56 protein-coding genes (1 of these 56 running past the window's edge) are annotated in these 57,671 nt (G+C 45.1%); 52 read left to right on the forward strand and 4 right to left on the reverse strand.

The genetic code is table 11. From position 1 onward, the window contains the following. The first annotated feature begins 309 nt into the window (after window positions 1-309). From LKD36_RS08400 to LKD36_RS08560, 33 genes are all read left to right on the forward strand, one after another. The gene (locus tag LKD36_RS08400; protein ID WP_308459321.1) at window positions 310-762 is read left to right on the forward strand and encodes a DUF4869 domain-containing protein; all 453 of its coding nucleotides are present in this window, start codon (window positions 310-312) and stop codon (window positions 760-762) included. Beyond that, entirely contained in the window at window positions 752-1,153 is a 402-nt protein-coding gene (locus tag LKD36_RS08405) for an ATPase (protein ID WP_308459322.1), read from the forward strand. The genes LKD36_RS08400 and LKD36_RS08405 overlap by 11 nt, the downstream gene beginning before the upstream one ends. 1 nt (window position 1,154) lies before the next feature. Beyond that, on the forward strand, window positions 1,155-1,832 hold the full coding sequence (locus LKD36_RS08410) for a hypothetical protein (protein ID WP_308459323.1): 678 nt from the start codon (window positions 1,155-1,157) through the stop codon (window positions 1,830-1,832). Further along, the gene (locus LKD36_RS08415; RefSeq protein WP_308459447.1) at window positions 1,828-2,007 is read left to right on the forward strand and encodes a PTS system mannose/fructose/sorbose family transporter subunit IID; all 180 of its coding nucleotides are present in this window, start codon (window positions 1,828-1,830) and stop codon (window positions 2,005-2,007) included. Before LKD36_RS08410 ends, LKD36_RS08415 begins: the two co-directional genes overlap by 5 nt. Window positions 2,008-2,220: 213 nt before the next feature. Continuing rightward, entirely contained in the window at window positions 2,221-3,687 is a 1,467-nt protein-coding gene (locus tag LKD36_RS08420; RefSeq protein WP_308459324.1) for a right-handed parallel beta-helix repeat-containing protein, read from the forward strand. A 40-nt stretch (window positions 3,688-3,727) separates the two neighbouring features. Further along, window positions 3,728-5,194, forward strand: coding sequence for a bifunctional metallophosphatase/5'-nucleotidase (locus LKD36_RS08425; protein WP_308459325.1), 1,467 nt, complete (start codon window positions 3,728-3,730; stop codon window positions 5,192-5,194). Window positions 5,195-5,491: 297 nt separating this feature from the next. Further along, the gene (locus tag LKD36_RS08430) at window positions 5,492-8,527 is read left to right on the forward strand and encodes an InlB B-repeat-containing protein (protein WP_308459326.1); all 3,036 of its coding nucleotides are present in this window, start codon (window positions 5,492-5,494) and stop codon (window positions 8,525-8,527) included. Window positions 8,528-8,614: 87 nt separating this feature from the next. After that, a complete protein-coding gene (locus LKD36_RS08435) occupies window positions 8,615-9,655 on the forward strand; it encodes a CAP domain-containing protein (protein ID WP_308459327.1) in 1,041 nt (346 codons plus the stop codon). 71 nt (window positions 9,656-9,726) lie between these two features. After that, on the forward strand, window positions 9,727-10,560 hold the full coding sequence (locus tag LKD36_RS08440) for a hypothetical protein (protein WP_308459328.1): 834 nt from the start codon (window positions 9,727-9,729) through the stop codon (window positions 10,558-10,560). A 155-nt stretch (window positions 10,561-10,715) separates the two neighbouring features. After that, window positions 10,716-12,113: an extracellular solute-binding protein gene (locus LKD36_RS08445; protein ID WP_308459329.1), complete on the forward strand. Its 1,398-nt coding sequence runs from the start codon at window positions 10,716-10,718 to the stop codon at window positions 12,111-12,113. Between the two features lie 22 nt (window positions 12,114-12,135). Then, window positions 12,136-13,734 carry a response regulator transcription factor gene (locus LKD36_RS08450; protein ID WP_308459330.1) on the forward strand — a complete coding sequence of 533 codons (1,599 nt, stop codon included), beginning with the start codon at window positions 12,136-12,138 and terminating at the stop codon, window positions 13,732-13,734. Window positions 13,735-13,936: 202 nt separating this feature from the next. Next, a complete protein-coding gene (locus LKD36_RS08455) occupies window positions 13,937-15,391 on the forward strand; it encodes an SPFH domain-containing protein (protein ID WP_308459331.1) in 1,455 nt (484 codons plus the stop codon). A gap of 34 nt (window positions 15,392-15,425) precedes the next feature. After that, the gene (locus LKD36_RS08460; protein WP_308459332.1) at window positions 15,426-16,526 is read left to right on the forward strand and encodes a DUF4428 domain-containing protein; all 1,101 of its coding nucleotides are present in this window, start codon (window positions 15,426-15,428) and stop codon (window positions 16,524-16,526) included. A gap of 45 nt (window positions 16,527-16,571) precedes the next feature. After that, the gene (locus tag LKD36_RS08465; protein WP_308459333.1) at window positions 16,572-17,744 is read left to right on the forward strand and encodes a hypothetical protein; all 1,173 of its coding nucleotides are present in this window, start codon (window positions 16,572-16,574) and stop codon (window positions 17,742-17,744) included. A 33-nt stretch (window positions 17,745-17,777) separates the two neighbouring features. Further along, window positions 17,778-18,875: a hypothetical protein gene (locus LKD36_RS08470; protein ID WP_308459334.1), complete on the forward strand. Its 1,098-nt coding sequence runs from the start codon at window positions 17,778-17,780 to the stop codon at window positions 18,873-18,875. Window positions 18,876-18,891: 16 nt separating this feature from the next. Then, window positions 18,892-19,713 (forward strand): TPM domain-containing protein, encoded by an 822-nt coding sequence (locus tag LKD36_RS08475; RefSeq protein WP_308459335.1) that lies wholly within the window; start codon window positions 18,892-18,894, stop codon window positions 19,711-19,713. Window positions 19,714-19,753: 40 nt separating this feature from the next. Beyond that, window positions 19,754-20,800 (forward strand): hypothetical protein, encoded by a 1,047-nt coding sequence (locus LKD36_RS08480; protein ID WP_308459336.1) that lies wholly within the window; start codon window positions 19,754-19,756, stop codon window positions 20,798-20,800. 49 nt (window positions 20,801-20,849) lie between these two features. Continuing rightward, window positions 20,850-22,229, forward strand: coding sequence for a hypothetical protein (locus LKD36_RS08485; protein WP_308459337.1), 1,380 nt, complete (start codon window positions 20,850-20,852; stop codon window positions 22,227-22,229). A 12-nt stretch (window positions 22,230-22,241) separates the two neighbouring features. Continuing rightward, window positions 22,242-22,739: a DUF6935 domain-containing protein gene (locus tag LKD36_RS08490; protein WP_308459338.1), complete on the forward strand. Its 498-nt coding sequence runs from the start codon at window positions 22,242-22,244 to the stop codon at window positions 22,737-22,739. A gap of 25 nt (window positions 22,740-22,764) precedes the next feature. After that, window positions 22,765-24,387: a hypothetical protein gene (locus LKD36_RS08495; RefSeq protein ID WP_308459339.1), complete on the forward strand. Its 1,623-nt coding sequence runs from the start codon at window positions 22,765-22,767 to the stop codon at window positions 24,385-24,387. A gap of 24 nt (window positions 24,388-24,411) precedes the next feature. Beyond that, on the forward strand, window positions 24,412-25,281 hold the full coding sequence (locus LKD36_RS08500; protein ID WP_308459340.1) for a hypothetical protein: 870 nt from the start codon (window positions 24,412-24,414) through the stop codon (window positions 25,279-25,281). Further along, window positions 25,278-25,859, forward strand: a complete 582-nt coding sequence (locus LKD36_RS08505; protein WP_308459341.1) for a hypothetical protein — start codon at window positions 25,278-25,280, stop codon at window positions 25,857-25,859. The genes LKD36_RS08500 and LKD36_RS08505 overlap by 4 nt, the downstream gene beginning before the upstream one ends. A gap of 85 nt (window positions 25,860-25,944) precedes the next feature. Beyond that, window positions 25,945-26,538: a hydrolase gene (locus LKD36_RS08510; RefSeq protein WP_308459342.1), complete on the forward strand. Its 594-nt coding sequence runs from the start codon at window positions 25,945-25,947 to the stop codon at window positions 26,536-26,538. A gap of 110 nt (window positions 26,539-26,648) precedes the next feature. Next, complete coding sequence (locus LKD36_RS08515) at window positions 26,649-27,149, forward strand: RNA polymerase sigma factor (protein WP_308459343.1); 501 nt, start codon at window positions 26,649-26,651, stop codon at window positions 27,147-27,149. A 20-nt stretch (window positions 27,150-27,169) separates the two neighbouring features. After that, the gene (locus LKD36_RS08520) at window positions 27,170-28,357 is read left to right on the forward strand and encodes a DUF4179 domain-containing protein (protein WP_308459344.1); all 1,188 of its coding nucleotides are present in this window, start codon (window positions 27,170-27,172) and stop codon (window positions 28,355-28,357) included. An 80-nt stretch (window positions 28,358-28,437) separates the two neighbouring features. After that, entirely contained in the window at window positions 28,438-28,740 is a 303-nt protein-coding gene (locus tag LKD36_RS08525; RefSeq protein WP_308459345.1) for a hypothetical protein, read from the forward strand. A gap of 85 nt (window positions 28,741-28,825) precedes the next feature. Further along, window positions 28,826-29,017 (forward strand): hypothetical protein, encoded by a 192-nt coding sequence (locus LKD36_RS08530; RefSeq protein ID WP_308459346.1) that lies wholly within the window; start codon window positions 28,826-28,828, stop codon window positions 29,015-29,017. Window positions 29,018-29,125: 108 nt separating this feature from the next. Continuing rightward, window positions 29,126-29,374: a type II toxin-antitoxin system prevent-host-death family antitoxin gene (locus tag LKD36_RS08535; protein WP_308459347.1), complete on the forward strand. Its 249-nt coding sequence runs from the start codon at window positions 29,126-29,128 to the stop codon at window positions 29,372-29,374. 1 nt (window position 29,375) lies between these two features. After that, a complete protein-coding gene (locus LKD36_RS08540; protein ID WP_118771038.1) occupies window positions 29,376-29,675 on the forward strand; it encodes a type II toxin-antitoxin system RelE/ParE family toxin in 300 nt (99 codons plus the stop codon). A gap of 90 nt (window positions 29,676-29,765) precedes the next feature. Next, on the forward strand, window positions 29,766-31,442 hold the full coding sequence (locus LKD36_RS08545; protein ID WP_308459348.1) for a DUF2130 domain-containing protein: 1,677 nt from the start codon (window positions 29,766-29,768) through the stop codon (window positions 31,440-31,442). 68 nt (window positions 31,443-31,510) lie between these two features. Beyond that, complete coding sequence (locus LKD36_RS08550) at window positions 31,511-32,089, forward strand: NUDIX hydrolase (RefSeq protein ID WP_308459349.1); 579 nt, start codon at window positions 31,511-31,513, stop codon at window positions 32,087-32,089. 15 nt (window positions 32,090-32,104) lie between these two features. Then, window positions 32,105-32,722 (forward strand): hypothetical protein, encoded by a 618-nt coding sequence (locus LKD36_RS08555; RefSeq protein ID WP_308459350.1) that lies wholly within the window; start codon window positions 32,105-32,107, stop codon window positions 32,720-32,722. 44 nt (window positions 32,723-32,766) lie between these two features. Further along, window positions 32,767-33,609 (forward strand): hypothetical protein, encoded by an 843-nt coding sequence (locus LKD36_RS08560; protein WP_308459351.1) that lies wholly within the window; start codon window positions 32,767-32,769, stop codon window positions 33,607-33,609. Between the two features lie 551 nt (window positions 33,610-34,160). On the opposite strand, the gene LKD36_RS08565 is transcribed toward LKD36_RS08560, so the two are convergent. Beyond that, window positions 34,161-35,549, reverse strand: coding sequence for an MATE family efflux transporter (locus LKD36_RS08565; protein ID WP_118771033.1), 1,389 nt, complete (start codon window positions 35,547-35,549; stop codon window positions 34,161-34,163). A 503-nt stretch (window positions 35,550-36,052) separates the two neighbouring features. Between LKD36_RS08565 and LKD36_RS08570 the strand changes: the two genes are divergently transcribed. The 5 genes from LKD36_RS08570 (at window position 36,053) to LKD36_RS08590 (ending at window position 39,372) form a co-directional block, all read left to right on the forward strand. Next, on the forward strand, window positions 36,053-36,304 hold the full coding sequence (locus LKD36_RS08570; protein WP_308459352.1) for a hypothetical protein: 252 nt from the start codon (window positions 36,053-36,055) through the stop codon (window positions 36,302-36,304). A 168-nt stretch (window positions 36,305-36,472) separates the two neighbouring features. Further along, window positions 36,473-37,123 carry a hypothetical protein gene (locus LKD36_RS08575; RefSeq protein ID WP_308459353.1) on the forward strand — a complete coding sequence of 217 codons (651 nt, stop codon included), beginning with the start codon at window positions 36,473-36,475 and terminating at the stop codon, window positions 37,121-37,123. 16 nt (window positions 37,124-37,139) lie between these two features. Beyond that, entirely contained in the window at window positions 37,140-37,487 is a 348-nt protein-coding gene (locus LKD36_RS08580) for an arsenate reductase family protein (RefSeq protein WP_308459354.1), read from the forward strand. Further along, on the forward strand, window positions 37,484-38,362 hold the full coding sequence (locus tag LKD36_RS08585; protein WP_308459355.1) for a J domain-containing protein: 879 nt from the start codon (window positions 37,484-37,486) through the stop codon (window positions 38,360-38,362). The genes LKD36_RS08580 and LKD36_RS08585 overlap by 4 nt, the downstream gene beginning before the upstream one ends. A 101-nt stretch (window positions 38,363-38,463) precedes the next feature. Then, window positions 38,464-39,372: a hypothetical protein gene (locus LKD36_RS08590; RefSeq protein ID WP_308459356.1), complete on the forward strand. Its 909-nt coding sequence runs from the start codon at window positions 38,464-38,466 to the stop codon at window positions 39,370-39,372. Between the two features lie 88 nt (window positions 39,373-39,460). Here the strand turns inward: LKD36_RS08590 and LKD36_RS08595 are convergent, their stop codons facing one another. After that, window positions 39,461-40,594 carry an ROK family transcriptional regulator gene (locus LKD36_RS08595; protein ID WP_308459357.1) on the reverse strand — a complete coding sequence of 378 codons (1,134 nt, stop codon included), beginning with the start codon at window positions 40,592-40,594 and terminating at the stop codon, window positions 39,461-39,463. A gap of 219 nt (window positions 40,595-40,813) precedes the next feature. Between LKD36_RS08595 and LKD36_RS08600 the strand changes: the two genes are divergently transcribed. The 7 genes from LKD36_RS08600 to LKD36_RS08630 all read left to right on the forward strand — a co-directional run bounded on the left by LKD36_RS08600 (window position 40,814) and on the right by LKD36_RS08630 (window position 49,500). Then, complete coding sequence (locus LKD36_RS08600; RefSeq protein WP_308459358.1) at window positions 40,814-42,433, forward strand: mannitol dehydrogenase family protein; 1,620 nt, start codon at window positions 40,814-40,816, stop codon at window positions 42,431-42,433. A gap of 18 nt (window positions 42,434-42,451) precedes the next feature. Continuing rightward, window positions 42,452-43,810 carry a GntP family permease gene (locus LKD36_RS08605; RefSeq protein ID WP_308459359.1) on the forward strand — a complete coding sequence of 453 codons (1,359 nt, stop codon included), beginning with the start codon at window positions 42,452-42,454 and terminating at the stop codon, window positions 43,808-43,810. Window positions 43,811-43,824: 14 nt separating this feature from the next. Then, window positions 43,825-45,039, forward strand: a complete 1,215-nt coding sequence (locus tag LKD36_RS08610; RefSeq protein ID WP_308459360.1) for a PfkB family carbohydrate kinase — start codon at window positions 43,825-43,827, stop codon at window positions 45,037-45,039. Between the two features lie 64 nt (window positions 45,040-45,103). Next, window positions 45,104-46,063, forward strand: coding sequence for a DUF3878 family protein (locus LKD36_RS08615; protein ID WP_308459361.1), 960 nt, complete (start codon window positions 45,104-45,106; stop codon window positions 46,061-46,063). Between the two features lie 21 nt (window positions 46,064-46,084). Further along, the gene (locus tag LKD36_RS08620) at window positions 46,085-47,569 is read left to right on the forward strand and encodes a C69 family dipeptidase (RefSeq protein WP_308459362.1); all 1,485 of its coding nucleotides are present in this window, start codon (window positions 46,085-46,087) and stop codon (window positions 47,567-47,569) included. Between the two features lie 20 nt (window positions 47,570-47,589). Next, window positions 47,590-49,038 (forward strand): ATP-dependent Clp protease ATP-binding subunit ClpX, encoded by a 1,449-nt coding sequence (clpX, locus tag LKD36_RS08625; RefSeq protein ID WP_118771023.1) that lies wholly within the window; start codon window positions 47,590-47,592, stop codon window positions 49,036-49,038. 6 nt (window positions 49,039-49,044) lie between these two features. Continuing rightward, a complete protein-coding gene (locus LKD36_RS08630) occupies window positions 49,045-49,500 on the forward strand; it encodes a signal peptidase II (protein WP_308459363.1) in 456 nt (151 codons plus the stop codon). 22 nt (window positions 49,501-49,522) lie between these two features. On the opposite strand, the gene LKD36_RS08635 is transcribed toward LKD36_RS08630, so the two are convergent. Continuing rightward, entirely contained in the window at window positions 49,523-49,966 is a 444-nt protein-coding gene (locus LKD36_RS08635) for a hypothetical protein (RefSeq protein ID WP_118771021.1), read from the reverse strand. Between the two features lie 232 nt (window positions 49,967-50,198). Here LKD36_RS08635 and LKD36_RS08640 point away from each other — a divergent pair, with 232 nt between their 5' ends. From LKD36_RS08640 to LKD36_RS08660, 6 genes are read left to right on the forward strand one after another with little or no spacing between them, the layout of a single operon-like run. Continuing rightward, window positions 50,199-51,284: a PucR family transcriptional regulator gene (locus LKD36_RS08640; RefSeq protein ID WP_118771020.1), complete on the forward strand. Its 1,086-nt coding sequence runs from the start codon at window positions 50,199-50,201 to the stop codon at window positions 51,282-51,284. A gap of 32 nt (window positions 51,285-51,316) precedes the next feature. Continuing rightward, a complete protein-coding gene (gene ftsE, locus LKD36_RS08645; RefSeq protein WP_118771019.1) occupies window positions 51,317-51,997 on the forward strand; it encodes a cell division ATP-binding protein FtsE in 681 nt (226 codons plus the stop codon). Further along, window positions 51,994-52,902: a permease-like cell division protein FtsX gene (gene ftsX / locus LKD36_RS08650; protein WP_118771018.1), complete on the forward strand. Its 909-nt coding sequence runs from the start codon at window positions 51,994-51,996 to the stop codon at window positions 52,900-52,902. The genes ftsE and ftsX overlap by 4 nt, the downstream gene beginning before the upstream one ends. 13 nt (window positions 52,903-52,915) lie before the next feature. Continuing rightward, complete coding sequence (locus tag LKD36_RS08655) at window positions 52,916-54,088, forward strand: murein hydrolase activator EnvC family protein (protein WP_308459364.1); 1,173 nt, start codon at window positions 52,916-52,918, stop codon at window positions 54,086-54,088. After that, window positions 54,037-54,186, forward strand: coding sequence for a M23 family metallopeptidase (locus LKD36_RS17670; protein WP_408610917.1), 150 nt, complete (start codon window positions 54,037-54,039; stop codon window positions 54,184-54,186). Before LKD36_RS08655 ends, LKD36_RS17670 begins: the two co-directional genes overlap by 52 nt. 29 nt (window positions 54,187-54,215) lie before the next feature. Beyond that, window positions 54,216-55,409: a S41 family peptidase gene (locus LKD36_RS08660; RefSeq protein ID WP_118771017.1), complete on the forward strand. Its 1,194-nt coding sequence runs from the start codon at window positions 54,216-54,218 to the stop codon at window positions 55,407-55,409. A gap of 60 nt (window positions 55,410-55,469) precedes the next feature. Here the strand turns inward: LKD36_RS08660 and LKD36_RS08665 are convergent, their stop codons facing one another. Beyond that, window positions 55,470-56,270: an alpha/beta hydrolase family protein gene (locus tag LKD36_RS08665; protein WP_308459365.1), complete on the reverse strand. Its 801-nt coding sequence runs from the start codon at window positions 56,268-56,270 to the stop codon at window positions 55,470-55,472. A 152-nt stretch (window positions 56,271-56,422) separates the two neighbouring features. Between LKD36_RS08665 and LKD36_RS08670 the strand changes: the two genes are divergently transcribed. Then, on the forward strand, window positions 56,423-57,671 hold the 5' portion of the coding sequence (locus LKD36_RS08670) for a transglycosylase domain-containing protein (RefSeq protein WP_308459366.1). It continues 1,517 nt past the right edge of the window; 1,249 of the gene's 2,766 nt are visible here — the first part of the coding sequence; it begins with the start codon at window positions 56,423-56,425; its stop codon lies off the right edge, out of view.

The following is a 57,671-nucleotide window of genomic DNA, read 5'->3' on the forward strand; positions in this document are numbered from 1 at the left end:
TCTACACAACAAACAAATATAAAATAGAAATCTGAAAAGGAAAAAGTCATAGTGTCCTTGACAAAGGGTACACTTTAAAAAATGTACATCTGGAACCTGAAAAACGGAAATAATTTTGATTAGATCCCAATGCCTGCAAAAGAGGCAATGTAAAAAACATTGTGCTTTCAGAAAAAAATGGATATACTGAAAATAAGAAAACAGGGGAGTGTTTATGGTAAGAAAATGCAGCAGAGCGGGTGTTGGCAGTGAAGGAAGTAATAAGTTTGATCGGAAAATATTTAGGATGGCGAAAAGGAGCAACATTAAATGATAGATATATATACAGAAAAAAGTGATTCAAAAGATTGGATATTTCACAATGACTTGTATTTTAACCTGAATACAGGCAATGAAGAGATGTCAAAAAAAGAAATCGATTTAATCCAACAAGTGGATGAGGCTAAGCTGACGCCAGATAAGCATATAGAAACAAAATATGGACTGGGCACAATCCGTAATCTGTCATCAGGCTGCAAGACATTACTTAATATTGTGAAGCACCCTGATAAGGTGGTAAACGTTGAGGAATGTGGACCTAATGTACTTAGAATCATTTTTGCCATGGATAATATAAAGATTTATATGTCAAGACCAACGCTTTTTGATATACCGGATGATGCAAAAATCAGATTTAATGATTCGGATATAGTTACCGGTGGCAGAGGTTATAGTACCTGGTGGAGTAAAGAGTATGAGAGGAGAGAAGCAGATGATTTATAAAAATATTAAATTCAAAGCAGATCCATTTTCATACGATTTGGAATTTGATGATAGAATTACTCTTGTTGGTGGAGACAGTGGTACCGGCAAAACAGTACTTTATGAAATGTTGGAAGATATAAGATTGACAGACGAATACAAAGCAATCAAACTATTTAACTATAAATCAGATAATTTTTTAGAAGCAATCAAACAGTGTAGAGATAGTTTTATTGTGATAGATAATGCAGATTGTCTGATTAATGATGATGTTAGGAGATTCATTAATTTTGAGTTGTCTAATCAGTATATGCTTTTTCTGCGAAATTGTGACGGACTCAATGTATCTGATAAGAGCTTTAAGGTGTTGAAGTTTGATAATAACAGGATAATACTGGAAGAGGAGTTGTGATATGAGGTATTTATGGACAGAGGATACCGGTGCAGGGCTTCACTTCTGGAAATTAGTCAACCAGCTTTTTTTAAATAATGAACTTGTAGTTGAGAGTAAGGGAAGTAATCAGGGATTATTGGATGCAGTATTAGACTTGGCTATTACAAATGATGATGAATACTATGTTGCATTTGATTATGTGGTTGATAATCAGGATGTTCGTAACAAGTATCGTATGTTGAAATCAATAACAGGTAAGTCGGAAGGGAAAATTGTAATTCTGGATATGATTTGTTTTGAATACCTGGTTCTTGCATTTGACAAGCTGGTAGAATGGACAGGCACGGGAAAGACAGATAAAATTAAAATTCGTGAAGAAGTTTTGGCAGCAGCTGAGAATCACAGAATCGATTTATCAAAGATTAATGATGAAAAAACGTTACAGTACATAGCAGGTTTTAAGAGATATTCGACAGAACGAGTGATGAAGTCATTGGTAGGCGAATTTACGCAAAATGAGAAGTGGTCTGTTAAAGGGGCTCTTATGGGTGAATGCTGGTATAAAGATTGTTGTATGTCAGAGCATACGGATAGTCTTAGGTGTGGCCAGCCAGAGGTTAAAGGTGGAGATGAAAAGATGATAATGCTGATACAGTCGGAAAAGGTGCAAGATGTGATTGGTAAATTGATACATTAGAGTAGTATTACAGAATGTATTAGATGGACTCGTATTAAATCTGTTACCATTTGGACTGATCATGGGAACCTGGCAGCTTTTAAAGAAAAAGGTATCACCAATCGTGGTTGTATTGCTTCTGATGGCCATTGGAATCATTGAGTATTATCTGAACATTCTTGGACTTGGTGTATAGAAGTCTGAAAAATAAAACAGCAAATTAAATACGGAAATACTATATTTAGAAATTCCAACCATTACCATACTATATCTTGTATGATAACGGTTGGAATTTTGTTATTTGCGCCAAATTTCCAACCATTAGTATATACGGGATGATTAGAATCATGTATAAAGAAATAAAGCGGAGAATCAAAGAACACATCAGACGGAGGTGAAGAAAGAGTATATGAGAAAATGGATGACATGGATGATAACATGGATACTTTTTGCAGCAGTATTAAGTGCCTGTGGAAAAGAGGTAGATGACAAGAAATTAATTCCGAAGCCAGAAAAGAAGCAGGAAGCAGATGCGGAGACGGAAACCAAAACGGAAGCGAATGCAGAGGCGGAGGCAGAAACAACAGCAGAAACAACAGCGGACGTATCCCAGGATGAGAATTGGGATGATTTTTGCGGAGACTGGACACTTGTTGGTTTTGAGTATAGCGATTCTGTAGACGATATAGAACCATCGGTCGATAATCCATACTATGATGCAGAGAATGAGTGGATAGTTTCCGACATCCTTATATACGACGAAGAAAACACTCTGTATGCGGATTACAGCCGCATTGGATACGAAAACGAATCGATTAATGGAATGGCTCTCGTAAAACAGGATCCTACTTCGGATGGTCAGCCTGTCGCACGGTTAAAAAACCGGCGTGATGGAACAGAGACGGTACGAACACTGACCCTGATTGGAGAAAACGAACTTCGCTATTGTGAACAGGAGTCATGGCGGGAAACGGGACTGGAGCATGTAATGATCTGTACCTATCTGCGGAAAGGCTCAAAGGAAATGGAGCAGAAAAAAGAATATCAGTATGTGGATGAGGTAACGGTATCTACCGTGCAGGAGCTGGTGGAGGCGATTCAGAGCCGGACGAAGATTATCCTGAAGGAAGGAACCTATAATTTCAGCGAACTTGATTGTGACAGCATAAAAAATCCTAATATTGACTGGATAAAGGATTATGACGGACTGGCAGAATATACGGTGCGAAATGTGCGGAATCTATGTCTCGAAGCAGAGGAAGGTGCCAGAGTAGAAATCAGTACGGAAAATTCCTATGCGAGAGCGTTAGGATTTGAAGAATGTCAGGAGATTACCCTTCGCGGACTGATCTGCGGTCATGAAGTGGAGCCCGGATATTGTACCGGAAGTGTACTTTACCTTAACCAATGCAGCCATATCGCAATTGATAACTGTGACTTATACGGAAGTGGAACCTACGGAATAGAAGCTTATAATATCTTTGGTTTAACGATAGAGGATACCGAGATTTATGAGTGTACCTATGGCCTTGTGTGGCTTTCAGCAGTAGAAGTGGCAACATTTACGAATTGCAGTTTTATGACCAGCGAGCAGTACAGCATGTTTTCCTTCATAGGCTGTTATAGTATCACTCTGGATGATTGCAAGATCATAGGAAATGAAACAAAGACAGAATATAGTCCATTCATCACCTGTCAGGACTCTCTTTCTGTCAACTTTGAGAATTGCCAGTTCAGAGGAAATGACTATCAGGTCTTTCTGGAGGAGGGAAATAACCCGCCGACCAATACTATCGTATTTACCGACTGTACGGTAGAGGATGGAAAGCAGGATCTGGATTATCCGGAGGGAATTACACAAGTATCATATCGTTAAAGCTCCGGGGGAACGAAAGAGGGAAGGAGGGCAGTTTCTTATGAAAAATCTGAAAAAACTGACGATTCTTCATTCTAATGATATGCATGGAGATTTTCTGGCAGAGCAGATCGATGAAAAACTGGTGGGAGGAGTCTCATTCCTTTCCGGTTATGTCAATATGGTCCGGAAGCAGGAAAAAAATGTACTCTATGCGATTGCGGGAGATATGTTTCGTGGTTCGGTCATTGATTCGGAATATAAGGGGGTATCAACGATCGGCATTATGAATCTGTTGGGCCCCGATGTGGCAACGATCGGCAATCACGAAGTAGACTATGGTTTGTCGCACCTTTTGTTTTTGGAAAAATGTGCAAATTTCCCAATTATCAATGCAAACTTTCATATCCGGGCCAATCGCAGGCGCCTGTTCCAGCCTTTCTATATTGCAGAGATGGATGGCATGAAGATTCTTTTCATAGGAATTATCACAGAAGATGTTCTGGCACAGACCAAGGCAGATGAACTGATCGGTTCCTTTGTGGACATCGGAGAGGCTGCCCAGGAAGTGGGAAATATCTGCAATGCCTATAATGCGATTGATATTGATTTTACCGTACTTCTGACGCATATCGGCTTTGAAGAGGATAAAAAACTGGCGGCTTTACTGGATCCTGCCTGGGGTGTGGATGTGATCATTGGCGGCCACTCTCATTCATTCGTGACAGAGCCGGCTCTGGTAAACGGAATCTATATTGTGCAGGCCGGAACGGGCACGGACCAGATCGGACGATTTGATATTATGGTGGATACAGACCTGAATGCAATTGATACCTTCACCTGGCAGCTCATCCCGATCAATAATGAGACCTGTCAAAAAGACGAGGAAATGGAGCAGTTCATCAATCATTACAGAAAAGAAACGGACAAAAAATATGACCGCATCGTAACACGGTTTACGAATTGCCTGACCCATCCCGTAAGAAATCAGGAGACTGCACTGGGAAATCTGATGGCAGATATCCTGTGTGACAGCCTGGGAATCGACCTGATGCTGATGGGTTCAGGAGCAATCCGGAGCTATGAACTGGGACCGGTGGTCCATTACCAGGATCTTGTGGAATGCCTGCCCTATGATGAAGCCGTGTATATGCTTCAGGTGAATGGGACACAGTTGGAACGAATGCTGCGGCGCATCCTGCGGGAAGAAGCATTTGAGGGGGAACATACAGAATTTTATCAGTTTTCCCATGGAATGCAGATCATCTGGTCCCGCGGGAAGCAGGAGTTTGAAACTCTGACCCTGAATGGGAAAGCACTGGATCAACAGAAGCTTTATACCATTGCGTTATCCAAATTCCATTATATGAATATACAGAATTTCCTGAACATTTCGCTGGAGGAGATAAAGATCAATGCACCGCCCCGGGTATTGGCAACCTCTTATCGGGACATTGTTGAGGAATATATGATGATGAACCCCCACCTTTCCAGTGAGGTGGAAGGAAGACTGATTGTGAAGACATGAGAAGGCAACATTTCCCTCGCAGCTGATCCATTTTGGTATATAGAATTTTCGCGTGCATCCCCAGGCTGACTACCAGCTGCTATTTTCTATCCAACCATTTGAATACTATATTTAGAAATTCAAATCATTGCTATACTATATATTGTATACCAATGATTGGAATTTTGTTTTTGGGGCCAAATTTCCAACCATTAGCATATACAGGACGATGAAAATCATGTATAAAGAAATTAACAAAGTTCTGAAGCAGTTGTGCGTTCAGGAAAGCAGGAAAAAAATAGAAATGGAGGAAAAAAGATGAGCAGAAAAAGAAAAAAATGGTTAAGCCGCATGCTTGCACTTTGTCTGATATTGGCGTTATTGCCGATCAATACAGCATATGCAGATGAAGTCGACACTCAAGATGCTGTGTATCAGACCGAAGACATTCAGCCGGCAGAAGCAGCAGCGCAACCGGAAGAAGTGAAGCCGGAAGTACAACCGGAAGTACAGTCGGAAGAAACACAGCCGGAAGCACAGCCAGAAGAGGTGAAGCCGGAAACACAACCGGAAGAGCAGCCAGAAGAAGTGAAGCCGGAAACACAACCGGAAGAAGCGCAGCCGGAAGAAACACAGCCGGAAGAAGTGAAGCCGGAAGCACAGCCGGAAGAAGTGAAGCCGGAAGAAGCACAGCCGGAAGAGGTGAAGCCGGAAGAAGCACAGCCGGAAGAGGTGAAGCCGGAAGCGCAGCCAGCAGAAGCACAGCCGGAAGAAGTACAGCCGGAAGCACCCGTTCAACCGGATCAAGATGCTGCAGTGGAGGAAGCGGTAGAACCTGCAGAGATCATGTTAGCTCCAGCGGCAGTCTCTCCAACGGCTTCGCCTGAAATCATTAAAGAGATAGAGCTGAATTTGAAGCCAGTAACCGAAATTACCAAGATTAACGACTTTAGATCAATCGCTTATTCTCCATCAGACAAAATACATTTGGAAGAAGTTACTGTATATGAGGGGTACAATAACACAAATGGTTCCACTCCTTCCGTATATACTCCTAATAAGGGCTATACAGTTATATATGAATTTAGGTGCGATAAGAACGCGTATAAACTTAACTCTTATTGTAAAGTAAAAATAAATTCCGAATATATAAAGAACTGGGACTGGGAGTGCAAGTTCTTCTGGGGGTATGCGTTAAAGGTTTATGTGTATTATCCAAGTCTGAAAAATACAGTTGGTGTAACCTTTAGGCCAAGAAATCAATGGAGTGGCAGCATTTCTAACATGTATGTTGGTCATGATCTGGGTAATGCCTATTCTGTTTGGCTTAATTATTACAATGGGTTAAATCAAATTGATAAAAGCATTGGTAGTGATGCAAAATATGATCCAACGAAAGATTATAGTGTATGTATTACCATTGCTGGGAAAGGTCATGCTGCTATCATTTCACCTACTTTAAAAAAGGATAATGTCAAAATTAATCAGGGCACTATCTGGAAAGTTGCCTGGGATGATGATAATAGTTATACAAAAATCTATGTGAACTTCCCAAGGGAAGAAGACAGCGAATATACCGTCAAAGCCAAAAATGCTGAAATAACGAATGAAGCAGGGGAACCTGTTTCTAAAGCAAAAGCAGGGACTGTCCTTACCGTGAAGCTCAAGGATCTTGAGAAAGGATACGCTTTTGAGAAATGGGCAGTTGATGATAATAGTACAGATGTGGAGTTTCAGAATGTGAAGAGTACGACAACAACATTTGTTATGCCAAAAGGAGAAGTTTACATTTCTCCAGCTACTCTTCTGATAGCTAAGGTGTATTCTAAAAAGTTGACTTATAACGGAGAAGAACAAACTGGGGTATATTTAAATGATAAGTATGGCGGCGGTTCATCTGTCGGCACACTTACCGGACATAAAGCGACAGAAGCAGGTACCTATACTGCCAGGGCTAGTTTAAATAAAGGCTATATTTGGTCTGATGGCACTACAGAAGACAAGGAGATTGTATGGACGATCGCTAAAGCGGACCGGGATGGTCCAAGAAAATTAGCTGGTATTATGCCAACAACAGAAGGAGCCAATGATGGCCGTATAGTAAAGACAACAACAGAAATGGAATACCGAAAAGTCGGCACAACAACATGGAAAGAGTGCCCAGATGAAGAGGTTACGGGATTGGCCCCAGGAGACTATGAAGTAAGATATAAAGACACCACATCTTATAATAAAAGTATAGCTCTAATCTACACCGTTCCCATATGGGGACCAGAGAAACGGATAGTATACATAGAAAATGGAACACCAGGATCTATAGATTTACCAAAAAATGCAACGATTACCATTACTGCAAATCCTCCTGAAGAAGGCAAAGAATTTGACAAGTGGGTTCCCAGTGCAATAAGTCATGTAAAAATCGAGGATGAAAAGAGCGAAGTTACAAAATTGACGGCATTAGGAGGAAACGCAACTGTTACAGCTACCTACAAAGAGAAAGAAATACCAGGCGCTCCGAAATACGATTTATACGTAATTAACGGTCAGGGTAGTGGACAATATGCATATAATAGAAAGGTAGATATCACAGCGGACCCCGCCCCAGCAGGCAAAACCTTTGATAAGTGGGTAGTAGTAGATGAGACGGTAACGGTAGAAAACATAAACAACTCCAAAACTACCCTTAGAACAAAAGGGGTTGAAGGGTGGGTGGTAGCCACATATAAAGATATTGGATCCGTTGATGCAGAGCATACACTAACAGTCGTAAACGGAGGCATCCAGGGCAGCTCTAATCCAGGAAAATTCAAGCGAAATGAAGAAGTAACACTCTATGCTAAAATAACCAAAAATTTTGATAAATGGGTGGTGACATCAGGATCAGTTGAGGCAATACTTCCAAACGAAAATGCGATTAATGTAACGATCATAACATCCGATAAAGATGCGACAATTGAAGCTACCTATAAGCCCCACTCCCATACTTACGAAGGATGGTCAAAGGAAAAAGGTGTCTGGTATTATTGGAAATCAGGAAAACTATTGAAAAATCAATGGTTGAAATCAGGAAAACACTGGTATTATCTGGACGGAAACGGAATAATGCAGACCGGTTGGGTAAAAGTGTCTGGTAAATGGTATTACATGAACGGAAGCGGAGTAATGCAGACCGGCTGGGTAAAAGTGTCCGGTAAATGGTACTACATGAACGGAAGCGGTGTGATGCAGACCGGCTGGGTAAAAGTGTCCGGTAAATGGTATTATATGAATGGAAGCGGAGTAATGCAGACCGGGAAAAAAGTTATTAACGGGAAAAACTATGTATTTAATCAGAATGGACAATGGATTCAATGACGAAAAAAACAGGAGCAGAAATAATATATGGAATTTTATACCATAAAGTAGTATAATAAAAAAATTTTATCCTGAGGAGAGAGTAATGTGACGGAAGATATCATAGAAGATACGGAATCAGAACCGGAAGAACTGCCAGATGAATCAATTACTGAACTGGAGGAAAACGATTCAGAATATGAGGACGACTTACAGGAATTGGAACTGGAAGAGGAACAGACACAAGAATTATTAGAAGCATCCTCTAATATTGGAAGTATTAGTTTTACTACGACAGATCTTCGAACATCTCAGACGATTTCGTTCAAAGGAAATGCAGGAAAAGTACAGATGATTATTTTTGGAGGGATTTCAAGCTGCGGAAACACTAATTCTGTATTAGACACATTGAATGGAATGGTTAAATCTGTGAGTGCTTCCAGTATGAATATCTATGTATTTGATATTGTCGGAAATTCTACGTCAGATATTCTTGCGGAGACTGGTAATTTGAATAGCATGATCCGGGTGGCAAATTATAATGCCAATGCAGCAACATTGCGTCAGACTTGTGCTGGTGCAGTAGGTTTGGGATCAAGATTTACAATGCCATTTATAGTATATGTAGATGCATCGGGAAATGTTTATGACAGTAGCACCGGTTATGTGGATGCAGATAAAATTGCTTCATCTCTCAAATCTGGGGGAATTAATATTACAGTCGGTGCTATGCAGACACTTTATGTGACACAGTATGCATCCTATTCCTATGCTTACCAGATTTTGAATATTGTAAACGAAAAACGGGCAGAGCAAGGATTGTCAGCATTGCAGATGGATAAGGAACTATTGGAAGCAGCGATGCAGCGTGCGGCGGAGTGTTCAGTATATTATAGTCACACCAGGCCGAATGGAACTAGCTGTTATACTGCCAGTTCAAAGATGAACAGAGAAAATATTGCAGCAGGTTATGTTTCGCCGGAAGATGTGATGAGCGGATGGTTAAATTCTTCTGGGCATTATGCTAAACCGTTCCAATATGGGAACCAGCACATACACATACATATGGAGCATGGAGCAAGGATGACACAAACCACTGGCATGAATGTACAGACCCTGCTTCCTGTACAGATAGGGCGGGCAGCGTAAAAGACAAAGCAAGTCACGTATATAGTGATGCAGCAGACGCAACCTGTAACGTATGCGGTTATGTTCGCACAGTGGCACCGCCGACCCCGCCGACACCGTCCACACCAGGATCACCGTCCACCCCGTCGACACCGTCCACACCAGCTGCTCCGAGTAATCCGGCGGCACCATCTACCCCGGCAGCTCCGTCCGCCCCATCAGAACCGGCTGCACCAGTGGAACCGGATACTCTGAATGTAACTGTTTCCAACATTAAGGTCCAGAACTATAAAGGAACAGGAATCACTCCGAAGATTACGGTAAAAGATCCTGCGACAAGGAAGAAGCTGAAACAGGGCAAGCATTACACCGTATCCTACGAAAATAATGTAAATGTGGGAACAGCAGCGATTGTAATCCGCGGTATTGAAGCCAACGGTTATAGTGGTGTGAAGCATGTATATTTCACAATTCAGCCCCAGTCAGTTGCGAAGAAGGTCAAAGCAAAGGTGAACGGGAAGAAATTCCTGTATACGGGAAGCGAACTGACACCTGGCGTCAATCTTACTTATAATAAGAGGAAGCTGACAGAAGGGGTAGATTATGTGCTAAGCTACAGCAATAATGTAGGAAAGGGATCTGCGAAGATTCTGATTACCGGAATTGGCAATTACACCGGAAGCAGAACGGTGAAATTCAAGATTACCGGACCGAAACTGAAGGATGCACAGGTTTCCCTTGTACAGAACGGGACACCGTATCCGGACATTACGGTGACCTATGCAGGGAAAACCTGCACAATAGACCAGGACTACATCATAAAATATCCTAAGATTGTGAAACCGGGTAAGAACCGGATCGTAGTCAGTGGAAGAGGAAGTTTCTCAGGAAGTGTAAAACTGACCTACTACGTAGAAGGGTTATAAAGCAAAGAACGTGACATGAGAAAGGCAGGCAACTTCGATTGCCTGCCTTTCTACATGAAATTTCAGTAAAATCCCCTTATTGGGTATACGAATTATGAAAAAAAAGGTATAATAGAGATAAATATAGATTTTTTGGGAGGAGAAAAATATCGAATATGGGGGAGTATGTGAAAAATAAGAAGAAAACCCATGGTCTGCTAAGATATGGCCTTCTGGGATTTTTTGTTGTTATGGGAATAACCGGATGTGGCAGGGGGACGATGAAAGAGCCTGTCACCGTTACCATCTGGCATGTATATGGAGGGCAGGCAGAATCACCGCTGAATGATATGATTGCCCAGTTCAATGAGACCGTGGGAAAGGAAGAGAATATCCAGGTACAGGTAGGCAGTGTCACCAATACTAACACGATTCATGAGAGTGTGCTTTCCTCTGCCTTCGATGATCCGGGAGCGGAGGAGCTGCCGGATATGTTCGTCTCTTATCCCAAGACGGTGCTGGCCATGCCGGATGATTCGGTGCTGGTTGATTACCGGGATTATTTTTCAGAGGAAGAATTAGATCGTTTTATTCCGGCATTTCTTACAGAAGGACAGATCAATGATCGACAGCTTATCCTTCCGGTTGCAAAATCCACCGAGGTTATGTTTGTGAATAAAACGGCATTTGACCGCTATGCCAAAGACAGCGGCGCTTCTCTTTCCGATCTGGAAACCTGGGAAGGTGTGTTTCGTCTGGCAGAAGATTATACAAAATGGACAGATGAGCAGACGCCGGATATAGAGGGAGATGGGAAGCCATTTTTCGTCCACGATTATCACTTTAACTATTTTCAGGTAGGGGTGGAGTCCTTAGGGGAATCTTTCTTTACGAAGGATGGAACAGGACTTGCCTTTGGTCCGGCCTTTGAACGGGTATGGGAACCTTATGCGGATGCGGCTCTGCAGGGAGGAATCTGGCTGCAGGGAGGATACGCTACAGAACCACTGCGCACCGGGGATGCGATTGTGTCAGTGGCTTCGTCTGCCAGCGTTCTGTATTATTCCGACACGGTCACGTATGCGGATAATACGACAGAGAAAGTGGACATTATCTCTATGCCATGTCCGGTTTTCGAAGACGGAGAAAAACTGGTGATGCAGCGGGGTGCTGGAATCTGTACCGTAAAGTCCACTCCGGAGAGGGAGAAGGCCTGCATGACATTTTTGAAATGGCTGACAGATGCCCAGCGGAACGTGGAATTTGTGACGCAGCTTGGCTATATGCCGGTGACGCAGGAATCCTTTGAAACTTATCTTCCGGATGCCGTGGCCAGGCTGCAGAATCCCATGTATCAGTCATTGTATCAGGCGTTCCAGCAGACCCAGGAGCAATATACATTCTATACGGCACCACAGTATGATGCTTATCTGGATCTGGAAACGAGATTTGAAGAGCAGGTTCGCCAGAAGCTTCAAATTGCACGGCGCTCCTTACTGAAATCTCCGGAGCAGCCAAGGGAGGAGCTTATACGGGCAACACTGGAAAGCTTTAAGCGGGATTATCAGCCATAAGAACAGGAAAGGCGGTGACGTAATGAGTCACTTGTTTCATAAGATCAACTATTTACTGCGTCACTGGAATGAAGTCGGAGTATCCATGCAGCGGAAGCTGACGATCTATTTTGCCTGTACGGTTCTGGTGGTATATGCAGCCGCAGTGATCCTGATCCAGACGGCAGGTATTATGCCGGGATCGGAGCGGAATCTGGGCGAAACGCTGACAGTACAGCATCAGAATACAGTCTCTGCCATGACAAAGCAGATGGATCTCCTGACGGCAAGAAGCATCAGACTTTCGGAAGAAATCACGTGGACAATGGAGCAGATTCTGATCGAACAGGGAAAGACATTTGCAGATATCAATAATAATCCCCAGCTGATTCTGGATCTTGAGGATTCTCTCTATGGAACATTGGAGACGGTCTTACGTTCCAATGCATGCAGCGGAGCATTTTTTATCCTGGATGCCACGGTGAATACAGAGGCAGAGTCTGCAGATACGTCACGAATGGGAGTCTACCTGCGGTTTTCCGATCTGAAAGCCGTCGGAACAGCCAACCAGCATATGGTATATTTCCGGGGTGCGGCAGATATCGCCAGAAAAAAACAGATTCAGATGCATAATCGCTGGAATCTGGAGTTTGATACATCATTGATTCCATGCTATGAAACACTTTTAGAATTTCGTCAGAGCCGTCTGGCAGAAGGAGCCATGTGGACGGAACGGATCCAGCTGAGCAATACGTGGGAAGATGTGATTCTGCTGTGCGTGCCGGTTCTGGATCAGAACGGAGTTCCCTGCGGGATCTGCGGAGTGGAACTTAGTCAGCTCTATTTTGTCCTTTCCTATCCGGCTGCGGAAAGCCGGTTTGGAAATATGATTACACTCCTTGCCCCGGCAGAGGGCAGAAAATACGACTTGTCGAAATCCATGATCGGCAATGCGGCAGGAACCTACCTGAAACCGGATGGTCTTTTGAAGGTCAGAAATGGGAAATACTATCAGACAGCCACCACCGAAACGGATCGTTATTTTGGCTTTTCCAGTCCGCTGGATGCACGATTATGCAGCGGCCGGCAGCCTATGATTTTAACTTTGCTGCCGGAGGAGAGTTATCATCAGGCATCTCTTCGGAGCCGCCTGATCTGGTATGCAGGAACCTTCGTGTTTCTGATTCTGATCCTTCTCATGGCGGGAGGTGCATCGGGACATTTTTCAGCTCCGATTGTGCGAAGCCTGAAGGCTGTGCAGCAGACAAAGACGGGAGAAGATGGCCAGAATGCCAGAATCCGTTCCGGCATCTCAGAGATTGATGCACTGGTATCTTTTCTGCAGACCAGAAGTCAGGAGCTAAAGACCAGTGAGCTGCCGCCGGAGATTGATGCCATGCTCCAGGAATTCAAAGTCCGGGTCGGAAGGCTGACACCTGCGGAATTATTGATTTTTCAGTTATTTATTGACGGATGTGATGTACAGACAGCTGCGGAGCGGAGCTTTGTCAGCGTGGCAACCGTGCGTAAGCATAACACCAGTATCAACCGAAAACTGGAAGTATCCAACCGGGAAGAACTGATGGTGTATGTGGACCTTTTCCGGCGGTGCGGCCGTCTGGATGAACTAAAAAACAGATAAAAAAGGGGATCCTGTTCGCAGGATTCCCTTTTACTATATATGGTATATAAGAATAATTGGCATCAATATATTGTATGCGAATCGTTGGAAAATTGTGAAAATCGTCAGATATTCCAATGGTTCGCATATATTTTTTCTGTAAAAACTGCTATGCTGACATCAGATCAAATCAAAAGGGAAAACAAAGAAAGGAGATCTGTTTATGGGATTGATTAAAGCTGGTATGGGAGCATTAGGCGGCACACTTGCGGATCAATGGAAAGAGTTTTTCTATTGTGAGTCACTGGGCAAAGACGTATTGGTAACGAAGGGACAGAAACGTATCACAGGACGTTCATCCAATACGAAAGGAAATGACAACATTATTTCCAATGGAAGCGGTATCGCAGTTGCAGACGGACAGTGTATGCTGATCGTAGAGCAGGGAAGGGTCGTTGAGGTCTGTGCGGAGCCGGGAGAATTTACGTACGATACTTCTTCAGAGCCAAGTATTTTTGCAGGAAATCTGGGCGAGAGCATTCGTGAGACCTTCAAGGTAGTCGGCAAACGTTTTACCTTTGGCGGAGATACCGGAAAGGATCAGCGTGTTTACTACATTAACACAAAGGAGATGGGAGAGATCCTCTATGGAACAGCGACCCCGATTCCCTTCCGCGTAGTGGTAAATGAGGAGCTGGGATATAAACTGTCCGTAGATCTTCGCTGTAACGGTAATTTTACATATCGGATCAGTGATCCGCTTCTGTTTTATACCAATGTCTGCGGAAATGTAGAAAGCGACTATGAAAGTACGGAGATCGCACCTCGCTTAAAGGGAGAACTGATGACGGCCCTGCAGCCGGCACTGGCAACTCTTTCTGCAAAGAAGATTCAGTACTATGAAATTCCGGCCCACACCCTGGAGCTTTCGGATGCGTTGAATGATGTCCTTTCAAAAACCTGGAAGGAAAAACGTGGTATTGAGGTATTTTCTTTCAATATCAATTCCTTAAGCATTCCGGATGATCAGCGTCTGAAACTGACCGAGTGGGAAGAAAATGCAATGACAACGAATCCGAATACAGCGGCAGCCCGCCTGGTAGGAGGACAGATCGATGCCATGAAAGCAGCGGCAAACAACAATGCAGGAGCGATGACCGGATTCATGGGAATGGGTATGGCTATGAATGCAGGTGGAATGGGCGGTATGAATGCCCAGAACCTCTTTGCAATGGGCCAGCAGCAGAATCAGGCAGCAGCACCCCAGCCGGCACAGCCCCAGGCAGCAGCACCGAGTGCACCGCAGCCGGCAGCCGAGGGATGGAAATGCCAGTGCGGCGCAACCGTTACCGGAAAGTTCTGTCCGGAGTGCGGAGCAAAGAAACCGGAACCGCAGCCGGCAGCCGGAAGCTGGACGTGTAAATGCGGAGCAACCGCCACCGGAAAATTCTGTCCGGAATGTGGTTCACCGAAGCCGGCAGACAGTGACGGATGGACCTGTTCCTGTGGAGCGGTGAATAAAGGAAAGTTCTGTCAGAACTGCGGCGCAAAGAAACCGGCGGGAGCACCGTTATACCGTTGTGATAAATGTGGCTGGGAACCGGAAGATCCGGCACATCCGCCGAAATTCTGTCCGGAGTGTGGCGACCCCTTCGATGATGGGGATGTTACAAACTAAAGACTGACTGACAAAAAGGAAGGGAGGATTATAGATGGGATTTTTTGATAAAAAGTATTGTGATGTGTGTGGAGAAAAGATCGGTCTTCTTGGCAACCGGAAATTAGAGGATGGAAACCTCTGTAAAGATTGTGCGGCAAAGCTTTCCCCATTTTTCTCTGAGAGAAAATCGTCTACGGTGGAGGAGATCAAACAGCAGCTGGCTTATCGTGAAGAAAACCAGCGCCAGATCGCAGGCTTCCGGGCAACCCGTATCATCGGTGACCGGATGAAGGTAATGGTTGATGAACTGGGAAAACGTTTTGTTGTCACCTCTTCCAGTGATATTTTAAAGGCGAATCCGGATATCATTCCTCTTTCCGATGTGATTTCCTGTAATCTGGATCTACAGGTGGATGACACGGAACTGAAGAAGGAGGATGCCCAGGGGAAGGAAGTCAGTTATAATCCGCCGAGATTCTGCTATTCCTATAACTTCTATATTGAGATTTCAGTCAGACATCCGTGGTTCAGCCAGATTCGTTTCCGCCTGAACTCGAGTGATATTGAGATTGTGGATGAGGCTACCGGTATGGGTGCAGGCATGGGAAGAATGATGGGCAGCCGCCGTCAGAGCATGGTACATCCGGAATATAATATGGATTACCGTAAGTACCAGCAGATGGCAGATGAAATCGTAGCTGTTCTGACCGGTCAGCCGACAGCGAGAAGTGTGGCAGCAAATGTGATCAATAATATGGCTGATGGGCAGGGATTCGTCAACTCCGTTGTGAGCGGGATTGGTGCAGGTGCAGGCATGGCTGGTGCCGGAATGATGCAGAATCCGAACATGATGCAGGGCCAGGCAGGGATGCAGAATCCGAACATGATGCAGGGTCAGGCAGGGATGCAGAATCCGAACATGATGCAGGGCCAGGCAGGGATGCAGAATCCGAACATGATGCAGGGCCAGACAGGGATGCAGAATGGAAGCTGGGTCTGCTCCTGTGGCATGACAAATACCGGAAGATTCTGTCAGAACTGTGGTTCTCCGCAGCCGGCAGCACGGCGTCTCCGCTGCAGCAACTGTGGCTGGGAGCCGACAGATCCGACACATCTGCCGAAATTCTGCCCGCAGTGCGGAAGTCCATTATAGCAGAGAGCTAGCAGAGAAAACAGCAGCAAAAGGAGGTGCTGATTTATGAAGAACAGAAGAATTTTAACAGTTGTACTGGCAGTGATTATGGCATTTGGCCTGGTTGCATGCGGCGGAGGTAATAAACCGGCAGAGACCGATGCCGCTGAGCCTGAAACGAAAGAGACAACAGAAGAAATAAAAGTGGACGAACCAAAAGAGGAAGAAGGGAAAGTGGAAGAGGCTGAGCCGGAAGAGCCTCAGTCCAGAATTCCGGAGAATGCCACAGAGTTTCTGCTGACAAATCCGAAGCTTCAGGCACAGGCAAGTTTCTATCTTCCAAAGTTTGACTCTGAATGGGAGGTTAAGCTTTTAAGTGATACGGATCCGGTGGGCGCAGAACAGAGATACCTGTATAAAGCAATGATTTCGGATGAACAGTCAGTACACGTGGATGCACGCCTTACCGCCACAACAACTGAGAATCTTCCCACAATCATGGAGAAGGGAGAGAAAGTGAAAGTGTCCGGTCATGATGCAGTGTATGAAGAAGATACTACTAGCTGGAAATACACCGTTGATATGGGACCTTATGCGGATGGAGTGGAAATGTATATGGATCTCAAATTCTATACCGGCGGTGAGGAGTTCAAGGATGTAAAAGAATTGGCAGAAACAAGAGATATGATGCTGGAAACTCTGTCTGCAACCACCGATTATGAGGGCAAGGAAGACAGAAGCGGCCGTCTCTATCAGGGCAGTGGCCTTTGTTCTCTTCCGATGACCTTTGAGTATAACGGTCAGGAAGCTGAAGTAAAGCAGGAACTAAGAAGAGCAAGTGTTTATGCGCTGGCGGCAGAAATACAGGAAGATGGCGATATTCCGCTGTGTATCACTGCAGAAATCGACAATACTTGTAAGAATTCTTATATGGAAGTAACGGAAAGCGATGGCTATGTAGACTGCACGATTGCAGGCTATCCTGGCAAGTTAAAACAGGTGGAATATCCGTCTTATGTAGAGAATTATGTACGTCTGACGGTAAGTGATGTTAATTATGAGATGTATGCATCTACTTCTGTGGACACGGATAAAATTACAGATGCAATCGCTTTGGCATCCGCAACGAAGGCTTTTAAGGAGGATAAGGCCTCTCAGTACCAGAAGAGCTTAGATTTCCTGGAAGCTATGGTATCCGCAGCTGAATTCAGAGATATTAGTGAGGACTGGCTTAAATAAGTAACGGCAGAGAGAAGGAAGGGAGGACAGAGTATGGGAAATATTCAGGAATATAAATGTCCATGCTGTGGCGGTGCCATTGTTTTTGACAGCGCCATTCAGAAGATGAAGTGCCCCTGCTGTGATACAGAATTTGAGATGGAGGCGCTGCAGGGATATGATGACGCTTTAAAGCAGCAGGAGCAGGGCGATGATATGACGTGGGATACTGCGGCGGGAAGTGAGTGGCAGGACGGAGAGGAAACGGGACTGCGTACCTATCAGTGTAAATCCTGTGGCGGTGAGATCGTCGGAGATGAAAGTATGGCCGCCTCTTCCTGCCCATACTGTGGCAATCCGATTGTTTTGATGGGGCAGTTTTCGGGAGACCTTCGCCCGGATTATGTGATTCCGTTTAAGCTGGACAAAAAGGCAGCGAAGGCAGGTCTCATGAAGCATTTGAATGGAAAACGTCTGCTTCCGAAGATTTTCAAAGATCAGAATCATATTGATGAGATTAAAGGAGTATATGTGCCCTTCTGGCTGTTTGACACCAATGTAGATGCCAATATCAGTTATCGGGCGACAAAGGTAAGAACCTGGAGTGACAGCAAATATGATTACACGGAGACGCGGTTCTTCATGTTAAGCAGAGGCGGAACCATTGGATTTGAGCGGGTGCCGGTAGATGGCTCCAGCAAGATGGAAGATGATCTGATGGAATCCATTGAGCCCTTCGATTTTAGCGAGGCGGTTCCATTCCAGACAGCCTATCTTGCAGGTTATATGGCTGATAAATATGATGTGTCTGCGGAAGAAAGCATTGAACGCGCCAATGTCCGTGTGAAGAAATCAACGGAAGATAATTTCCGATCCACGGTGCAAGGCTACAGCACCGTAACTGTGGAACAAAGCAGTGTACACTTTCATGATGGAAGTGCGAAATATGCGCTGTATCCGGTATGGATTTTAAATACGACATGGAATGGAAAGCAGTACCGGTTTGCCATGAATGGGCAGAATGGAAAATTTGTCGGAGACCTTCCTGTGGATAAGAAGGCGGCAAACCGCTGGATGATTCTTTCAACAGCTGCCATTGCAGCGGCGGCTTATGGTATCAGTTGGCTGTTGTGGCTGGCACGTATTTTATAGAAAGGGGGTAAGACAGATGAAAAGGATGCTGAAACAACTTGCGTGTATGACAGCTGCCGTGCTTCTGGCTGTATCGTCTTTCCCGGCTGCGGCAATGGCTTCGGAAGGATTTACGGGAGAGTATGAACGGCTGATCGACATGGCAGATCTTCTGACCTATGAGGAAGAGTCTGAATTACTTGAAACCTTAAATGAGATCAGTGAACGGCAGAAAATGGATATTGTAGTAATCACGTCGGAAGACATGGATGGTTACACCGATATTCAGGAGTATGCGGACGATCTGTATGATTACTGTGACTACGGTTATGGAGCAAACAGGGATGGATTGCTGCTGCTTATCAGCATGGAAGAGCGTGACTGGTATATTTCCACCTGTGGTTATGGAATTACTGCCTTTACAGATGCGGGAATCAGTTATCTTGGCAGTGCGATGAAAGAAGACCTTTCCTCCGGAAATTATGCTTCTGCATTCGACACCTATGCGGCTGAGTGTGATCAGCTGATCACGCAGGCAAGAGAAGGCCATCCATTTTCAAAAAAGGATCTGCCCCATGCCCCGTTGTCACCGCTGGTACTTCCTATTTGCATTGTGATTGGTCTGGTCGGCGCCTTTCTTATCGTGGGAAGTATGAAGGCGCAGCTGAAAACGGTGCGTAAACAGACGGCGGCAGCGAATTATGTAAGAAAAGGAAGTATGCAGCTTGCGACCCAGCAGGATTTATTCCTGTACAGTAAAGTGGATCGGGTAAAGAAGCCGGAAAAGGACAGCTCCGAAAGCAGCACCCACACTTCTTCGTCAGGAACGACCCATGGTGGAGGCGGTGGAAACTTCTAAGGGACTCCGGAAAGCCAGTGGAAAAGGAGGTGGTATGTACATGAAAGTCTTGGCAAGTGCTGTGACATTTGTACTCATGTTAGCAGTGGCAGGCTGTGGTAAGAAAGCGGAAGTGGCGGCTGTGGACCCGGTAGAATCTGTCCGTGAGGAAAGGGAAGAACCGGAAGAATCCGCCGATGCCGATGTTGAGGAACCGGAAGAACCCGCCGATGCAGACATGACAGATATGGAAGAGCCGGAAGAACCCGCCGGTGCAGATATGGAAGAATCGGAAGAATCCGCTGGACAGGGATTTGAACGAGTGGAAAACCAGTCTGCCTGGAATGGTACATATTACCGCGAAGACGGAGAATATATCACGGTGTATGACACGGATGAAGATTATCTGTTTCTTTCTTACCCGGAGAGCAACTACGAGCATATGGTAGATATTCTCCAGTTTACGGATGCCGGAAAAACACAGGCAGTCTCCGCGACACAGGATATAACGGCGGTTTATACCTTGTCGGGGGATGTCCTCTCGGTGGATTTTGGTACGGCATATATTCCATTTATGCAGGGAGAGTATTACAGAAAAAAAGATGCCTCCTGTTGGATGACAGAGATAGACGGAACCGACAGGTATCTGGATGAAACAGGTAATATTCTGCGTAACCATATGACTCCGGATGGCTGGTATACGGATGAAAATGGCAGAAAAATGTGGCAGATAGGGATGCCGCTGATTACGCCGGGGCTTTATGAATCCATGCCGGCATATTCGGCAAGAGAAGGCTATGAGACATGGAGCTTCAGTATGTATAGTGGAGCAGGGGATTCCGGATTTTTCAATAGTCTGGATGACCGGCTTGAGGTCGGAACGGTGGATTATACCGTGTACGATCATGAGATGAATCCCTATTACACAAAGGAAGCAATGTATGTATATAATTCTCCCCGTGGTTATGTGATCGAGGATGTGGCAGGACAGGAATTTGCCTGGTTTTATCCTTCGATTCACTGGAATGATCTGATGATCCAGATGTATGGGACAGAGACCTACCATACGGTGCGTCTGGTAGAGGATTACTCAGATTATGGGGGATAATCTGACAGAGGTATCATTTTAAAATCCGGATGTTGAGGAGGGATGGCAGATGGGAAAAAGAGGAAACACGAGAAAGAAGAAAGGGATGCTTCTGGCAGTAGTCATGTTGCTCTGCGCATTTCTTACCGGCTGTGGCCTCCTCGATATCAGGGACGGCGGATTAGGCATGACCAACCCGGATTATAACCCGGATGATATAGAACTGGAAGAAGCTCAGCCGGAAGAATCCCAGCCGGAAGAAGAATCAACCACGAGTGAACATGCGGAATTTCCGAATTTGGGAGAGCCCCAAAAAGAAGGTACGGCTTCCTGGCTTACGGAGGCGGGGAAAGCGGCATTGGTGGAAGAACAGGAATGGCTGAGAGATCAGGGGGCAGTATTTGGTGCTTCATTTCTGGGTTATACGCCAGATTACAGCTTCCCGGGAAAAGAATATCAAAGAGCTGAGACCTATCCGTACTTGGAAGGAATCCCGGAAGACCATATCATAGAATATACAGGGGATGAGTGGTATGTGATCGTTCCGGCAGAAGATGGGTGGAAGATGTCCATAGAGTCCTGCAGCTGGAATGATGACTTTACGGAAACCAGTACAGAGGAACTGCTATGGGAAAGTGATGATGGCCTTCCTCTGATCTTACAGTGTAATCTCAGTGATCTTTATCCCAATGTACAGGTCACGGCCAGAAAAGGAAGCAGGGAGGTTTCCTGGAAACCTTATTATCTTACCTATGCCGGAGAGATCGAGCCGGCAGACGGAGTGAAGCAGCTTTTATCAGGTTCCTACATGCCGGAGGAGGGATATCTCTACGGAATGGAAGGAAGCTGGTATTGCGATTCTGCGAAAACAGATGCGGGTGAACCTTATTTTTACAGTGTTACTTTCCTGACGGGCGAGAGTGGATATCCTTCGGATATGTGGTATTATGGGGGTCTTTTGGATGGAGAGATGGAGGATATCCGTTTTTTCTGGGATGGCTATTATGCTTATGGGGATCCTCAGGGGGAGTCACTGGAATTCTGGCTGAACACGCCGGATGGAACCCGAAGCGGTACGATCTGGCTGGAGCTGGAAGGAGACTGCCTGACCATTCACGAAATGGAAGGAGAAGCCTTTTTCCCATTCACAAGCGGGTCAGTGGAAAAATTCTACCTGCGTCCCGTAGCAGCGGACGGGGAAAACTATGATTATTCCGGCAATGAAATCGATGTGCTGCTTGCACAACCCGAAGTACAGGAGAGGCTGGAACTGGGTATGGCAATCCGGGATGTGGACGGCATGGAGACTATTCAGGGTGAAGCCTGTGTGCTCTTTGCCCTTGGAACAGAACATCCGGACCAGTTCGTAGCAGAATATTATTATGCGGTGTCCTCATCCGGACTCGTTTATCGAATGGATGATCTGACCGGAGAATGGGAACCGATCTAAAGGAGGGATATGATGAGCGAGATAACATTGAACAGACTTCCAAAAACATTACAGGAATTACAGGCAATGCCTCAGGCAGGATTGACAAACCCGGAGGAAGTGGCTGCTTTGACGGTGGCAGCCCTTGCTCTTTATCCTGAGAATCCATCTGAAACGGAAAAAATGCTGGATTTTCTGCGGGGCCCCAGACCGTTGAATGGAATTGACAAACAGTTTATAAGAGACAGATTCCGTGGAAAAGAGTATCTGATGCGTTCCTATTTTTCCGGCTCTTCTCCGGAGAATAATTATACTCCGGGACAGCCCTACCGGGTTGCGGTATCAGAAAACGCCTACAGCAGAACCCAGATAGGGGAAGGATATCTGACCTTATATGTGGCATGCAGCGGAGCAGACAGCCCGCGGCCATTAAAGCTCCGGAAGAAGCCATCTACAGGACAGTGGTTCTTGTGGGAACAGCAGCTCTTAACCGGAATCCGGATACCAAAAGAAGCAGATCCCTGGGCATAAGAACAGGGTCAGGGGAGGATAGGGTATGAATCAGGGAAAGATTATGACCATTCACTGTGCCACCTGTGGCGCACCTGCCCAGTTTGATGTTGTGACACAGAATTACCATTGTCCGAACTGCGGAGGAAATACAGGAACAGAGATTCCCTTAAAAAAGCTACGGGAATTTCGAAGTCTTACAAAAACTTTGTTAGAGCAGGAGCTTCCGGACAGTCAGACGATTGCCTGTGAGTGTCCGAATTGTGGAGCACGGGTGATTGTGAAAGAACATGAAGTGGCAGAGACCTGTATTTTCTGCCAGTCCAAGGTTTTGCGCTCGGATGTCCAGATGGGAGAAGGTTTCCCGGAGATGCTGATTCCTTTTAAATTGAATCGGAAACAGGCAGAAAAACGACTGGATGAATGGATTGAGCAGCATCATGATAAAAACGAAGCTCAGATTTTAAAGGAAAACAAGAAAAAATTAAAAGGAATTTATCTGCCATATGAACTGATCCGCGGGCCTATCCGGTTTGTTGTGACCAGAGACAATTCCAACAGACATTATGAATGCGGAGGATTTCTGGAGCATGTGGCAGTCAATGTGACGGATCGCTGCAACAATCTGTTATTAAATGGAATGGAACCATTTTTGTGGGATGAACTGGAGCCATTTCAATTTGGATATATTGCAGGCCATGCAGCAGAGGTTCCGACTGCAGATGGCGCGGAGTTAAGACGCCGTGTGTTTGAAGAGGTGGCAGAGGAATATCGCCCGACTGTGGAGCGCACGATGCAGACAACCGGACTGGCATTGTATCCGGAGTCAGAAGCATTGCTTCGTCTGCCGGCATTTCTTCCGGTCTATTTTATGGATTGCGGAGAAGTGCAGGCGGCAGTGAACGGGCAGACCGGCAAGGTATCTGTACTGGCGGAAAAGGAAACCAGGACTTATCCCTGGGTGATCGAGCCACTTCTTGGAACGCTGGCGGTGATGATATTTTTCTTCTTTGTATTCCGGAATTATGGCGGAGTGCCGATGGATCCGAAGGAGCTGTTTGAACTGGTTGGCATGGCCGGACTGGTAGCGGCAATGATTCTCTTTACGGTGTTCAGTAAGGGAAGAGAGGCCAGAGTTCGAAGAAAGATTCTTAAAAGTATCAGCGAAGAAGAAAAGAAGAAACCAGAAGACTCCATAAAACCGGTGTTCTTTGAAACGATTGGCGGAAAGGAACTTCCGGTACAGCTGGGATTCTACTCTCCGGGGCGTATCGTAAAGATTGTGATGATCCTTCTGCTGGTGAATGCTTCCACTTGCATTCTGGCATGGATCCTTACTGCATTTAAGTGTATGGGTTCCGGTGACTGGACCCTGTTCCAGCAGCTGGATTACAGTTACAATATTATCTGGCTGTGTCTGGCACTTCCGATTTCTATGGTAGGATTTGCCGTATTTGGGCGAATTGAGGTTTATGATTCACCAGTGATCTTTCAACTTCTGGAAAATGGAAAACGAAAACGCATTCACCAGAAGAGGGAGAACAGGAAAACTTTACTTATGCGTTGGAAGAATGTCAGGGAGACAATAGGAAACTGGGCGCTGCCGTTATTCATTGTATTACCATTATATGCCATGACTGTTTATATGATCATGAATCCCTGGCCATAAAGCGACAGTAAAGAGCAGTGATGTATGATCTGGAAAGAAAGGGGTGTGAAGATGAAGAAAGCCCAGAAACCAAGAAAAAATAAAAAAACAGGTGCGGTTATCGTGATACTGCTCGGCTTGCTTTGTGCTGTCTCTACCGTGAAATCGTGTGGTACAAATCGTGCTGCGAAACAGGAAAAAGTAGATGATATCGTATATGTAGGACAGGGCAGCTATGATCCGGCAAATGATGGAAAGATTGTGATTGTCTGCGGAGAGCTGAAGGTTCTGGAACCGGCTTATGATGACGAACTGGGACTTACGATTTATGCCCCACGTGCCATGCGAAGTGCAAAAAAATTGAAGCTGAAAGAATGGAATGCTCCTATGACAGAGGAAAATATGGAATGGAATTCCGATCTGGGCGTGGGCGGGATGGAAATCTTCCAGGGTGAAGCAGATGTGGGAACTTATCATCTGTCAGACGAGTTTCTCGACAATCTTATGCTGGGAAGAGAATACGAATTTGATGAGGAGACACTATCGGAGGCAGGACTTACGATTCTGACAGACCGGAAATACCGTGGAGAAAAATTTATCGGAACCCAGCGAATGGGCAGAGAAGTTTTCGAGGAAGGCGATCGGCGTTATCAGTATTCTGTTCCTTATCAGAACGATGGGGACATGGTGACGGTAATCGGCATTCAGGAGCAGGGGACCCTGACCTATGTAAAAGGGCCGGCACCCAATATGTTAAGCGGAGAACTGGATAAAAAAACTGCACTCCAAAAAAGCGGCATGTCTTCCGGCGGAGTCAGCATTTTCAGGGTCGTATTAACAGTTTTACTGCTGTCGACAGGCATCCGGATGCTCTTGAAGAAGCGTGATCAAAAAGAAGACGGAAGTGGCTTATGAAAAAAGGAAAGAAAGGCTGGTTCTTGCTGATGGCATTTACTACGTGGACGGCGTTGATCGCAGGCTGCGGAAAGTGGCCTGGAAATAAGCCGGATAAAGTTCCGGAAGTCACGACGGCAGGAGCAGAAACAGATCCTGCAGAAAATCCGGAAAATGGTCAGGTTACACCGCTTCCGGATATTCAGGAGCTGACGTATTATGTGCATGGAACGATGATGGAACCGATCTGGAGCGTAAGCCTGCTCCGGCAGGGAGAGGAAGCGCTGGTACGGATAGAACCATGGGATGGGGAAGAAGAGGAGCCTTTTGACTATCCGGTGGCTGCAGAGATCCTTGAGAAAGCCCGCAGGATTCTGGAGACCTATGATGTGGCGTCTTGGGCAGGCTTTCGTGGAAGCGATCCCAACGTCTTAGACGGATCTTCCATGAGCTTTCAGGCGGAATTTGTAGATGGAAGCAGGATAGAAGCCTTCGGTGAGAACAAATTCCCCAAAAACTACCATGATGTTTTCTCGGAGCTGGATAGCCTGACGGCTGATGCGGAGAATGCATTTTACAGGAAACAGGGCATGAGATAGAGAATAAATCACTCATTAAGTCTATTGACATAGTAGGAATATGGATATATGATGAAATACAAATAGAACGAAGGAGATGGACGGCATGAGTGATCTTTCCAGGGAAGAGGCATTTGCCTTACTAAAAAAATATAATCAGGATCCGTTTCATATTCAGCATGCCCTTACGGTAGAGGCAGTGATGAAATGGTATGCGAGAGAATTGGGATATGGTTCCGAAGAGGAACACTGGGGTCTCGTCGGTTTACTGCATGATATTGATTTTGAACTCTATCCGGAAGAACATTGCCTGAAAGCACCGGAACTTTTAAGAGAGGGCGGTGTGTCAGAAGATATCATTCATGGCGTTGTTTCTCATGGATATGGAATTACCGTCGGATGTGGGGTAACGCTGGATGTGGAACCGGTACATGAGATGGAAAAGGTGCTGTTTGCTGCAGATGAACTTACGGGTCTGATCTGGGCAGCTGCACTTATGAGACCTTCTAAGAGTACCAAAGATATGGAACTGAAATCCCTGAAGAAAAAATATAAGAGCAAGGGATTTGCAGCAGGATGTTCCAGAGAAGTCATCGAGCGTGGCGCCGATCAGCTTGGCTGGCCCCTTGAAAAACTACTGACAATGACACTTCAGGCAATGGCTGACAGTGAAGATGAGATTAACCAGGAAATTCTTTAAAGCCTATCATGAGACAGTCGAAAAAATCGGCTGTCTTTTTTTGTGAATTTATGTGAGATCGAACAGAGTAATACTCCGTCTAATAGTTGTAAGGAAGGAGGAAAAAAGTAATGCAGAAAAAAGAACTGCTGCAGCTGATCCGAAAAGCGAAGGCGAAGGATCCGGATGCATTTTCCAGTCTGATCTATTTCTATATGAAGGATCTGTACCGGGTGGCAATCTCAATTTTGATGAATGATGAGGACGCCGCTGATGCGATTCAGGATACAATTCTTGGATGCTGGGAAAAGCTGTATACATTAAAAGAGGAGAAGTATTTTAAAACCTGGATTACCAGAATTTTGATCAACCGTTGTTACGATATACGCAAAAAACAGCAGCGGATAACAGTCCTGGAGGGATACGAGGAGCCGTCGGCAGAAGACCAATATAACGTGGAATTGAAAGAAGCTTTAGGACAATTGGATGAGAAATACCGGATTGTGTTGGTTCTTTATTACAGTGAAGGATATCAGACGGGCGAGATTGCAGAGTTTTTGGAGATTCCCAGAAGTACGGTTCAGACGAGGCTTCAGCGGGGACGGGAAAAACTGGAAGCTTATTATCGATGATGTGGAAAGGAGTAGGGACAATGAGAGAAGAAAAAAATGTTTTGAACAGTGATGTGGAAATCCCGGAAGTGGTTTTGAAAAAAGCGGATGATGCGCTGGCACAGATCAGAGAAAGTACAAAACCGGTAAGAAAAGCAAAGAAAGAAGGTCGATTCCAGGGTGGCTTCCGATATGCACAGGCGGCAGCCATTGCATGTGCAGTACTGGTTGGAGCGGGTGGGATTACCGTTACAGCAGCAGTTGTTCACCATTTATGGAGTCGGGGCATGCAGGGAAATCTCCAGGCAACGGAAGAGCAGCAGAAAGACCTGGCAGAGCGGGGAATGGTGACACAGTTCGATCAGTCAGCCGCACAGGAGGAAGGATTGAACTTATCGTCCATGGAAGTGACTTCCGAAGGAATTACGGTAAAACCGATGGAACTCATCGCGGACGGCCATTTTGTGCATGCAGCGTTTCAGGTGTCTGGATATGATCTGGCAGATGGGGAAGAACCTTGCTTTGAAAATGTAGTGGTTTACACTGGTGAGGACGAAAATGCACAGGATGGCTGGGTCAATATGGGCGGCGGTTTTTATGATGGAATTGTTTCCAATAATAACGGAGAGCCGGTCTATGAAGATGGAACTCCGCTTGCAAGCGATGAAACTGGTAATATTGTAGAACATTATAAGGCGGCGGACGGAACGCTGGAATATGTGATGACGCTGTATAAGACCGATCCAGATGAGAGTCTTCTTGGACAGACGCTTCATGTCCACTTTGAAAATCTGGGAACGGTGGAGAAAACGGAATTTATGAACGGAATCGGCGGAACATGGGAATTTGATATTCCCGTCAGCGGAAAGGACGCCGCAAAATCCTGTGAATTAAACACTGCGTTGGAAAATGTAAATGTGACCGTGCGTTCCGCAGCTATTTCACCGATTTCTATCCGGGTCGATTACGAAGTGACCGGTGAACTGCAGACACAGGAGGATGACAACGGACTTCCTAACGTTGGCGGAGTGGTATTAAAGGATGGAAGCAAAGTATTGTATCTGCTCAACGGAGGTCAGAGCGGCTATCAGAAAGGATCTGATACGCAGGCATATCTGCTTGCCACGTTTGACCGGGTCATTGATGTGGATCAGGTACAGTCATTGTTGTTCCGGCTTCATGCGGGAGATCAACCGGAAGAATATGTGACCGTGGATTTGCCACAGTAGTATGTGAAATGTCCCACGATTGTATAAACAGAGCTGCTATAGTATAATCAACAGTAAGAACCTAGAAAGAGGGGATTTCAATGAAGAGATTACTGATTCTTACTGGGGATGTGATCGGATTTTCCAACAGAGAAGAAAATCTGAAATTGTCCGATGCGGCGGTACAGCTGATGATTCGTACCTTTGAGGAGTTTGCGAAGCTGGAGAAATCGTTGATTCTGGAGGCAAATTTCCATAAAAGGGAATTACAGCAGCTTCAGGACATTGCAAAAACATATGATTATGAAGTGATGACGCTGGTGCTGGAGGCGGATCTTCATATTTTACATGAGAGATATATGAACCGGATGAAGAACTGCTGCAAAAGATTGACTGTTTTATGAAGGAGCCAGCACGGTAAATGAAAGCAATGGGGATTGACATGACAACGATCAGCGGTGTTGTTCTTGATGTGGAAAAGAAGCATCCGTGATTCTCAAAAAAGCAAGGGCGCTTGTGGATGAACTGCTGGATTGCTGTCCGGATTGTGCGAGTATCGGTCTGACCGGACAGATTTCGGTATTATCCGATCAGTTATTCGAAGGAAATGGAATCGAAGCCAGGCCATTTACCAGGAAGAAGCAGCCTGCGGGGCCGGGGCCGCTGTCAGCAGTGCATTAAAATGAATCCGAATACAAAGCTGTAAAATTCTGCGTTGAATTTTACAGCTTTTTGCGTATATAATAAAAGTAACAGAGAAATGTAAAAACGAGAAAGGAGTTGAAAAATATGCCTAATATTTTACCTGTATCTGATTTAAGAAATTATAATGAAGTTTTGAAAAATTGTCACAAAGGGGAACCGGTATATTTAACCAAGAATGGCAGAGGGCGTTTTGTGGTTATGGATATTGAAGATTATGAGCGTGATCGTGCAGAGAAAAAACTTTTGATGAAATTGCAGGAAGCAGAAGAAGCAGTGAAAGATGGGGAAGGTTGGCTGAACCTGGAAGAACTGAAAGCACTTATGGGGGAATAAGATGTTAAAACTGCGGATCAATCCGATTGTCGCAAAGGATTTGAAAAATATTCGTGATTATATTGCTGAAGACAGTGAAACATACGCTGCAAAGACGATAAAAGCAATCTATGGTAAATTTGAAAATCTTCAGATGTTTCCGGAAATAGGTTCGGATCTTTCAAAGAGGGTCAGTTTTCGGACAGACTATAAATATGCAGTATGGACAGACTATGTGATTATCTATAAGGTAAACAGCGAGTATGTTGAGATTTACCGTGTAATGAATCGGTATCAGGATATTACAAGAATTTTTGAGTAACATTGTGGCTGCGATACGACATTTACAAATTTAACAGAGATAGAGAAATTTAAGTGATTATCAACAAAAACCATGGAAAGAGTGGAAAATATGAAAGAGATTAAATGTCCTAAATGTGGAGAAGTTTTTGCGGTTGATGAGTCTGGATATGCGCAAATTGTTCAACAAGTTCGGGATAAGGAATTTGATAAAGAACTTAAACAGAGAGAAAAAGATTTAGAAGAAATAAAGAAAAAAGATTTAGAACTTATCAAAACGAAACAAAAAGATGAGTTTAATAAAGCTATTTCAACAAAAGATTTGCAGCTCGTAGAAAAGAATAAATTAATTGAACAGTTAAAGGCACAAGTTGCGGGGGGTGAGACAGAAAAACAACTTGCTATAAGTGAAGCCATTAATAAAAAAGAACATGAACGAGAACTTGCGCTTGGAAAGAAAAATGATGAACTGGCAGATAAAGAGAAAAAGATAGCTTCACTTATAGCACAAATAGAAAATGGTAAGAATGAAAGAAAACTGGCAATTACAGAAGCAGTTAATGTTAAAGAAAAAGAAATAGCACAGAAGATAGAAGAAATCAATAAATTAAAAGAAGCATTTTCTGCTAAGGAGCGAGAGAAAGATAGAGAGATTGAACAATTAAAGTCCCAAATTGAGGGAAGTGAAACAGTAAAGAAGTTAGCAATAAGCGAAGCAATTAATAAAAAAGATATAGAAAAACAAAAAATGTTAGAAAGCAAGCAAGAAGAATTGACAGAAAAAAACCGCATAATTGAAGCGTTAAAGGCAAAAATTGCAAATGGTGAAACTGCAAGAAAATTAGCGGTATCAGAGGCTGTTCAGAAAAAGGAAAAAGAAATTTCGGAAAGAGTAACAGAAATTACGGAGTTAAAGAGTCGATTATCCAGTAAAGATACGGAAAATCAACTGAAAGAACAATCTTTGCATAAAGAATATGAGGAAAAGTTAAAATTAAAGGACGAACAAATAGAGTATTATAAAGATTTTAAGGCACGACAGTCTACTAAAATGATTGGAGAGAGTCTGGAACAGCATTGCTTAAATCAATTTAATTCTTTAAGAATGACGGCATTTCCAACAGCATATTTTGAAAAAGATAATGATGCGAAAACAGGTAGTAAAGGAGACTTTATTTTTAGAGAAAATGTAGATGGAATGGAATTTATATCCATTATGTTTGAAATGAAAAATGAAATGGATGAAACAGCGACAAAGCATAAGAATGAAGACTTTTTTAAAGAACTTGATCGTGATAGACGTGAAAAGAAATGTGAGTATGCGGTATTAGTATCACTGTTAGAGATAGATAATGAATTATACAATAATGGTATTGTAGATGTCTCTTATAAATATGAGAAAATGTATGTTATCAGACCGCAATTTTTTATTCCAATGATTACATTACTAAGAAATGCTGCATTAAATTCATTAAAATATCGGCAAGAATTAGAAGTAGCAAGACATCAACAAATAGATATTTCACGTTTTGAAGAAAATATGAATTTATTTAAAGAAGGATTTGCACGGAATTATAGAATTGCTAGTGATAAATTTAAAACAGCAATAGAGGAAATTGATAAGACGATTTCCCATTTACAAAAAACGAAAGAGGCACTTCTTTCATCAGAAAATCAACTTAGATTGGCTAATAATAAAGCGGAAGATCTAAGTATAAAAAAATTGACGAAAGATGCACCAACTGTGAAAAAAATGTTTGATGAAGTAAACAGCGGAAGAGGGGAATGATGTGTCATGACACATGAACAGTTTGAAAATGCAGCACAATACTGGAATAAAAAGGAACAGGTTAAAATATGAGTGCTAAAAACAGACAGGAATTATTAGATGAAATTGCGGCATATCATCCATTCAATGAGCAGGAAGAGCGGGACAAAAATCTGATCTTTCAGTGGATTGAGCAGCATGAGGATGCATTTTCAAGGGAAAATACAGTGGCACATGTAACTGCATCGGCCTGGATGGTAAATAAGGACAGAAGCAAGGTTTTGATGGTGTACCATAACATTTACAATTCCTGGTCCTGGCTGGGCGGCCATGCAGATGGTGAGACAGATCTGTTATCAGTGGCCATTCGTGAGGTAAAGGAAGAGGCTGGTATAGCACATGTACGGCCGGTATCGGAGAATATTTTTTCTCTGGAATCTTTAACGGTGGATGGACATGTAAAGAAGGAAAAGTATATATCCAGCCACTTGCATCTGAATATTACCTACCTATTGGAAGCGGATTCAGAGGAAGATGTTCGGATAAAGGCAGATGAAAACAGCGGTGTGGCATGGTTTACGCCGGAGGAAGCATTACAGAAATCCACGGAACCGTGGTTTGTGGAACGGGTCTATGGGAAACTGATTGAGAAAGTGAAAAGAATCTGAGGAGCAGATGCAGGGATGAAAAAGGAGCTGGATTATTTTTCAATTGACGGAGTTCAGGGCGGAAGCCAGGACTGGATGAGTAATTTCCTGATGAAATTCGGAGGCTGTGCAGCACTGGCGGCATGTGATACCTGCATTTATCTGGCGGCAAAGCATGGATGGAAGCAGATATATCCTTATAATATAGCACATCTGTGCAGGGAGGACTATGACCGGTTTGCCATGAAGATGAAGCCGTATCTGCGTCCGAGAATTGGCGGAGTAGATCGTCTGAGCCTCTATATAGAAGGATTTCAGCGGTATCTTGCAGATGCGGGAGTGACAGATCTTTGCATAGAAGGACTGGAAGGACAGACACCTTACGAAAAAGCAGAAGAAGCGGTGGAAGCACAGATTCAGGCGGGATGGCCCATTCCGTGTCTGACCTTGAAGCACAAGGAACCGGCATATGATGATTATGTGTGGCACTGGTATATGCTGACCGGCTATAAAAAGGAAGCGGGGCATTTCTCTGTAAAAGCGGTTACCTATGGTGGTGCAAGGTGGCTGGATTTTCATGGACTATGGGATACCGGATATGAGAAAAAAGGCGGTCTGATTCTCTATCGGGTTGCCGGAGCAAAGATGGCGTAGTATACTTCATTTTATAAAATGAACAAGTGAATGGGAGAATGACCATGATTAGAAAAAGACTTTTGATAGCGTTATCTATGACCGTGTTGTTACTGATGGGCTGCAGCAAAGAGACGGTACCTTCAGAACCTGAATCAACAGAAAACGATGAAACCGTGGATGCAGTGACAGAGGTACCTGATGAAACCGAAAATATGGAAATAGCTGAAGTAGAAGAAGCAGAAGTTGCAGAAACGGTCGAACCGAAATATATCACCATAGATTTCAACGGAGTAACGGAAACTCATGCAGAGGGGGACTCGGTTACTCCGTTAAAGTGGAATATTTTATCAGAAGAGGATAACGGTATTGATTTTGCAGATGAATGGTATGCCAGCGAAAACCTGTCTCTTCCCATGATCGGCACAGATTGGAACAATTTTTCAGATGAAAACTATGAGTACCTGTGGGAAGGGGAAGATCTGTATATCTATGAAAATGGAACAGGTAACTGTCTATATGTATTGCATTATCCGACCGATAAATGGTATGTGAACGGAAACAATGCTTATTTAAAAGATGGCATTTTTTATGGGGCGAGTGTGGCCAACGGTTATGCACAGCCGAATACCTGCTTTATGTTTGCCTATGATCTGAAAAATGAAAAGCTGCTGTGGAGAAGCGCAGACCAGTCTTATAATTCCATGAATTTTGTGTTAGAAGGCGATGTTCTGATCTGCGGCTATGGATTTACCGCAGAGCCGGACTATCTCTATCAGATTAACCGAAATACAGGAGAAATCATTGACCGATTACTGCTGAAGAAGATGCCGGATCTCATTGTGGAGCAGGATGGAAAGCTGTATGTACATACTTACAGTTATAATTACGTCATTGAAATCGAGTAGATTCGGGGAGTAGATAGTGAGGGCTTAGCCTGTGTTACAAAAAGTTGAATGAAATACAACAAATAGGCATTGCTCTGCAATTGACATTTATGTTAAGCCATGATAATATAATTACATAAAAAGAGTACTACCGATAGACGGTTAGCCTGATATATTGCTAAACAAAAATTGCCGCTTAGTTTTCCAGACTGGGGCGGCTATTTTTGTGTTTTATGATTATCCTTACCGAATGTGTATCCGATACTAAAGCAGGTTAAGCCGAAGCTTATTATTGCGATGAAATCTATAATACTCATTGGCTTAGTCCTCCTTTCCGATAAATTCCTTTACAGGTTTCTATGTAATCAGAGGATCACAGTCCCTCTGGAGAAGGACTAACCGCCTACCGTTGTTGGTAGCACTCTTGTTTAAATTATAGCAAATAGATAATGAAAATACAACTATTTGTGGACGATTGTCTAGGGGCCAATTACATATCGCTATGCTGACCGTAGCAGCAACCTGGCGGCAGAAGCAGTTGGAGTGGTGAAAGGTCAGTCCCTTTTAGTTTTCTACACCATCTGAACCAGCCATACATTACTGTGTACCATAAAATAACCGATGGCCACCTTAATCAGTTCCGTAGCCTGTACGAAGAAGTACACACTTATGATACCGAGTCCGGTATAGTGGGCCAGTAAAAAGGCAGTTGGAACAACAACAATCCAGGTGAAAACAGAATCGAACAGGAATGTCACCATTGTTTTTCCACCGGAGCGCAGTGTGAAATAGGATGCATGGCTAAAGGAACAGAACGGCATGATGATTGCGGATACGGCGATAAATCTGGTTGCCAGTGTACGGATCTCCTCAGAGGTATTGTAGATCTGTGGGAAAAATCTGCCGATAAAAAGCATGCATACAGCTACAATGACACAGCAAAAAACACTGAACACAATCATTTTATTATCCGCATCCTTGGCTTTTTCCAGTTCACCGGCACCCAGATACTGTCCCACCACAATGCTGATGCAGGCACCAAGCTGGATATAAATGATGTTGAACAGATTGGTGATGGTCGTAGCAATGTTAAGTCCGGCAACTACTTCCAGGCCACGGATCGAATAACACTGTATTACGGCGGTCATTCCCGCAGCCCACAGAACTTCATTTATCATAAGCGGCAATCCTTTGATGATGATTGCTTTCAATTCATATTTGGGAATACCAAATCCGAGATATGCTCCTTCAAGATACCGGTTCTTTTCTCTGTGTCTGTGTGCCCAGATAATAATCATAAGAGCTTCTATATAACGGGCAATGACCGTTGCCAGAGCGGCACCCTGCACACCCAGTTCCGGGAATGGCCCGATACCGAAAATCAGGAGATAGTCCAATATGGCATTGCTTCCAACAGCCACAAAACTTGCGATCATGGGAATCAATGTCTGTCCGGTTTCCTTGATATTGGTCGCATAAGACTGATTTACGGCAAAAGGAATCAATCCCGCCATCATAATGACCAGATATTGCAATCCATACTGTAATGCGGCACCTGTCGCACCGTTTCCGGAGGTGTCGGTGAGATAAAGAGAAATCAGGCTTTCCCCCTTCGTCACAAACAGCAGAATGGTAAGTGCGGTAACCGTCAAAGCTGCATACAGCTTAAAACGGAAAGAATACATATGCCCTTTGTGATTTCCATTTCCAAAATATTGCGCACCAAAAATACTGGCTGCTGATACAGCCCCGAAGATTGCCAGATTATATACAAATATCAGCTGATTGACAATGGCAACTCCGGACATCTGCTCTGTACCAAGCTGTCCAACCATAATATTGTCAAGAAAACTAACAAGGTTTGTCACTGCATTTTGTATAATCATCGGCAATGCCAGCGCGATGTATCTTCCATAAAAATTTCTGTCCCCGATATATTTTCTGCGAAACTTTTCTAACATAAATTCCTTCCTTTACATAAATCCCCTTTTTAATACCTGTTCAGCATAACATATTTCTGCGGAATTTCACACCTTCTTTGTTTATTTAAAAATATATCCACAATTTTTAGGAAAGAGGAAAATAATCATTGGAAACAGATATTGTGCCTGCGATGTGGAACTGGACAAATTGAGCATAAAAGAATAAAAATATACTTGATTTTTGCTGAAATATACACTTGAAAAGAAGATTAGGAAAATTTGGGCAAAAGATGCATAAGAATTTCTATATGTCCAATTTGTTTAATTTTTGAAATTATATAGCGCAAAATATTTTTTTCGTAGCAAATATTGGGCGTGGAGAGACAAAAATATTCCATATGCCAAATGAGCCAGGTGTAATAGAAGTATTGCCTAAACGGTTTTACTTCGTTAAATGATTTGTTTGAAGCAGCAGATATCGTCCAGCCTCCGGTTGCATGAAACCTTGCAGGAATGGTATGATAAATAAAAAGGAGAAAACTATGCTGACGATTTTTAACAGAAAAGAACTAATTGTTACCATGGATATCCATCGGCAGGCGGAGATCCGCGATGTTTTAGCTCAAAATGGTATTAATTATACTGTAAAAACAAAAAATCTGCAGAATTCTGGTGCCCTTGACAGCCAAAGAGGTCGTATTGGTAATATGGGGATCAATCAAGACTATTCATATGAATATAAAATCTATGTACATAAAAAAGACTATGAGACTGCACGGGGACTGATTAAGTAAGAAAAATTAAAAAATCGAGATTGATTGGACGGAGCAAAAGTTAATTTTCATACTGGAATGGTGAATGAAAGTGAACGTACTGTATATATGAGTGAAAGTGGGCTGATTGATATTATTGGCAGAGGTGCCGCAAAGAAGTATAAGCTGAAATAGTCCGGGGAGGAGCGAATGTCAGAAAAATATTACCTTCCTGTTTTGTATACGGAAGAGGAACGTAAGAAGTATGCAGAGTGGGGAATAAAAAAAGAAAGATTTCTAATGCCGTTTGCTGTTATTACGATCATCGTAGATCTGATTGTGATAATTGAAACGGGTGTAGTGCTTTTTAAGATCAGGGAAAGAGAGCCATATTTTTCAGCATTTTTATCAACATATGGAGGGCTGATCAATGACATTGCATATGGTGTGGCGATAGTACTTACTGCATTACTTATAAAACCATTAGACATGATATTGGATATGGTTTATAAAAAACCGCAGGAACCTCAAATGCTTTGTCTGACACCAACAGAAACCGGTGTCCGTTATATGCTTAGCCGGGGAGTATATGTACTGTCCTCAGGAACCCTGAACTGGAACGATTGGGAGAGTGCGGTATCAGAGGAGACAAATGAAATACATATTGGGGATGTGATTTATCGAATTGGTTTCAATATGATTGAATCCATTTATCCCAAAAACAAACAGCATGCGTGGATGGACAGACCGGAAGAAAAAGTAGAAAATTCGATTCATTTAAAAACCATATCCAGAAATTTTCGTGGATATCTGTTGTCATTGGAAGAAAAAAAGAAGGAAGTGGAATGGTATGATAAATAAAAAGGAGGCTATGCGTATGTTATTTCTTGAATATCCCAAATGCTCCACCTGCCAGAAGGCCAAAAAATGGTTGGATGAGTATCAGATTTCCTATGAAGACCGCCACATTGTGGAGAACAATCCGACGTTTGAGGAGTTAAAGGACTGGTATGAACGGAGCGGTTTGCCGTTGAAGAAATTCTTCAATACCAGCGGAATGCTCTACAAAGAAATGAAGCTGAAGGACAAGCTGCCGGAAATGAGTGAGGAGGAGCAGTTAAAACTGCTGGCGACCAATGGCATGCTGGTAAAACGTCCTCTGATCGTGGACGGTGACCGGGGGCTGACCGGATTTAAGATGGCAGAGTGGGAAACTCTCTTATGAATGTAGCGCAGGCGAGGCGTCTTCTTTCCGTCACGGAGGAAGACGATCTTCATTCCCTGAAGAAGAAATACCGGCAGCTTATGAATACCTGTCATCCGGATGCGCTGGGGTCAGAAGAGCCGGAGCATATCCGGCGTGCGCAGGAGATTAATGAAGCTTATCAGCTGCTGAAAAATCATCCCCATGCATTTGATTCGATGTGGAAGCCACAGGGAAAGACCCGTCCAGAGCGGAAGCGGCCCACATGGGCAGGAGTGGTCAATGAACAAGCCTTTTGTGAGCGAAATGCGTATCTTTATTACACCATGGAGACAGAGGAAGGACATCCCTATTACTGTGCCGCCAGAGGAAAATACCTGTGGGAGCCGAAGGAAGAGGATTTTCAGTTGTTTCTCATCAGCATCCATGAAGTGGTGAAAGAACTCATGGAACATACGGATAAAACGATGGCGGTGAGAAGTCGTCTGTTCCAGTATCTGGCGGAGCAGTTTATTGAGCCGGTGAAGGTGTTGCAAAAGATAGCGAAGCCGGTACGGCTTGACCAGGAAGGACGGGAAATCTACCGGTTCCGGGCGTATCTGAAAGAAGACCGGCAACATCCGCTGCGAGAGAAAATGCTTCTGTATCCGAAAGCATTTCAAGGAAGCAGGATTCTGGTACAGGATAAAAACGGAATGGAGTATGGACATCTCTCCTTCGAGGATGACCGTATTTATTTCTGCATCATTCCCTTATTAAAAGAAAAACTGGCGAGGGTGAAGATGGAAGTCCGCGACGGAAAAGTGATCTTTTATTTTCGTTTGGAAAAAGAGGCGGAACAGTACCGGATTCCCGACAGGAATCTGGAGATTGCAAAACTGCTTACAAAAGATTAAGGCCGTGAAGCGGGGGGCGAAGGCCATTGTCCGGCCTCCGGTTGCGTGAAAACCTGCAGGAATGGTATGATGAAAAAAATGATGTGTCACGGAGGTGAACCATGAATTTGACACTTGATAAGAAGAAATATATCTGCATAGTGATCTGGCTTTTGATAGGACTTCTTTCCTTTACGGTGCTGGGGAAATATGCATCTGCACCGGAGTCCCATCAGGCGACCATTGCATCCCTCGATGAGAAGAAGGCGACGGTGCTGAAACTGACGGCGGCCACGACGGCCACATCTGCACTGATTACGTTACTGCCGGGAGACATTGGAACGCCTATTGCAGAGAAGGTAGCGGATTTGAGTGGCTATCTTTTGATCGTGTTGTGTGCGGTATTTCTGGAAAAGTATCTGGTGACGATTACCGGGTACGCGGCGTTTAAAATCTTTATTCCGGCGGCGGGTGTGCTGTTTGCGGCAAATATGATGGCGCGGAATCGGAGTGTTGACAAGCTGGCGCGGAGACTTTTGATCTTCGGTATCTGCATTTTTCTGGTAGTTCCGGCAAGTGTGAAGGTATCAGATCTTATCGAGACCACTTATCAGTCCCAGATCGATGCGACACTGGAGGACGCAAAGAGTACGCAGGAAATGCTGGAAAACAGCAGCGCCGCGCAGCAGGAGATGGAACAGGCGCAGCAGAGCACAGATCAGAATACAGTGCAGCAGGAAACAGGAATCTCCGGCATCTTTGACAAAGCAAAGGATGCCCTTTCCAGTGCGAAGGATTCGGTGACAACAGCGGTGGAAAATGTGACCATTTCTTCGGAAGAACTGGTACAGAAGGTGCAGAATTCCCTGAATCATTTTGTGGAAGCAGTGGCCGTGATGCTGATTACATCCTGTGTGATTCCTATTCTGGTACTTCTGGTATTTTTCTGGCTGATTAAAGTGTTGCTGGATGTGGATATTTCCGGTGAAAATCCCAAGTCCGGTGTACAACATTTAAATTCTAATACTTGATATGCAAATGGATATCTGTGAAGCTTGTAATCCGAGTATCAGCGGCTGGAAAATGAGCCAGGTGTAATGAAAGTTTTCGGTGGGAAGTTTACACCGACTGTATAAATTGTTCAATATAGTAAAGCGCTGCGCCAATTGCTGGGGTATACTGCCCATGAGTTCCCACAAGAATCTGCGTCGGATCCACTGTAAAAGGCGTGGAACTGTTGATCCGCTCGGCCAGTTTTGCAATGTCCTCTTCTGTAAAATACGGAGCCAGATAGCCACTGATAATGATGGGCGCATCAATGATCAGGTTCAGATTTTTCATGGCAAATGCCAGATGATTTAGGTAATCTTCCCAGATCTGCATTACCTGAGGAGAAGCCCCTTCTCTCAAAAGCGGGAAAAACTCTTTGATGGGAAGTCCGGCAGCCTGTTCCAGTGAATTGGCGGAGCAATAGGTTTCCAGACAGCCACGGTTTCCACAGTAACATAAGGGACCATCCGGATTGATACACATGTGCTCAATGGTTCCGCTGTGCATGGAACTTCCCTGATGAATCTGATGGTTGGCAATAACCGCACCGCCTAAGTTCCGGTTGAGCAGAAAAACCACTGCGCTGTCCAGTTCCGGGTGATTCCACAATTCCAGAGAAGCGGCGGATTTGGAATCGTGTTCCAGATGGCAGGGCCATGGAAGTCGGCTGGAAAAATCGGCCACATTCATACCGGTATTTCCCATAATGGTTCCATAAGTAACTGTGCTGTGGTCAGGAGAAGTGATTCCCTGAGTGGCAATGGAGATGCCCAGTATTTTGTCAGCATCATACTGCTGATTGGAAATAAAATTCTTGATTTCAGAAGCAACCTGTTCATAGTAAGCATCTGTATTTTCATAAGGAAGTGGAATGGTATCCATGCAAAGCGCATTTCCGTATAAATCCACAATTGTAATATGAAACATCTTTTTCAAAATACCGATTCCGATAGAAATCTTAAAGTCAGGAACAATCCGGATGGCATGTGCTTTTCTTCCGCCGGTGGATTCAAAATAATCGTTTCGTTCGATCAAACCCTCTTCTTCCAGCAGATTCAGATTCTGGCTGACAGTTGACAATCCCATCTGCAGATCCTGCACGATTTTCAATTTGGCAGATGCCTTTGCCTTATAAATATATTGATAGACCTTGGAACGGTTGATTTTCTTCAGACTAATCGTCGTTAATCCCTTTTCACTCATAGAATTAAATCTCCCCCTGATAACTTTATAAGTTAATGGTAAGTATTACGCTTTATTTCAGTATAGAACAGGAAGATGGTAAAAGTCCACAAAAATAGAAAATGAACATTGGTGTAATTGCCAGTAGACGAGTGATTGGCTAACATATATACTAGACTTACAGTTAAGATATAAACATAAGTATTGAGTGTAAGTAAAATAATGAAGGAGGAACAAACTATGAAGTTGACAATGGCGGGAATCAAAGATCGTGAGGCATGGGAAAAAGCGGGAATTCAGCTGCCGGGATATGATGTGGAAGAGGTTTCCGAAAAGGCGAGAAAAGCACCGCGCTGGGTACATTTCGGAATCGGCAATATTTTCCGTGTCTTTATCGGAGGAATTGCAGATGGTCTTCTGGAAGAAGGTGCTCTGGACAGGGGACTTACCTGTGTGGAGACCTTTGACTATGATGTAGCAGATAAGATTTATGCTCCGTATGATAATCTTGGATTGAGTGTAATTCTGCACGGAGATGGCACCAGAGATTATAAAGTGTTAGGCGCTCTGGCAGAGACGGTAAAAGCCCAGTCTTCCAATGAAAAGCAGTGGAACAGACTGAAAGAAATTTTTGCCGCCCCCTCTCTTCAGCTGGTTTCCTTTACCATTACAGAAAAGGGATATGCGCTGCAGAAAGCAGATGGAACCTGGTTCCCGTTTGTGGAAGCGGATATTAAGAATGGTCCAACAAAAGCCACGGGGGCTATGGCAGTTCTGACGGCTATGCTCTATGAACGGTATCAGGCAGGAAAATATCCGCTGGCACTGGTTTCCATGGACAACTGCTCCCAGAATGGAGCAAGGCTTCGTCAGTCCGTGCTGACCATGGCGGAAGAATGGAAAAAGGCAGGCTATGTGGATGATGGGTTCCTTGCTTATGTGAGTGATGAGAAAATAATCGCATTTCCGTGGACCATGATTGATAAAATCACTCCTCGTCCAAGCGAGCAGATTGCAGCAGATCTGGAAGCACTGGGAGTGGAAGATATGCAGCCGGTAATCACTGCGAAGAAGACTTACATTGCACCGTTTGTAAATGCGGAAAAACCGCAGTATCTGGTGATCGAAGACAGTTTCCCCAATGGACGTCCGGCATTGGAAAAAGGCTTTGGTGTTTACATGGCAGATCGTAAGACGGTCAATCTGGCAGAACGTATGAAGGTAACCGTCTGCCTGAATCCGGTTCATTCTGCCACCGGACCGCTGGGAGTTGCCCTTGGATATGAGTTATTTGCTCACATGCTCAATACAGATGCGGATATGATGAAGATGGCCCGGATGGTTGCTTATGATGAAGGACTTCCGGTGGTACAGGATCCAGGGATTCTCTCACCGCAGGCATTTGTAGATGAACTTTTTAATGACCGGTTCCCAAATGAATATCTGGGAGATACCAACCTTCGTCTGGCAGTCGATGTATCCCAGATGGTAGGAATCCGCTTTGGAGAGACGATCAAAGCATATGTGGAAAAATATGGAGATGCATCCAGACTGACAGCACTTCCGCTGGGAATTGCAGGATGGCTTCGTTATATGCTGGCAGTGGATGATGCCGGTAAGAAATACGAACTTGCACCTGACCCGATGAATGAAGAAATTCAGGAACAGTTAAAGGATATCGTGGTCGGTCAGCCGGAGACTTTTACAGATCAGCTGAGACCGATTCTTTCCAACGAGCGTCTGTTCTTTATCGATCTTTACAAAGCAGGAGTTGGTGAGAAGGTTGAAAATATGTTCCGTGAGATGATCGCGGGACCGGGAGCAATTAAGGCAACCATTCATAAATATGTGAACGCATAGATAACAGGGGGAAAGAAAATGACAGAACCGGTATTTGCAGCTGATCCGACGAGACTGCTGATTGCCGCGGCAGTGGGAATCATACTTTTATTACTGTTAATCATCAAATTTAAAATTCATCCGGTATTATCGCTGGTAATTTCCGCTCTGTTTATCGGACTTGGAGCAGGCATGCCGGTTCCGACGCTGGTGAGCACCGTGGAAAAAGGCGCAGGTGATACGCTGCAGGGAATTGTATTGCTGATCGGGCTTGGTTCTTTATTTGGAGGGATACTGGAGGTATCCGGAGGTGCGCAGTGCGTTGCTCAGACCTTAATTAACAAATTTGGCGAAAATAAGGCGGGGATTGCTCTTGGAATTACCGGACTGGTAGTGGGTACGACGGTTTTCTTTGAGGCAGGTGTTGTGATCCTGATTCCGCTGGCATTTGGCCTGGCAAAGAAAACGAAGAAATCAACCTTGTATTATGTGATTCCGCTGCTTGCTGGTCTGGCAACCGGATTTGCATTTATCCCGCCGTCGGCCGGTTCCGTGCTGGTTGCGAATATGCTGCATGTAGATCTTGGCATTATGATTGCAGTAGGTGTCCCGGTTGGAATCCTTTCCCTGCTTTTTGCCGGAATTTTATGGTCAAAATTTATTGGCTGCCGGATTAATCCGGGACTTCCTTCCAATATTCAGGAAGTAAGAGAGGAAGAGGAGGCAAATCTTCCATCCTTTGCCACAGTATTATGCATTATTCTGGTACCATTGATTTTGATTTTATGCAGTACGGTTTCTGTGTACATTCCGGGAATTGATGCAGTTCGTCCGGTCCTGGAATTTCTGGGAACACCTTTTGTGGCACTGATTATCGCGGTACTTCTGGCAATGTATTTTCTGGGTACCAGACAGGGATATGACGGAGAACAGTTAAAGAAGATTCTGGACCGGTCATTGCGTCCTACAGGACAGATCCTGCTGGTTATCACAGGGGGCGGAATTATCCGCTGGGTATTGCAGGACTGTGGAATGGGAAATATCATCGGACCGGCGCTGGAGAAAAGCGGACTCCCGCTGGTGCTGGTAGCATTTCTCATTGCAGCACTGATTCGCGCATCCGTCGGGGCAGCAGTGGTAGCAATGACCATGGCGGCCGGTATTATGACGGCAATGCCGGGAGTTGCAGAATTGTCACCCATGTATCTGGCGGCAATGGTCTGTGCAATCAACGGTGGTGCAACGGCATTCAGCCATGTCAATGATTCCGGATTCTGGCTGGTAGGCTCCCTGTTGGAGATGGATGAAAAGATGACATTGAAGTCCTGGACCATGATGGAGACGATTGTTGGAATTACAGGACTGGTCTGTGGAGTTGTGATCAGCCTGTTTGCATAGTAGGAGGTTAGTCGATGATCGCAAAAGTAGTACTGGGAACAATGCAGAATGCGAGAAAGCTGGTAAGCATTGCAGAGTCTATTCCCTATGATGTGGAATTGAGCAGCGGGCGTTATGTGGTCGATGCCAAATCCATGCTGGGCGTATTGAGCATGCCAGATTTTGGTGGCGGTGAGTTGCATGTACATACAGACAACGAAGAAGAATGTGACAGGATTTTATTTCAGCTTCTGGAGGCAGGACTGCTTGTGGATACCAGTGATTCTGTCAGCAGATCTATTTATGATATTACTGTATTTGGAGAAATTCTCATTGATTTTACTTCCCAGGGGTTCAATGAAGACGGGCAGATGCTCTATGCCAGAAATCCTGGCGGTGCTCCGGCAAATGTAGCCGTGGCAGCGGGAAGACTGGGAGCGCATACTGCATTCCTGGGAAAAGCCGGAAATGATATGCATGGAAAATTTTTAAAATCCGTATTGGAAGAGGAAAAGGTCGACACATCCGGACTGATTCTGGATGATCAGTATTTTACAACACTGGCTTTTGTGGAAGTGAATGAAAATGGAGAGCGTACCTTTTCTTTTGCCCGAAAACCGGGAGCCGATACACAGATCCAGAAAGAAGAAATCGAGATTGATGTCCTTGATAAGACCAGTATTTTTCACATCGGTTCTCTTTCTCTGACTGCACAGCCGGCACGGGATACGACACTTTACGCAGTAAAGAGGGCACGAAAAAAAGGAAGTATCATTTCCTATGATCCCAACTACCGGGCATCCTTGTGGCCGGATGAAAAAATGGCAAGACAGCAGATGAGAAGTCTGATCCCCTATGTGGATCTTATGAAAATCTCTGATGAGGAAACAGAACTTCTGACGGATGAAAAAGAAGTAGAAAAAGCAGCAGAGACACTGTATCGACAGGGAGTAAAGATCGTTGCCGTGACCCTTGGCAGAGAAGGTGCATACATTTATAGCAAAGACGGCGGATGTGTGGTTCCTGGATTTGAAGTGACACAGATCGGAGATACAAATGGAGCAGGAGATTCTTTCTGGGGAGGATTTCTGTATCAGATTATTGTTTCCGGGAAACGTCTGGAAGAACTGACGAAAGATGACCTTGTGAAATTCGCCCGGTTCGGAAATGCGGTGGCCAGCCTCTGCGTGGAAAAGAAAGGCGCCATTCCGGCAATGCCGACATTGGAACAAGTTAAGAAAAGGCTGTAGGTAAAAAGCTGTAAAACTTCATTGATTGAGGTTTTGCAGCTTTTATTGTATAATCAGGTACATGATGAATGAAACCATAGGAATGCTTCAGGAATTACTGGAGCAGAATCAGTTTGAACTGCTGATACCAGAAGAGCCGGATGCGAAAGATATCCGTCTCGTTTACCTGATGAATGATGCAGCAGAGAGTTTTCTCATTTTCAGAAATGCATGCATGACAGGAACCTACAAAAGTGAATATGAAGGTGAGCTGGAATTTTCCTTAAGCCATGATGAGAAGCGGGAGGAGTACATTCTCTCTGTCTGGCAGGGAGACAGTGTAGTGACGATCCTGTTTCCGAGACTGGAACTGGAAGTCCATCTGTACAATTATGGCGGGATCGCGCATTTCTGGGTGCCGGGATATGAATATTTACGGCAGCTGGAATACCGGATCGCCATCCTGCGGGATAAACTGGATTATCTGGGAGAAGAATACTGTACGCCTGGGGAGCAAAAGCTTGCCATGCTGACAGATTTCCCACCGCTTAATTACTGCTGTTACCCGGCGGTCCCGGCGAAATACATTGTGCCCATCGACGATCCGTGGTCACCGTCTCTGGAAGCGCTGGAAGTGATGGAGGAGCTGGCGGAAGAGGCAGGAGATCAGAGTTTTCAAAAGATCTTGAAAGCATACAGGCACTTTCCGGTGCGGCCATTCAGCCGCTGGATTGGAAGACAGCTGAGAAGAAAGAAGCATGCACCCCTTGTAGATCTTCTGACCGACCGTATCTGTGAAGAAACGAAGAAATATCCGTGTCGGTCATATGGCGGGACAGCAGACCGGGAGATTGGAGAACTTCTTAAAAAAGCAGAATCCAGAAAAACAGAGCTGCTGGAGAAAAGAAAAGCCAGAAGGATTGAAGTGATGAGGGAAGAACCTTTTACCACGGCGAAAGACAGTCTGGGATTTCAGGTATGGGTGATGATCTATCAGGATGGAGTCCTGAACCGCAGAGTCACCATGGAAAAGATAGAAGGATAAGAGAAAGGAGGCATACTATTTATGCCTTGTACTACGATTTTAGTTGGAAAAAATGCGTCTTATGATGGTTCTACCATGATTGCGAGAAATGATGATTCCGCTTCCGGACATTTCACGCCGAAGAAATTTGTGGTGGTTCATCCGGAGGAACAGCCGCGGACTTATCGCTCGGAATTATCCCATGTGGAGATTGGACTTCCGGACAACCCTATGCGCTACACGTCAATGCCGAATGCCCTTAAAGGAGAAGGGGTCTGGGCAGCCAGCGGTGTCAATGAGGCTCATGTGGCCATGACAGCGACAGAGACCATCACATCCAATCCGCGGGTGCTCGGTGCAGACCCGCTGGTGGAGTACCAGCCGGCAGAAAACGGTGAGCAGGAGATTCCGGGAGGAATCGGTGAAGAGGATATTGTATATATCGTGCTTCCGTATATCCATAGTGCCAGAGAAGGTGTGCTCAGACTGGGAAGCCTGCTTGAGCAGTATGGAACCTATGAGATGAATGGTATCGCTTTTCAGGATCAGAATGAGATCTGGTGGCTGGAGACTATCGGCGGCCATCACTGGATGGCAAGAAAAGTGCCGGATGATGTTTATGTGGTCATGCCGAACCAGCTGGGCATGGATGCTTTTGACCTGGAAGATGCATTCGGTGAGCAGAAAGAGCATCTATGTTCACCGGACCTAAGAGAGTTTATTGCAAAATATCATCTGGACCTTTCACAGGACGGTGTGTTGAATCCGAGAGATGCATTTGGAAGCCATGATGATGCGGACCACGTCTACAATACTCCACGTGCCTGGTTTATGGAGCGTTATCTGAATCCGAATACCTGTATCTGGGATGGACCGGATGCAGATTACACGCCGGTCTCCGATGATCTGCCATGGTGTATGGTGCCGGAGAAGAAGATCACTGTGGAGGATGTAAAATACGTACTCTCCTCCCATTTTCAGGGAACACCCTATGATCCTTATGCTGCCTATGGAGAGAAGGGCATGAAAGGTGCTTACCGCTCCATCGGTATTAACCGGAACGATTTCCTGTCGGTGATCCAGATGCGTCCAGAGCAGAAGAAAGATCACAGTACCATTGAATGGGTGGCATTTGCTTCCAACGCCTTTAATGTACTTGCTCCGTTTTATGCAGATGTGGAGGAGACTCCGGAATATCTGTCCAACACGACAGCAGAAGTGTCTACAGATAATTACTACTGGTGCAGCCGTATGATTGCAGCTATGGCAGACGCTTCCTACCGGACTTCCGTATTTCATATTGAACGGTATCAGGAGAGTGTCATGGCCAAAGGGCATGCGCTGATCAACAGGTATGATGCGCTGCTTGAGCAGGAATCCGATCCGGAGAAGCAGATGAAACTGAAAGTGGAAGCAAACAGAAAAGTTGCACAGATGCTGAAGAAAGAGACAGCGTCTACGCTTGATAAGGTATTGTATGAGCTGAGCAATCAGATGAAGAACGCGTATTCCAGATCAGACGCTTAGACAAAAAAGAGAGGATTTATATGGATAATGAAAAAGATTTCAGAGAAATAGATGAAAACGGGGTGGAGCTTTCCGATGTGAAGGAGACGGAGATTCATGAGGAACATCCGGTAGACGAATACGAAGATGTCTGCTTTATCTGCCACCGTCCGGAGAGCAAGGCAGGAAAAATGATTCATCTGACACCGGAGATTCATATCTGCGCGGAGTGTATGCAGCGGACCATGGATATGATGAATAACGGAAATGTGGATTACAATAAGATGGATTTTTCACGGATGCCAAATATCAGCATGATCAATCTGTCTGATCTGCAGAATATGATTCCGAAACGGCAGAAAGTGAAAAAGAAAAACCCGGAAAAGGAAGCAGAAGCGCAGAAGATGTTTGATATTCATGCCATTCCGGCACCCCATAAGATCAAGGCAAGTCTTGATGAATATGTGGTAGGTCAGGAGAAGGCAAAGAAAGTGATCTCCGTTGCGGTATATAATCATTACAAACGTGTGGCAGCAGGCTCCGATGCGGACGGCATCGAGATTGAGAAATCCAACATGCTGATGATTGGACCGACCGGAAGCGGCAAGACCTATCTGGTAAAGACACTGGCGAGACTCCTGGACGTGCCGCTGGCCATCGCGGATGCAACTTCACTGACGGAAGCAGGTTATATCGGAGACGATATCGAGAGCGTGCTCTCCAAGCTTCTGGCAGCTGCGGACAATGATGTGGAGAAAGCAGAGCGCGGCATTGTCTTCATCGATGAGATTGACAAGATTGCCAAGAAGAAAAATACCAATCAGAGAGATGTCAGCGGAGAATCCGTACAGCAGGGACTTTTGAAACTGCTGGAAGGAGCAGACGTGGAAGTACCGGTGGGAGCCAACAGCAAGAATGCCATGGTACCGCTGGAGACCATGAATACGAAGAACATTCTGTTTATCTGTGGCGGCGCGTTCCCGGATCTGGAGGAGATTATCAAAGAGCGGCTGAACAAGCAGTCCTCCATCGGATTCCGTGCAGATCTGAAGGACAAGTATGACAATGATAAAAATCTGATCCGCCAGGTGACAGTAGAAGATCTGCGTAATTTTGGAATGATTCCGGAGTTTCTGGGTCGTCTGCCGGTTATCTATACGCTGGATGCACTTAGCGAGGAGATGATGGTGAAGATTTTGAAAGAGCCGAAGAATGCGATTCTCAAGCAGTATCAGAAGCTGCTGGCGCTGGATGAGGTGAAGCTGGAATTCACGGATGATGCCCTGACTGCCATCGCGAGAAAAGCCATGGAGAAGGATACCGGAGCCAGAGCATTGCGTGCGATCATAGAAGATTTCATGCTGGATATCATGTATGAAATTCCGAAGGACGACAATATCGGCCGGGTAACGATTACGGCAGATTACATTAACCACAAGGGTGGACCGCTGATTACCATGCGGGGTGTGCCTGCACTGGAAGGAGAGTAAGGCGTTATGAGACTTCTGTTTGTACAGCTGGCGCTGGCACTGTTCCAGATCGATCTGGCAGTGAAGCATGAGATGGATGAGCAGCCGGACGGACAGCCGGAACAATTGCTCCCGGGCGGCGTTGTAGGGTTGAAAAAACTTCATAATCATGGAACAGCAGGCGGAAAATATGTGGGACATATGCCGGAGATCATTCGCATCAGCGGTGCGGTGACCATTGCCTGCATTGGATTTATGATCCGATCCCTCGTAAAACCGGAGGGACTGACGAAGAGAACCGGCTGGGCATTTCTGACAGGAGGTGCGCTTTCCAATCTTTATGACCGCTGTAGAAAGGGTTATGTAGTGGACTATATCCGGTTTCATACTCCGTGGAAACGGCTGAATGATCTGGTATTCAATCTGGCTGATTTCTTTATTATGATCGGAGCTGTTCTGGTCAGTATTGGAAGAGAAAAATAAACACCATAAGAAAATGGCTGCCTTAAGGGGCAGCCTTTTCTGCTTTGGCAAGAGCTGTTTTGATGGCGCTCACCAGCATAAGAGAAGTGTACTGGCTGTCTTCTGAATAAGAAAGATTTTCCAGAGACTGCGTCTCGCAGATCTGTGCTGAAAGAGCATCCAGCGCCGGTTCCATGAGAGGATACATGGCAGCTACGGATTCGCTGAGCTGCCGGAACCGGATGGAGGAAATATAATCCTGATCTACCGTGATGGCAATTTCCACCGGATTTCCGCCAAGCATCAGGGATGTGGTGTAGATCCCGGCGGTATAGGGGGACGGGGACTCTTCAGAGGTCTGTGCAGTCTGATCCGGTGAAAACATGAAGATCAGAAGGAGAAGAAAGAAGATGCCGAGGACGACAAATACTGCCGTATAGATCAGTTCTTTCATATGAAATACCCAGATTCTGGTTTTGGCACTCATGGAAGGCAGCTTCCTTTCGGTCAGAGGGTCTTTTGCTATACTCTATGAGGGACATTTTCGATTTATGAATCTGATTTCTTTGTGAATTATGTCAAATTTCCTCTTTCTTTTTTTGCTATTTTGCATTAATATATAACGTAGGTATTTAGTATCTGCAAAATTTCTGAGGTGTTTTGCGGATATTTTTTAGGGGAGTTTGCACAAACATATTTTCGTAAAGGAGAGGAGAACTATGATTTCAAACCAGATACTCCAGAACACAATTGATGGACTGAAGGGAATTACCAGGATTGATTTGTGCGTGCTGGACATGGAGGGGCAGGTCCTGGCGTCCACAGAAAAGCAGCCGGAAAGCTTGGGGGCAGAAGTTGCGGCTTTTATCACATCACCTGCAGACAGCCAGGTTGTTCATGGCTATCAGTTTTTTAAAGTATTTGATGAGAACCAGCTGGAATACATCCTGCTGGCAAAAGGATCCAATGATGATGTGTACATGGTTGGAAAGATGGCGGCATTTCAGCTGGGCAGCCTTCTGACCGCATATAAAGAGCGGTTTGACAAAGATAACTTTATCAAGAACCTGCTTCTTGATAATCTGCTTCTGGTAGATATTTACAACCGCGCGAAGAAACTTCATATTGCGACGGAAGTACGGCGTGTGGTATTTATTATTGAGAGCAGCCGGGAGAGAGTGAATACGGCACTTGATAATGTGCGTAATCAGTGTGGATCCAAATCTAAAGATTTCATCACAGCAGTGGATGAGAAAAATGTGATTGTGGTAAAGGAACTGGCACCCGGCGAAGGATACGACGAGATGTATAAAGCGGCACAGGATATGAAGGAAGCCGCAAGTATTGACGGTGAGGATGTGCATGTGGCACTCGGTACAATCGTCGGCGAGATCAAGGAAGTATCCAGATCCTACAAAGAGGCGAGGATGGCACTCGACGTAGGAAAGATTTTCTTTGATGACAGAGATATCATCGCCTATAGTTCTCTTGGAATCGGACGTCTGATCTATCAGCTGCCCATTCCGCTTTGTAAAATGTTTATCCGCGAGATCTTCGACGGAAGATCACCGGATGATTTTGATGAAGAGACTCTGACAACGATCAACAAGTTCTTTGAGAACAGCCTGAACGTGTCAGAAACCTCCAGACAGCTCTATATTCACAGAAATACGCTGGTATACCGGCTGGACAAACTTCAGAAGTCCACAGGTCTTGATATCCGCGTGTTTGAGGACGCCATCACATTCAAGATTGCGTTGATGGTAGTGAAGTACATGAAGTATATGGAGACTCTGGATTATTAATGCTTAAGTAATACTGGTATAGGAGGATTTCCATGATAACACTGGAAAATGTTGTGAAGTCATATCCCAATGGCGTTGGTGCCATTAACGGGATCAGCCTTCACATCGACAGAGGAGAGTTTGTGTTTATAGTCGGAGACAGCGGTTCCGGAAAATCTACGCTGATCAAGCTTCTGCTGAAGGAGCTGGAACCAACGGAAGGTACGATCCGCGTCAATGGCGTGCTGCTGAACCGTATGAAGAAACGTAATATCCCGAAGTACCGCCGAAAGATCGGCTGCGTATTCCAGGATTTCCGTCTTTTGAAGGATCGCAATGTCTATGAAAATGTGGCATTTGCCCAGCGTGTCATAGTGACTCCCACCAAGGAGATCAAGAAAAATGTTCCGGCCATGCTTTCCCTCGTCGGTCTGGCAGAGAAGTACAAGTCCTTCCCACGCCAGCTTTCCGGTGGTGAACAGCAGCGAGTGGCGCTTGCCAGAGCACTGGTGAACAGTCCGGACATTCTGCTGGCGGATGAGCCTACAGGTAACCTGGACCCGAAGACTTCCAGAGAGATTATGAAGCTTCTGGAGGAGATCAATGCCCGCGGTACAACAGTTCTGGTGGTAACACATGATCAGGATATTGTAAATACATTGAAGAAACGAGTGATTCGTATGCAGAAGGGAATCATTACGGGAGACGAGAAAGAAAGCGGGTACATCGGATGAGATTCAGTACAATAGGATATTGTTTTCAGCAGGGATTTAAGAATATATGGAGAAATAAACTGTTCTCCCTTGCATCCATGGCGACCATGTCAGCATGTATTTTCATGTTCGGCATCTTCTTCTGCATTGTGCAGAACTTTCAGCATTTCGTAAAATCGGCAGAGGAAGGCGTTGCCATTACCGTTCTCTTTGACGAGGGAACGACGGAAGATCAGATCATGGCCATCGGACAGGATCTGACGAAGCGCGCCGGGGTCTCGGAAGTCGTCTATGTATCAGCGGATGAGGCATGGAAGAGCTATCAGAAACAGTATTTTCAGGGAAATGAAGAGCTGGCAGACGCATTTGTCAATGATAACCCATTGGCCAACAGCGCCAACCTGGAGATCTACATGAAGGATATTTCATTGCAGGACGATCTGGTAACCTATATCGAGTCCATTGACGGAGTGAGAAAAGTGAATCGTTCCGATCAGGTAGCGGATATGCTGAGTGGATTTAACCGTCTGATAAGTTATGTGTCCGTGGCAATTATCGGACTGCTTCTGGCAGTTTCCGTATTCTTGATCAGCAATACGGTGGCGACCGGTATTGCTGTCAGAAAAGAAGAGATTGCGATTATGCGTCTGATCGGAGCGAAGAATTCCTTTATCAAGGCACCGTTCCTGATCGAAGGCGTTATCATTGGATTGGTGGGAGCAGCGCTTCCGCTGGCGGTTCTTTATTACCTGTACCATAAGATTGTACTGTACGTTGCAGCAGAATTTAACATGCTGACCAGCGTCATGAAATTCCTTCCGGTGAACGAGCTGTTCAGCACATTGTTGCCGGTAGGTATGCTTCTTGGTGTGGGTATTGGTTTCTTTGGCAGTGTATTCACCAGTCAGCGGCACCTGAAAGTATAAAGGAGACGACAGCATGAAACGGCGCCTGATCAGTGCGGCCCTGATATTTGCACTTGTTCTGGTTCTTCCGGGCATTGGCACGCGGGCAAATCCGGGAGATTCCGGAAATGAGGAAGAAGCGGAAGAGGATTCAGACACCGATGCGTTGGAACAGAAACGAAAAGATACTCTGAAGCAGATTGAGTCTATTAAATCGGATATCAGTACCGTGGAAAATCAGATCAAGGATCTGAAACAGAATAAAAGTAATCTTCAGGCTTATATCAGCAAGCTGGACAAGGAAGTGAATACGCTGGCTTCCCAGATTAAAAATCTGCAGACCCAGATTAAAAGCAGCGAAGCGCAGATCAGTGATAAAAAAGATGAGATCGAAGCCAGCACAGCGGAGCTTGCAAAAGCGGAAGAAGAGATGGATGAGCAGTATTCTATGATGAAGAAGCGCATCCAGTATATGTATGAGAACGGCGGGCAGTCCTGGTTTGAACTGCTGCTGGAGTCGGAAAGCTTTCCGGATCTGGTAAACCGGATAGAGTATGCATCGGAGATGACCGGCTATGACCGGGATATGATGCAGCAGCTCAAAGAGGCGAGAGATGTGGTAGAAGAACAGAAAAACGCACTTGAGCAGGAAAAGCAGGAACTGGAAGACGCTAAGAAAGATCTGCAGACCATGCTGTCGAAAGTACAGGAACAGCAGACTGCCATTAATAAGGCAATGGCTGCAAAGACACAGGAAATTGCAGACTATCAGAGTCAGATTAATACGGCAGCCGGACAGCAGGATGCCTATGAGGACCAGCTGGATGAGCAGGAGAAGCTGCTTGCCCAGGTGGAAAATCAGATCGCAGCTGCAGCTGCGGCGAAAGCTGCGGCAGATGATGGAGACGGAGGAAGCTCCGGATTCATGTGGCCATGTCCGGCCAGTCACCGAATTACCAGCGGGTTCGGAAATCGAACAGCACCGGTGAAAGGAGCATCCACTTATCATAAGGGAATTGATATTGGAGCATCCAGTGGTTCAGCCATTGTAGCAGCGTCTTCAGGACGTGTGACGACAGCAACCTACAGCAGTTCGGCCGGAAATTATGTGGTCATATCCCATGGCGGCGGCATCTCTACCGTGTATATGCATGCATCGGCACTCTATGTGTCGGAGGAGATACCGTATCAGCGGGTGATACGATAGCGGCAGTTGGATCCACCGGATTTTCGACAGGACCGCATCTTCACTTTGGAGTGATTGTAAATGGCAGTTATGTGAATCCATCCGGGTACGTAAACTGATATAGAAGGCAATAAAAGGAGATACAGCAATGGAAGAGAACCGGAAACATCATTCCTTCAGAAAGGGACTTATCTGCGGAGTGCTGATCAGTGTGCTGACAGTCTCTGTCTGCGGCTGCGGTGCTGCCTGGATGCTTGGTCATCTGGGATTTACAGCACTCACTTCCGGAGGTAATGCGGAAGAGCAGGCGAAGATCTCCACCAAGATGCAGGAACTGCAGAGTTATATCGACCGGTTTTATCTGTTTGATTATGACGAAGAGAATGTGGAGAGCGGCATCTATAAGGGCATGATGGCCGGACTTGGTGATGTGTATACCAACTATTATACGCCGGAAGAATATGCAAGCTTTATGGAGTCTTCCAACGGAAGCTACAGCGGAATCGGTGCCATGTTAAGCCAGGATTACAATACTGGAATTATCACGGTTGTGAAAGTCTTTGAAGGATCACCTGCTGCGGAGGCAGGGGTACAGCCGGATGATATTCTGTATAAAGTAAAAGGGGAAGAAGTAACGGGAATGGATCTGAATCTGGTTGTATCGGATCTAAAAGGTGAAGAGGGGACCGATGTGGAGGCAAGTTTCATGAGAGGCACGGATGTGCTGGATCTGACACTGACGCGCCGGAGCATTGAAGTTCCTACGGTGGAGTACCGGCTGATTACAGACAAGATCGGTTATATCAGTATCAGTGAATTCGATGATGTGACGGATGACCAGTTCATTGCAGCCCTTGATGATCTGAACTCTCAGGGTATGGAAAATCTGATCATTGACCTTCGGGATAACGGAGGCGGCCTGGTGGATGTGACCTGCGATATTCTTGATCAGCTTCTTCCGGAAGGCTTGATTGTCTACACGGAAGACAAAGATGGCAACCGTGAGGAAGAGACTTCCGATGCGGAACACTACTTCCCGGGTAAGATGGCGGTGCTGGTCAATGGAAACAGTGCCAGTGCTTCGGAGATTTTTGCAGGAGCCATCAAGGATTACGGAGTGGGAACTCTGATCGGAACCCAGACCTTTGGTAAAGGCATCGTGCAGAGTCTGTTTCCGCTAAGCGATGGATCTGCGATCAAGGTCACCGTTTCCCGATATTATACGCCGGCAGGCAATAATATCCACGAAGTGGGCATTACGCCGGATATTATTCTGGAAAAGGATACGGAGAGCGAAGAAGACAATCAGCTGCAGAAAGCCATTGACGTATTAAAAGAATAAGAAAAAGAGACTCCCTGTTTACCGGGATTTCCGGTAAACAGGGAGTTTTTGTGTAACATATTAAAGATATTTTTTGATCCAGCGGACTGTTTCCGTAAGAAGGATTTCTGATGGCTTCCGGTCGCGGGTCAGGACATTATAGATATGATCCGCATGGGGGATCAGGATGAGTTCACTTCCTGGATGGGAAGAGGTACGGCGGATTTCCTCTGCGTGGAAAGACGGAACCAGCTGGTCCTGTTCGCCGCCGATTGCGAGGAGCGGTCCTTTGTAGTTTCGAAGCTCTGATAGAGGTGTGGAAGCCTGAATCTCTTCAAACCACTGTCTGGAAAGTTTTAAGTCCTCGCGCCAGTCCATGGGAATCCGGGCGTAGCCATTCTCTACAGCTTCCGGATAATAGTACTGATACCAGTTTTCAAAAATTCCGGCATGCTCCTGACATGCACCGGACCAGCTGACAGCGCAGTGGAGTTTCGGGATCTTATCAAGAACCGCTGCCATGATCCGCGCACCCTGGCTGAAGCCTAAGATTCCGACCCGATTCTGGTCAGAACGTTTAAATTGGCACATGGCATGATAGATACAGCAGGTGTCTTCGATTTCTCCGGAAAATGTGAGCACTTCTTCTTTCTCCCGGCTTTCTCCACAGCCGGCATAATCAAAGCGGATAGAGGCGATTCCTTGTTCTGCCAGGCGGTTCGCCAGCTGCACAAACAAATTGCCGACTTCATCTTTATGTGAGGCGGTCCCATGGCAGAGTATCATCACCGGAAAGGGTCCTGTTCCGTCCGGACAAACCCATACAGCCGGAATCTCATGATTGCCGTTTCTGATTCCAATTCTTCCGATCATATATGTCATCCTTTCTGTATCGTCACTGATTTTCTAACCACATTTTACCATATCTGCCGGAGAGCGAATGAGTTTTTTATCGACAATAATTTTCGTTTAAAAATCCCCTTTATTTGAAAGTGTAACTTTGCTATAATAGACAGAATAAAGGAGGCTGACTAATGAATTACAGTAAAAAAAGCACCTCCAGAAAGCAGAAGGCGCTCAAGTCCAGGAAAAGTAAAATGGGCAAAAAGCTGGGCGTTGTCTTTCTGAAGACGCTGTTGGTACTGTTCATTGCCGTGGGCGTAGCAGGTCTGTGCGGCGGGATCGGTATCGTAAAAGGAGTAATCGAGAATGCTCCGGATATTACAAGTGCGAGTGTACTTCCGAGAGGCTACAAATCTACAGTCTATGATGCGGACGGCAACAAGACTGCAGAGCTGATCGCAGAGGGAACCAACCGTACCTATGTGAAACTTGACAATATTCCAAAACATGTGCAGGAAGCATTTATTGCCATTGAAGATGAACGTTTTTATGACCATAACGGAATTGATATTCAGGGTATGCTGCGTGCCGGTGTGAAGTTTGTGACCAGTGGGTTCAGAACGACGCAGGGTGCAAGTACCATTACCCAGCAGCTTTTGAAAAATAATGTATTTGACTTCATGTCCGAACATGGAATGCTGGAGAAGATCGAACGAAAGCTGCAGGAGCAGTACCTTGCCGTGAAGCTGGAAGACATCATGAGTAAGGATGAAATTCTGGAAAGTTACCTGAATACCATCAATCTGGGACAGAATACGCTTGGTGTACAGGCAGCGGCAAACCGTTATTTCGGAAAGAGTATCAGTGAACTGGATATTTCGGAAGCGGCAGTACTGGCGGCAATTACCAAGAGTCCGACAGAATACAATCCGATCAAACATCCGGATGCGAATAAGACGCGCCGGGCGCTGGTTTTGAAAAATATGCTGGATCAGGGATATATTTCCCAGAACGATTATGACAGCGCCATGGAAGATGATATATATGCCCGGATCAGTGAACACAATGAAGAGACTCAGTCCACCAATACGGTCTATTCCTATTTCGTGGATGCACTGATCGATCAGGTGCAGAAGGATCTGGTAGAGAAAGCAGGATATTCAGCGACACAGGCATCGAATGCTCTGTACAGCAGTGGACTGAAGATTTACAGTACACAGAAGCCGGAGATTCAGTCGGCATTGGATGAAGAATTTGCCAATGAGGAGAACTTCCCGGCAAATACGAAAGTTGCCATTGAGTGGGCCATGAGCGTGGTCGATAAAGATGGAAATACGACCAATTACAGCCAGGAGATGATGTTCAAATACTATAAGGAACAGAATTCCGGCTATGAACCGCTTTATAGTTCTGAGGAGGAGGCACAGGCTGCCATTGACG

Origin of the sequence: Hominiventricola filiformis (assembly GCF_020686965.1) — a bacterium.
Classification (GTDB): domain Bacteria; phylum Bacillota; class Clostridia; order Lachnospirales; family Lachnospiraceae; genus Hominiventricola; species Hominiventricola filiformis.

What these genes read in the sequence shown, in the direction of transcription:
- LKD36_RS08400 (WP_308459321.1), top strand. Translation starts at nt 310, where the DNA reads ATGATAGATATATATACAGAAAAAAGTGATTCAAAAGATTGGATATTT.
- LKD36_RS08405 (WP_308459322.1), top strand. Translation starts at nt 752, where the DNA reads ATGATTTATAAAAATATTAAATTCAAAGCAGATCCATTTTCATACGAT.
- LKD36_RS08410 (WP_308459323.1), top strand. Translation starts at nt 1,155, where the DNA reads ATGAGGTATTTATGGACAGAGGATACCGGTGCAGGGCTTCACTTCTGG.
- LKD36_RS08420 (WP_308459324.1), top strand. Translation starts at nt 2,221, where the DNA reads ATGAGAAAATGGATGACATGGATGATAACATGGATACTTTTTGCAGCA.
- LKD36_RS08425 (WP_308459325.1), top strand. Translation starts at nt 3,728, where the DNA reads ATGAAAAATCTGAAAAAACTGACGATTCTTCATTCTAATGATATGCAT.
- LKD36_RS08430 (WP_308459326.1), top strand. Translation starts at nt 5,492, where the DNA reads ATGAGCAGAAAAAGAAAAAAATGGTTAAGCCGCATGCTTGCACTTTGT.
- LKD36_RS08445 (WP_308459329.1), top strand. Translation starts at nt 10,716, where the DNA reads ATGGGGGAGTATGTGAAAAATAAGAAGAAAACCCATGGTCTGCTAAGA.
- LKD36_RS08450 (WP_308459330.1), top strand. Translation starts at nt 12,136, where the DNA reads ATGAGTCACTTGTTTCATAAGATCAACTATTTACTGCGTCACTGGAAT.
- LKD36_RS08455 (WP_308459331.1), top strand. Translation starts at nt 13,937, where the DNA reads ATGGGATTGATTAAAGCTGGTATGGGAGCATTAGGCGGCACACTTGCG.
- LKD36_RS08460 (WP_308459332.1), top strand. Translation starts at nt 15,426, where the DNA reads ATGGGATTTTTTGATAAAAAGTATTGTGATGTGTGTGGAGAAAAGATC.
- LKD36_RS08465 (WP_308459333.1), top strand. Translation starts at nt 16,572, where the DNA reads ATGAAGAACAGAAGAATTTTAACAGTTGTACTGGCAGTGATTATGGCA.
- LKD36_RS08470 (WP_308459334.1), top strand. Translation starts at nt 17,778, where the DNA reads ATGGGAAATATTCAGGAATATAAATGTCCATGCTGTGGCGGTGCCATT.
- LKD36_RS08475 (WP_308459335.1), top strand. Translation starts at nt 18,892, where the DNA reads ATGAAAAGGATGCTGAAACAACTTGCGTGTATGACAGCTGCCGTGCTT.
- LKD36_RS08480 (WP_308459336.1), top strand. Translation starts at nt 19,754, where the DNA reads ATGAAAGTCTTGGCAAGTGCTGTGACATTTGTACTCATGTTAGCAGTG.
- LKD36_RS08485 (WP_308459337.1), top strand. Translation starts at nt 20,850, where the DNA reads ATGGGAAAAAGAGGAAACACGAGAAAGAAGAAAGGGATGCTTCTGGCA.
- LKD36_RS08490 (WP_308459338.1), top strand. Translation starts at nt 22,242, where the DNA reads ATGAGCGAGATAACATTGAACAGACTTCCAAAAACATTACAGGAATTA.
- LKD36_RS08495 (WP_308459339.1), top strand. Translation starts at nt 22,765, where the DNA reads ATGAATCAGGGAAAGATTATGACCATTCACTGTGCCACCTGTGGCGCA.
- LKD36_RS08500 (WP_308459340.1), top strand. Translation starts at nt 24,412, where the DNA reads ATGATCTGGAAAGAAAGGGGTGTGAAGATGAAGAAAGCCCAGAAACCA.
- LKD36_RS08505 (WP_308459341.1), top strand. Translation starts at nt 25,278, where the DNA reads ATGAAAAAAGGAAAGAAAGGCTGGTTCTTGCTGATGGCATTTACTACG.
- LKD36_RS08510 (WP_308459342.1), top strand. Translation starts at nt 25,945, where the DNA reads ATGAGTGATCTTTCCAGGGAAGAGGCATTTGCCTTACTAAAAAAATAT.
- LKD36_RS08515 (WP_308459343.1), top strand. Translation starts at nt 26,649, where the DNA reads ATGCAGAAAAAAGAACTGCTGCAGCTGATCCGAAAAGCGAAGGCGAAG.
- LKD36_RS08520 (WP_308459344.1), top strand. Translation starts at nt 27,170, where the DNA reads ATGAGAGAAGAAAAAAATGTTTTGAACAGTGATGTGGAAATCCCGGAA.
- LKD36_RS08525 (WP_308459345.1), top strand. Translation starts at nt 28,438, where the DNA reads ATGAAGAGATTACTGATTCTTACTGGGGATGTGATCGGATTTTCCAAC.
- LKD36_RS08535 (WP_308459347.1), top strand. Translation starts at nt 29,126, where the DNA reads ATGCCTAATATTTTACCTGTATCTGATTTAAGAAATTATAATGAAGTT.
- LKD36_RS08540 (WP_118771038.1), top strand. Translation starts at nt 29,376, where the DNA reads ATGTTAAAACTGCGGATCAATCCGATTGTCGCAAAGGATTTGAAAAAT.
- LKD36_RS08545 (WP_308459348.1), top strand. Translation starts at nt 29,766, where the DNA reads ATGAAAGAGATTAAATGTCCTAAATGTGGAGAAGTTTTTGCGGTTGAT.
- LKD36_RS08550 (WP_308459349.1), top strand. Translation starts at nt 31,511, where the DNA reads ATGAGTGCTAAAAACAGACAGGAATTATTAGATGAAATTGCGGCATAT.
- LKD36_RS08555 (WP_308459350.1), top strand. Translation starts at nt 32,105, where the DNA reads ATGAAAAAGGAGCTGGATTATTTTTCAATTGACGGAGTTCAGGGCGGA.
- LKD36_RS08560 (WP_308459351.1), top strand. Translation starts at nt 32,767, where the DNA reads ATGATTAGAAAAAGACTTTTGATAGCGTTATCTATGACCGTGTTGTTA.
- LKD36_RS08565 (WP_118771033.1), bottom strand. Translation starts at nt 35,549, where the DNA reads ATGTTAGAAAAGTTTCGCAGAAAATATATCGGGGACAGAAATTTTTAT.
- LKD36_RS08570 (WP_308459352.1), top strand. Translation starts at nt 36,053, where the DNA reads ATGCTGACGATTTTTAACAGAAAAGAACTAATTGTTACCATGGATATC.
- LKD36_RS08575 (WP_308459353.1), top strand. Translation starts at nt 36,473, where the DNA reads ATGTCAGAAAAATATTACCTTCCTGTTTTGTATACGGAAGAGGAACGT.
- LKD36_RS08580 (WP_308459354.1), top strand. Translation starts at nt 37,140, where the DNA reads ATGTTATTTCTTGAATATCCCAAATGCTCCACCTGCCAGAAGGCCAAA.
- LKD36_RS08585 (WP_308459355.1), top strand. Translation starts at nt 37,484, where the DNA reads ATGAATGTAGCGCAGGCGAGGCGTCTTCTTTCCGTCACGGAGGAAGAC.
- LKD36_RS08590 (WP_308459356.1), top strand. Translation starts at nt 38,464, where the DNA reads ATGAATTTGACACTTGATAAGAAGAAATATATCTGCATAGTGATCTGG.
- LKD36_RS08595 (WP_308459357.1), bottom strand. Translation starts at nt 40,594, where the DNA reads ATGAGTGAAAAGGGATTAACGACGATTAGTCTGAAGAAAATCAACCGT.
- LKD36_RS08600 (WP_308459358.1), top strand. Translation starts at nt 40,814, where the DNA reads ATGAAGTTGACAATGGCGGGAATCAAAGATCGTGAGGCATGGGAAAAA.
- LKD36_RS08605 (WP_308459359.1), top strand. Translation starts at nt 42,452, where the DNA reads ATGACAGAACCGGTATTTGCAGCTGATCCGACGAGACTGCTGATTGCC.
- LKD36_RS08610 (WP_308459360.1), top strand. Translation starts at nt 43,825, where the DNA reads ATGATCGCAAAAGTAGTACTGGGAACAATGCAGAATGCGAGAAAGCTG.
- LKD36_RS08615 (WP_308459361.1), top strand. Translation starts at nt 45,104, where the DNA reads ATGAATGAAACCATAGGAATGCTTCAGGAATTACTGGAGCAGAATCAG.
- LKD36_RS08620 (WP_308459362.1), top strand. Translation starts at nt 46,085, where the DNA reads ATGCCTTGTACTACGATTTTAGTTGGAAAAAATGCGTCTTATGATGGT.
- clpX (WP_118771023.1), top strand. Translation starts at nt 47,590, where the DNA reads ATGGATAATGAAAAAGATTTCAGAGAAATAGATGAAAACGGGGTGGAG.
- LKD36_RS08630 (WP_308459363.1), top strand. Translation starts at nt 49,045, where the DNA reads ATGAGACTTCTGTTTGTACAGCTGGCGCTGGCACTGTTCCAGATCGAT.
- LKD36_RS08635 (WP_118771021.1), bottom strand. Translation starts at nt 49,966, where the DNA reads ATGAGTGCCAAAACCAGAATCTGGGTATTTCATATGAAAGAACTGATC.
- LKD36_RS08640 (WP_118771020.1), top strand. Translation starts at nt 50,199, where the DNA reads ATGATTTCAAACCAGATACTCCAGAACACAATTGATGGACTGAAGGGA.
- ftsE (WP_118771019.1), top strand. Translation starts at nt 51,317, where the DNA reads ATGATAACACTGGAAAATGTTGTGAAGTCATATCCCAATGGCGTTGGT.
- ftsX (WP_118771018.1), top strand. Translation starts at nt 51,994, where the DNA reads ATGAGATTCAGTACAATAGGATATTGTTTTCAGCAGGGATTTAAGAAT.
- LKD36_RS08655 (WP_308459364.1), top strand. Translation starts at nt 52,916, where the DNA reads ATGAAACGGCGCCTGATCAGTGCGGCCCTGATATTTGCACTTGTTCTG.
- LKD36_RS08660 (WP_118771017.1), top strand. Translation starts at nt 54,216, where the DNA reads ATGGAAGAGAACCGGAAACATCATTCCTTCAGAAAGGGACTTATCTGC.
- LKD36_RS08665 (WP_308459365.1), bottom strand. Translation starts at nt 56,270, where the DNA reads ATGACATATATGATCGGAAGAATTGGAATCAGAAACGGCAATCATGAG.